This window comes from Xanthomonas euvesicatoria (assembly GCF_013112235.1).
Classification (GTDB): domain Bacteria; phylum Pseudomonadota; class Gammaproteobacteria; order Xanthomonadales; family Xanthomonadaceae; genus Xanthomonas; species Xanthomonas euvesicatoria.
In genome coordinates, this window is record NZ_JABFFS010000001.1 from 1 (window position 1) to 57,671 (window position 57,671).

Here is a 57,671-nt window from a genome sequence, read left to right on the forward strand (position 1 = left end):
CGGCCGGCATTGCTGTCACCACCAATCAGGTCGGCGGCATGTTCGGGCTGTTCTTCACCGACGACATCGTGGAAAGCTACGCACAGGCCACCGCGTGCGACATCACCAGCTTCAACCGCTTCTTCCACGCGATGCTGCAGCGGGGTGTGTACCTGGCGCCCTCGGCGTACGAAGCCGGCTTCATGTCCAGTGCGCACGACCAGGCGGTGATCGAAGCCACCCTGGCGGCAGCGCGCGAGGCGTTTGCGGAAGTGGCGCGCTGATTGGCCGGGAATTGGGAATTGGGAATCGGTGAGCGCGGAGGCTTCGCTGGTTTGCTGCTTTGCGGTGCGGCGTGATCGTGCCGCACTGGCAGTGGCGCAGGACATTGGCGAGGTAGGCATCACCGGGTTCCTGGTGAGCCTGTGCGTGCGTGCAGCCGGTTTCGTTCGTAGCAACGGCGACTGCACGGCGGTGCGCGTTGCCAGACTGCGCGCCATGCTCGCAGCGAACTGTGGATGGCGCTGTCTTTGCACAGGAGCGGCTGCCACAACCCAGCGGGGAGTCGTCAGCCGGGCCTGGGCGGGGCGCAGGACCGCGGTGCGTGGTCCACGCCGCATCGCGCATCGGCCGCGGCTGTGTGGTAGCGAGCGTAGTCGCTTTGGCAATTGCTCTTAGAGCGGCTAACAAAACTACTGCGCAGCCGCCAGGTGGGCGCGGCCGGTGCTCGGAATCCTCATGTACCACTCGTACAATCCGGTTCCTGCGCGCCGTCCGCGCCCACCTGACAGCTGCTCGCTACGTCTTGTTAGCCGCTCTTAGTCGCTGCTCTCTCACCACCGCGGCCACGAGCAGGCGACCTCTAGCGTTCCTTGACCGTGCGCACGGGCCGGCGCTTCGGCCGCAATGCCTCCTCGACTCGGCGCAATACGCTTTGCTTTTGTCGTGTGGCTGTCATACCTTTCTGAAAAAGGTGCTCAGGGACGGGCATGGGTGGGGACCCTCGAAGCAGCCGCTGCACGTGCGTCGCCAAAACCGGCGATGACGCTGCATTGCCGCTGTTTCACCCCGATCTGCAGCGTGTCGAGTCGGCACGCTGTCGACGCTCGATACGGCCGCCCTCGCCTCATGCTCAAGCCTGTTGCGCTGCTCACCCCGCGCCCGACACCGTCGCGCGACCCCGTGAATCCCGATTGGCTGCTTGCCGGCAAGCTGGAGCCTGCGTTGCCGCCCCCCAGCGCGGTGGTGCGTGGCGCACTGCTGGCTGCGCTGGATCAGGCGCAGGCACGTCCGCTGACGCTATTGCTCGCCCCGCCCGGATTCGGCAAGACCACGCTGCTGGCGCAGTGGCATGCGCACCTGAGTACGCGCGAGCAGAGCGCGGTGGCATGGCTGTCGCTGGACGAAGAAGATGCCGACGCCGGGCGTTTTCTCGGCCATCTTGCGTATGCGCTGCAGAACGCAGGCGCCGACCACGCGCTGTGCGCGGCCGTGCTGCACAACCGCGATCACGACCCGCGCGACGCGGCGGCATTGCTGATTCGCGCGCTACGCGCAGCGCCCCGGCGCATCAGCGTGATTCTCGACGACTACGACCGACTCGGCAGCAGCCCTGTCGATGAACTGGTGCTACGCCTGATCGAACACAGTGGCGGGCGTTTGCATCTGGCACTCGCGACCCGCCGCGTACCCAATCTACCCCTGGCGCGGCTGGATCTGCACGCGCAGCTCAGCCGCATCGGCAGCACGCAGCTGGCGCTCGACGACACCGAAGCGCAGGCGTTGCTGGGCCCGCACGTGACCGCACCGGTGGCGGACGAACTGCGGCGCTACACAGAAGGCTGGCCGGTGGCGCTGCAACTGGCACGGCTGTGGTTGGAAGGCGGTACCCAGCGTCGGCAGGAAGTCACCGTACGTTTCTCCGGGCGCAGCGCGCAGATTGCCGCGTACCTGGCCGAACAGGTGGTCAACGATCTGGACCCAGACACCCGCGAACTCCTGTTGCGCACCAGCCCGCTGGAACGCTTCAACGCCGCGCTCGCCGACGCGGTGCGCCAACGCCAGGACAGCGGCCGCTTGCTGGCGCGGCTGGAGCATTTCCATGGTCTGCTGGTGCCGCTGGATGGCGAGCGCGAATGGTTCCGCTACCACCCGCTGTTTGCCGACTTTTTGCAGCAACTGCTCGACCGCGAACATCCAGGCCTGAGCGTGCAGCTGCATCAACGCGCAGCGCGCTGGTTCGGCGATCATCAGCAGCTTGCCGAAGCGGTGCGGCATGCTTGGCGCGGCGGCTGCGGCGATCTTGCCGCCAGCTACATCGCACGCGCCGGCACCTGGCAGCTGCTGTTGACTCACGGCACGCATGAAGTACGCGCACTGCTGCGCCATTTCGACCACCGCACCATCCGCGACACACCCGCGCTCAATCTCACCCAGGCGCACCTGCACATCAAGCTGGGCGAATTCGCCCACGCACGCCTGTTGCTGGAGCGCTTCCGCGACTTTCCGGCTGCGTTACGCGAGCCGCTGCAGCGCGACTACACCGTGGTCGTGGCGCTGCTGCGCGACCGTCTGGATGAAATCTGCGGCAATCCGCATGGCCTGACCCAGATTGCCGCCCAGGCCGGCGCACTGGACGAAGACGACCATCTGGGCCGCGGCATGTTGCTCTGCATCTGCGCCACCACCGCGATTGCACAGGGCGCGTTCGCGGTTGCCGAGCGCTACGCGCGCAACGCGCGCGACACCATGCAACGTGGCGGCAGCGAGGTCGGTGCCAGCCAGGCCATGTTGTCGCTGGGGCAGAGCCTGTTCTATCGCGGCCGGCTCAGCGATGCGGAAGCCTGCTATCAGCAGGCACTGAGCTGGTGCGCACGTACCCCGCAGCCGGAACGGGTGCTGGAAGCCGCCGCTCAATGCCTGCTTGCGCAGTTGCACTACGAACGCGGCCATCACGACGACGCAGCCGACCTGCTGCATCCGGCGCTGGAATTGCTGGAGCAACACGATGGCGGCGTGGACGTGCTGGCCGCCGGATACGGCACTGCGCTGGGGCTGGAACGCGTGCGCGACCATAGCGGACGCAGCGCGTTGCTGTTGCTGGAGCATATCGAACAGATCGCACACGGACGCAAATTGGCGCGCTTGTCGGAACTGGCTGCAGCATGGCGGCTGATGCTGTTGCTGGAACATCCAGGCAACGCCGCCATCGATGTGCTGATCGCACGTACCGGCGGCGAATCCGGCCTGGCGCATACCTTGCGCTCGCCACACCGCTGGCACGATCGCGCGGCGATGGGCTTCGCACTGGCCCGCTGGCATCGTCTGGCCGGGCGCAGCAGCGCCGCGCTGAGCATCCTCGGACAGATCGAGCAAGCCTGCCTGGCCAACGACAATGTCTGCCATCTGGCGCGCGCCCGTGGACGCATCGCGCTGGTACTGCAGCAACGTGGCGAACTGGTTGCCGCCCTGCCGTATCTGTACAGCGCATTGGACCATGTCGCGCTCACGCAAAGCTGGCAGGCGATCGTGGAACTGGGCTTACCGGCCAAGGCGATGCTGCGCTCGCTACGCCAGCACGACCCGCAGACCGTGGGCGGCACCACGCGTGCCTTGACCATCCAGGCCTTGCTCGAACGCCTTAGCGGCGACGACGACCCGGCCGGTGACATCTTCAGCGAGCGCGAACTGGAAGTGCTGGCGCAACTGGCGCGTGGCTATTCCAACAAGCAGATCGCACGCTGCCTGCACTTGTCGGAAAACACGGTCAAATTCCATCTGAAAAACCTGTACCGCAAGCTCGACGCGCGCAGCCGCGAAAGCGCGCTTGCGCAAGCATTGCAGCGCGGGTTGTTGCGTGGAAGCGGCCCGCATGCAGATCAGCCGCTGCGACCTGGCTGAGCCAGGTCGCATGCATCTTGCGTTCAACGCAGGTTTGCACGTGTGGCGGCCAGGCCTGACAGCGTTGGCCGCCCGCACGCATCACCCGAACGTCAGCGTGCCCTTCATCATCGCCCAATGGCCGGGGAACGAGCAGAAGAACGTGTAGTCGGCGCCCTTGCTCAGTTTGCTGGTGGGAAAACTCACCGTGGTGCTGTCGCCGCCGCCAATGACCTTGGTGTGCGCAATCACGCGTGCGTCGGCCTTGGGCAGATAGCTGTCGGCGATGGTCGAACGTACGCCGGCATTGGCCACCGCCTGGAAATCGGCAGACTTGGTCAACACCCAGTTGTGCCCCATCACGGTGGCAGCCATCTTGCCGGAATGCTTGAGCGTAAGCTCCACCTGCGTGCACTCGGGCGCTAGCTTGATCGCGCTCTGGTCGAACTTCATTTGATCGTTGCCGGTGATGGTCACCGCGCACGTCCGTGCCCATGCCGTCGGCACCATCAGCGCCAGCGCACACACAGCAATCGTGGAAAACAGCTTCAAGAGAACACTCCTGCGTTGGGAAGGTGCAGCACATCGCACGCGGCGCACCATTGCAACAGCGACGTGGTCAGAGGTGCTGATAGTGCCAGAGTAACGCGGAGTCGCAATCAACAAGGCATCACGCGCGAGCCCACTGCATACGCTCGCGCATCGACCAACGATGCCAGGCGCCCTGCTGAGTGCAAGCAGACCTTCGGCCGCATGCGTGCTTCACGCGTAACGGAAAAACGCATCCATCGGATCTGCTGCTGCGGACGCGATGGCCGGCACCGGCAACGGGCCGCGCTTACCGGCGATCACTTGTACGAACGCCTGCTTGAAACGCGCCATCTCCGCATCGGTGCCCACAGTGATCCGCGACCAGGTTGGCCACACCGGCCAGCTGCGGCCGATGAACACGCCATGGGTGGCCATGTCGTCCTTGAAGCCGGCGGCAGGCCGCTTTACATCCACCATGAAGCAGTTGCTCTCCGAGGCAGTGCACGCATAGCCCTGCCTGGCGAGAAACTCCATCACATCCGTGCGCGTCGCGGCCGTACGTGCGCGCCGTTGCGGCACCAGTGCAGGATCACGCAGGCTGGCCAGCCCGGCAGCGGCGGCGGTGACCGGCAAGCTGTTGACGCTGTAGAACTTCAGCTTGGCCAGCAGGTCCGGACGCGCGGCCGCATAGCCCAGGCGGATGCCGGCCATGCCATAGAGTTTGGAGAAGGTGCGCAACACCACCACGTCTTCGCCTGCAGCAACCATGTCGACCATGCTGCGCGTGTTTTGCGCGAAGTGGATATACGCCTCATCCACCACCAACACGCTGCCTTTGGGCTTGTGCGCCAAAGCGTAGTCCAGATCCTTGCGTGCGGTGACCGAACCGGTGGGATTGTTGGGGTTGCAGATGTAGATCACGCCCGCGTTGGCGTCCGCCGCGCACATGGCCTGTACATCGTGCGAAAAGTCCTTGCGCAGCGGCACCTTGATCAGGCGCGCACCATTGCGGGTTGCCGCACGCCAACCGGATTCGTAGGTGGGGTCGGCCGTGACCAACGCGGCGCTGGGCGAAGTAAATGCCAGCATCGTGTAGTCGAGCGGTTCGGTGGACCCGGCATACGCCATCAGGTGATCGACCGGCAGCGCGAGCTCGGCAGCCAGGGTGGTCATCAATTCCATCTGTACCTGCCGCAAATACCGCCCGCCTTGCGGGGCGATCTGCGCGATGGCCTTTACTGCGGCAGCCGACGGTCCATCCGGAAATTCATTGGAGTCGATCATCACCGGTGCCAGCGCCGTTGCCGGTGCGGGCGCGATGGCAGTGGCGCGTTCGACGGCGCTGGCCAACAGCGGCAAGCTGCCGGCACCGGCGGCGCCGGCAAACAACGCAGACTCGCGTAGAAACGCGCGGCGCGAAAGAGCAGTGTTCATGACAACCTCCAGCAGGATGACAACGCGGATTCAGGGACGCACGGCAACCACTTCGATCTCGACCCGATACAGCGGGTTACCCAGCGCTGCGATCTGGAATGCCGAGCGCGCCGGCAGGTTGGGTTGCTCCTTGGTGCCGAAAAACTGGCGATAGCCTTCCATGAAGCCGTTGAAATCCATCTTGCCGCCCATTGCCGGATCGCCGACCAGAAACACCTGCATCTTCACCACATCGCCCATGCCCAGCCCCAACGTGGCCAGCTGCTGCTTGATCTGGTTCAACACGCTCACCGTCTGCGCCTTGGTGTCGCCATAGGCGGCCGCCGAATCCTTCGGCGCACTGGTATCGATCACCGCCGGCACCTTGCCACTGACATACACCGTGGCCTTGCCGGCCGGAATTTCCACCGCGGCAGCGATGGGAAAATCGCTGTTGGGAATCTTGTGGCGGATCACCTCGGCCGCGTGTGCGGCACCGAGACTGGAAGACCAAAGCACTGCGGCGGTGAGAACGGTCGTGATGGAACGGAGCATGGCAATTCCTTGTAGGAGAGAAGATCAGCGGCGGAGTGATCTGACATCGTCGATGGTCACGCGCTCGGCATAGTCGTTACCGAAGTGCGTGCGCACATAGCTCACCACTTCGGCCACCTGGCGGTCGTCGAGCATGTCGGCGAAACCCGGCATCCCCGCGTGGCCGTCGAGCACCATCATCGTCACGTACGGGCCGGCGGCCAGTTTCGGGTTGCCGGCAAGCGCAGGATAGTCGCCGGCACCTTGCGCGCCACGCCCGGCCGGCATATGGCAACCCTGGCAGATCGCCTGGTAAACGTCCTGGCCGGAGGCCTTGGCGAAGCCTTGCTGCGGAAACAGCTGGGTGGCATCGGAACTCTGCGCCTGCGCATCGCGCACGTTGGGCGGCAGCAACAAGGCGAGAATGGCGAGCGCAACAGTGGCGCCGCACGCTCTTGGCAGCAGACTCATGCGCGCGCTCCCTGGGCAATGACCTTGCGATGCAGGCGGCCAACGACATCGTGCGCCGACAGAATGGCACCCTCCTGCCAGGCCGGAATGTACGACACGTGCTCGCCGGCCAGTGCCAGCCGTCCGTCGATCTGGCACAGCGGTTGGTAATGCTCGGCGCGCGCCTGCTCGCTCCACATGCCGAAGCAGCCATGCGTGAAGGGCACGCGGTGCCAGCCGACCGCAATGCCGTTTTCGAATTCGCGCGGATACTGCGGATGCAGCTGGGTGCCGTATTCCACTGCTTTACGCACGCGCTGCTCCGGGGACATCGCGGTGAACTGGTAGGCATCCAGCCCCCACACATAGGCGCCGAGCAGCACGCCTTTGCCAGGGCTGTGGTAGTTGGTGCTGGGGTAGCTGATCAAGGTGATCGGCAGATCGGTGTAACTGATGCCGCCGTAGATCGCTTCGTCTTCTTCCCAGAAACGGCGCTTGAATTGCAGCCCCACTTTCACCGAGGCCGCATACGGCACCTTGCCGATCGCCGTGGTCATCGCATCGCTGGCGGTGACCGGTATGCGGCTGAGCACCGACAACGGAATGGTGCAGATGCACCAATCCGCAGTGGCGAGACGTTCTTCGCCACCACGCGCCGCATCCTGCCAGGACACGCGCACGCCGCTGCCGTCTTGGTCGATCTTGGTGACCTTGGCGTTATAGGTGATGGCATTGCCCAGTTGACGCGCGAACGCCTTGCCGATCTGGTCCATGCCTCCCACCGGCTGGAACATGGTGGTCTGCATTTCATAGTTGTTGCCGGCTGCCAGTGTGGTCCACAGGCGCGAGCGCAGCACGTCCTGCACGCTGAAAGGATCGGAGAATTCCGGCTTGCCCGACAAGCCACCGCCGGGATAGCGCGCAAACCCGCGCCGCTCGCTGCTGTCCTTGCCTTTGACATATCCGAACTTCTGGTCGAGCGCGCCCCAGGTACGCAGTGATTCCAGCAGCAGCTCCTGATCCTCGCGGCTGACGGCCGTGTCCAGGGCGCGTTGCTGCGTGCACTTGGCCAGCAACTCGGACACATGGCCCTTGTAGTCGGCGTCGATGGCACGAAAGCGCTGCGGTTTGCCGCCGAAGCCGTTCTGGCTGTGCAGCAGCGCGTTGTAATTGACCTGATTGAACGCTTCCAGCGCCACGCCGAACTGCTTGCAGTAACTCAGCACCGCCTTGTGGTGATGCGGAATGCGCCACGGCCCGGGATTGAGATACAAACCCTCGTCGAACTGGCAATGCTGCCTGGCCCCGCCCAACTCGGCATAGCGGTCGCCGCCGCGCAGGGTCCAGTTACGCCCGCCGGGGCGGTCGTTGTATTCGAGCAGTTGCACGCGGTAACCGGCCTTGCGCAACTCGAACGCCGCGCTCATGCCGGCCAGCCCGGCACCGAGGATCAAGACCGACGCCCCCTTGGGGTCGCCATCCAGTTGCAGTGGGCCTTTGAAACTGGATTCGGCCGCCATGCCCAGGCTGCTCATCGCCTGATACATCATCGCGCCGCCGGCGGTCATACCGATGCGCGCCAGCAATTGCCGCCGCGTCATCGCTCCCGTGTGATTGCCTTGCATCAACGCACGTCCCCTGCATGTCGTGGACCAACGCACGCGACCGGCAACCCTGCCGGCCGCGGCTGCACTTCAGAATGTGTAGGTCAGGCTGGCGAACAGCTGCCGTGGTGCGATCAACTGATACGAGCCCGAGCTTTCGTTGGGAAATACCGCCCCGATCGCATCGTCCTTGTCGAACAGGTTGTAGACCGACAACTGCAGCCGGCCACCGGCAAGGAACCCGCCGTCTTCGCCCTGATACCCGACGCTGCCGTTGACGATGAAGGTGGCATCTACCCGATCGGTATTGAGCGTATCGCCGTAGCGCTTGCCGGTGTATTTGGCATCGAGGTTGGCAAACAAATGCGTGCCTTCCCAACCGCCGTTGACGCTGAACATCACCTTCGGCGCATCCGGCACCTCGTTGCCTTCCACCTGCACCAGGTTGCCGCTGACCGGGCCGAAATAGTTGTCCTGGAACTCGGAGTTGTTCCAGGTCAGCGATGCGCCCAGCCGCCAGCCTGGCGCCGGCTTCCACATGCCGGACATTTCGGCCCCGTACGTCTGCACGTCGCCGACGTTGGCGTAGACGGTGGGCGCCACCACCAGCGGGTCCGGGTCGGTCAGCGCGATGATGCGGTTCTCGTAATCGATCTTGTAGGCGGCGATGTAGCCGCTCCACTGCGTGGATTCGGCGCGGATGCCGATATCGATGTTGGTGGACTCTTCCGGTGCGATATCCGGGTTGAACGCACCGGAGGTCAGCGCCAGCCGCGGCGCCGAGCTGAAGTTTTCCGCATAGTTGGCGAACACCTGCACGCCCTCGGCAAGCTGGAAGCTGGCGCCGACCTGGGGCTGGAACCAGTCGCTGTTCTTGATGGTGACATCGCGGCGCACGCCGACATTGAAATCATCCAGATTGGCGATGCCGTTGTAGTCGCGTTTGACATCCAGCCCCTTGGCACCGAACTCCATCGTCAAGCGGTCGTCGAGCAGGCGCAGCGTGTCCTTGATGTAGAGCTGCTTCACCTCGGTGGAGAAGTGGTTGTCGTAGTAGATGACGATCGGCAGCGCGCCCTTGAGCAGCTCGCCGGTGGCCGGGTCCAGGTTGTACAGCGGGCGCACCTGATCGAAGTCGTAGTTTTCGTACCACGCGCCGACTTCGAGCTTGTTGTGCTCGGTCTCCCATGACACCGCTGTGGTGAGGCCATAGCGATCGCCCCCCATGATTTCTTCGCGCCGCGTCATCGCACCGACGTGGGTGACAGTGCCGTTGGCATCGACGATCTGCGGGTCGTTGATGGCGATGTCGGTGCGCCCCGGCGTGCCGGCGATGGCATCGTTGTACAGGCCTGTCGCCGTGCTCGGCGGAGTGCCGCCGACGCCATACCCATGCTTGTTCTCGTAATAGCCGGTAAAGGTGAAGCCGATTGCATCGTTGAACAGGAAATTGCCGTGCAGGCTGAGCAGCGAGTCGCGTCGCCCGTTCTGCCATTCGCTGTAATGCTCGGCATCCACTTCCGGGTTGCCGGTGATGCGCTCATGCAGGTCCCACGCCACCGAACCGTCGGAGTTGTACGACTGCACGTCGTAGTCCTTGCGGTTGTTGTAGATCCATCCCAGCGTCAGGCTGCCAGCGTCCCAGGCCTGGCGAATCTTGGCTTCGAAGTGATCGCTCTTCTGCGTGGCCGGCTCCATGTCCCACACCCCGCCTTGCGTGCGCGAGGCGGACAGATACGCGCTGGGGCCGCCTTTCCACCAGTCCGGCGTATCCAGGCGCACGAAGCTGCGCACCAGATCGTCCGAACCAATCGTCTGGGTGAGATTGCCGCTCCAGCTGTCGCCGCCCTTTGGTGGCAGGCTGGTGTAGCGGATCGCACCGCCCAGTGCATGGTAGGAAGGCTGGGTGACATCGCCCGAACCGGCGGACACCGTCACATCGAGCAGGTTTTCGCTGGAGACGTAGCGCGTAATCGGCCCGCCTTCGCGGGTGTCGAAGGTTTCGATCGGAATGCCGTCCAAGGTCACGCCGATCTGGTTGGCGGAAAACCCGCGGATGGTCATCGAATCACCGAATTCATACAGCCCGAACGGGTCGGTGGTCTGCACGTTCACGCCGGGCAGGCTGGCCAACAGCTGCTGCGGCGCCACCCCTGGCACCTGCGCCTGGATCTCGTCCGCCGAGATGGACGCGGTGGTGCGCGTGGAGCCGGTGCCCACCACGCTGACCGCATCCAGCGTGCGTGCGTCTTGCGCCAGCGCAGGCAAGCTCTGCGCGCCGGCCAGCAGCAAGGTCATTGATGCCAGCGCGCGGCGCGGGCGGGTGGTGGCGAGGATGTCGGCGACCGAGGCCGCCAATCGATCGGTGTTCGAGCACTTTGGCATGCAATCAACCCCTGGAGACGTGTGGCGTGCTGAGTGACCGGGCGCTCCCCCGAGACCGGCTGATACCGCGGATGCGGCGTGCAGTGACCATAACCAGCGCGATTGCTGCCTAACCTGGGTGCGGCGGGTGGGCTCGGCGCAGGCGGGTAGGTCGCTACCGAATTCAAAACTCTGAATAGGTAGCGCAGCCACCTACCTGCGCGAATGCCCTGCATTGCAGCTCTTGCGCGCTTGCCATGCCGCGCCGAATCGACAACGCTGCGCAGCCGCCGTACGAGCACGCATATGTCGCCCGCACCACCATCGCTGCTGTTGCTGGATTTCGACGGCGTGCTCGCGCACTACGCGCGGCCACGGCGCCTGGCCGCGCTTGCAGCAGCGGCGCGTTGCTCACCGCAGCGCGTGCAGGAGGTGCTGTTCGTGCAGGGTCTGGAGCGCGCTTACGATGCGGGTGAGATCGACACGCAGGCGTATCTGGCGCAGTTGAGCGAAGGGCTGGGGCAGCCAATCGATCGCACTACCTGGATCGATGCGCGCGTGGCCGCCTGCCGCGCCGACCCGTCGGTGGTGACACAGGTGCTGGCGGTGTCGACGACCACGGCGGTGGCGGTGCTCACCAATAATGGCCCGTTGATGGCAGAAGCGATCGAGCGGATCGTGCCGTCGCTATTTCCGTTGTTGCGGGGCCGCGTGCTGTGCAGCGGTGCACTGGGCGGCCGCAAACCGGATGTGCCGGTCTATCAGCGCGCGCTTGCGCAACTTGAGCAACGCGCCGAACGCACGTTGTTTGTCGACGACCTGTTCGTCAACGTGCGTGGCGCACGCGCGGCCGGTCTGCACGCCGACACCGTACGCGATGCGCGTGCACTGCGGCGAGTGCTGAAGCGATACGGACTTGCATGAAACCAAGCCCCTCTCCCGTCGGGAGAGGAGTTGGGGGTGAGGGTACGGCGGAAGACAGCCATCCCATCCGGGCAATGAAAAGACCGGGCACTGCGTCAGCGCGCTACATGCCACACACCATGCATCTCCAATGCCCTTGCAGCCGGCTGCGGGCCGGCCAGGGGGCGCGCAAGCACCGCCCGACATCACGCCTGGGCGACATACTCGGCAATGGCCAGACGCAAGCGCGCCAGGCCATCGGCCAGTTCGGCATCGGTGAGATTGAGTGCCGGCACGAAGCGCAATACATCCGGGCCGGCCTGCAGCAGCAGCAAGCCATGCGTGGCCGCCAGGTCGAGGATCGCCCCGGCCTGCCCCGCGTGCGCAGGAGCCAGTACCGCGCCCAGCATCAGGCCACGCCCACGAATCTGCGCAAACAGGCCAAAGTCGGCATTGAGCGCTTCCAGCCCGGCGCGCAATGCTGCAGATTGCCGCACCACGTTATCGGCAATCTGCGGCGAGGCCAGCTTGCGCAGCGCCACGCGCGCCACTGCCGCGGCCAGCGGGTTGCCGCCGAAGGTGGTGCCGTGCGCGCCGAACTGCATGGTTTCGGCGACCTTGGGCCCGGCCAGCATCGCGCCGATCGGGAAACCACCACCCAAGGCCTTGGCCAGGGTCACGATGTCCGGCGTCACCTGCTCCTGCCAATGCGCGAACAGCGTGCCGGTGCGGCCCATGCCGCATTGAATTTCGTCCAGCACCAGCAGCGCATCATGCTGGTCGCACAGCGCGCGCACGCGGCTCAGAAAGCCCGGCGCGGCCGGCATCACGCCGCCCTCGCCCTGGATCGGCTCGACCATCACCGCCGCCACATCGCCGCCGGCCATCGCCGCTTCCAGCGCCGCGACATCGTTGAAATCCACATAGCGAAATCCACCCGGCAGCGGCTCGTAGCCTTCCTGATACTTGGGCTGCGCAGTGGCGGTGACCGATGCCAGCGTACGGCCATGAAAACTGCCGCGGAAGGTGACGATGACACGCTTGTCGGCCGGACGGCCCTGGCTGCTGGCCCACTTGCGCACCAGCTTGATCGCCGCCTCGTTGGCCTCGGTGCCGGAATTGCACAGGAACACCTTGTGCGCGAAACGCGAGGCGCTCACCAGTTCTTCGGCCAGTTTCAGCGGCGGCGCGCTGAAAAACACGTTACTGGTGTGCCACAGCTTGCCGGCCTGCTCGGTGAGCGCAGCCACCAGATCGGGATCGTTATGGCCGAGCCCGCTCACCGCGATGCCCGACGACAGATCCAGATACTCGCGGCCCGCATCGTCCCACACGCGGCTGCCCTGGCCGCGCTCCAGCACCACCTGGCGCGGGCGATACACCGGCAGGTAGTAGTGCGCGAGGGACAGGGGCGAATCGGCAGCGGTACTCATGAGGATGGGTCGCAGAAGCGGAGGGAGAAGCGGCATTCTCGCGCATTCGCCGGCCTGCGGCACAATGCGCGCATGCGCCCCTTCTCCGATCCGCAACTCACTGCCGCCACCGACGATGGCTGGCGCCGGCAGTGGTTCGACATCATCTACCGCCACGACACCCGCCCCTCGCGCAATTTCGACCTGATGCTGGTGGTCGCGATCCTGGCGAGCGTGGTGGTGATCATGATCGACAGCGTGCCGCGCATCCATTCGCATGCCGCGGACTGGCTGGTGCCGCTGGAATGGGCGTTCACGGTGATCTTCACCCTCGAATACGCGCTGCGCCTGGCCGTGGTGCGGCGCCCGCTGCATTACGCGCTCAGCGTGTGGGGCGTGATCGACCTGCTGTCGATCCTGCCCAGTTATCTCTCGTTCTTCGTGCCCGGCGCACAGACGCTGTTGGTGGTGCGCGTGCTGCGCATCCTACGGCTGTTCCGCATTCTCAAGCTCACCCGCTACATCGAAGAAAGCGGACAGTTGCTGGATGCGCTGTGGCGTAGCCGTCGCAAGGTGTTGGTGTTCCTGTTCACCGTGCTCACCATCACCGTGATCGCCGGCGCCACGATGTACATCATCGAAGGCCCGCAGCACGGCTTTACCAGCATCCCCACCAGCATGTACTGGGCCATCGTCACCATGGCCACGGTGGGCTTCGGCGATCTAGTGCCGCAGACCACGCTGGGTCGCTTCGTCACCTCGGCCCTGATCCTGATCGGCTACAGCATCATCGCCGTGCCCACCGGCATCTATACCGCCGAACTGGCCAGCTCATTGCGCGAAGGAGGCCATACCGGCAAACGCGATGCGTGCAACTGCGCCCGCTGCGGGCTGGAAGGCCACGCGGCCGACGCACGTTATTGCCGGCAATGCGCCGAGCCACTGCCGGCGCTGGGCAACGGCTGAGGCGCTGGAGCAGCCAACGCCACGGCGCCGCCGTCAGGCGGACGCGGCCGTTGCTCGGCAGGGCGTGTGCCACGCGTACACGGCGGTTGCGCCGTGCCGTCCACGCTCACGACAAGTGCGTACCCTGTGGTTAGCCGCTCTCAGTCCAGAAACAGATCCGGCAACAGCGCGCGCGATGGATCCATTGCATAGCCGCTCAAGTCGGTGATGCCAGCCTGGGCGAGCACCTCGTCATCGATCAGGAACCGGCCGTAGAACCCGGCTGCGGCGCGCGTCAGCACCGCATGCGCGGCGTCGGCCATGATCTCCGGCCGACGGCAGGCCGCCGCGTCCACGCCGGCAAGCATGTTGATGGCATCAGTGGCGATCACGGTACGCGGCCACAACGCATTGATCGCCACGCCTTGCGGGCCGAATTCCGCGGCCAGCCCCAGGGTGACCAGACTCATGCCCATCTTGGACAGCGTGTAGCCGGTGTGCGCGCCCCACCACGCCGGGTTCAACGACGGCGGCGGGGCCAAGGTGAGGATGTGCGGATTGGCCGCCTGCAGCAGATGCGGCAGGCATGCCTGCGCGCACAGGAAACTGCCGCGCGCGTTGACCTGCTGCATCAGATCGAAGCGCTTCATCGGCGTGTCCAACGTACCGCGCAACCAGATCGCACTGGCGTTGTTGACCAGGATGTCGATCCCGCCGAACGCATCGACCGTTGCCGCCACTGCCGCACGCACCTGATCTTCGTCGCGGATGTCGCACTTGAGCGCCAGTGCCTGCCCACCGGCCGCCGTCACCGCCGTGGCCGCGCTATGGATGGTGCCAGGCAATTTGGGATTGGCCACCGCCGACTTGGCCGCAATCGCCACATTCGCCCCATCGCGCGCCGCCCGCAACGCAATCGCCAAGCCAATCCCGCGCGAGGCACCGGTGATGAACAGGGTTTTGCCCGATAACGTCATGGGATTAGGGAGTCGGGATTGGAGATTCGTAAGAGCTTATTCCTTCATTGCTACCACCAACCAACCCACCGCTCAAGCAATACGCTCTTGCGAATCCCCAATCCCGAACAACCAATCCCCGCCGCTCAGGGCTTGGGCCCCTGCCCTTCGTTGTCTTCCCAGTGCAGTACGCGGCGGGTCACGAAGCGGTAGACCGGTTTGCCGGTGGCAAACCACAGCTCGCGAACCCAGGAGGTGCGCTTGAGCACGCGGCGTTCCACCGGGGTCAGTGCGGCCGGGCAGTACATGCGCTTGTGTTTAAGCAGGTGGCGCAGATCCTCGCGGGCAAGCAGACGCATCCAGCGCGCGCGCGGGTTGCCGCGCACCGCCAGCTGGAAGTCGATCACCGCCGGGCTGCCGTCCTCCTGCACCAGCCAGTTGGCTTCCTTGGCCAGATCGTTGTGGGCCACGCCGCGGCGATGCAGCTGTTGCAACAGCCTGCGCGCGCTGCGGAAGTAGGCCAGATCGCCGCGCGGCGGTCGCTGGTACATCGCAGCGCCGTCCAGATAGCTGCGGTCCAGGTGCCGCCCGTCCCAATGCAGCAGCCGCGGTGTGCGCGGCACGCCATCCAGCTGGCGCAAGGCCAACGCTTCGCGGCGTGCCAGCCACCAGGCCACGCCGCGCAACAGCCACGGCGCCACGCTCAGGTCGCGACGCACGAACATGCGTTGGCCATCGCGGATCAGCAGAATGCGTCCGAACGTATCGGACTTCAGCGGCAGATTGGCTGCAGGGTCGTGAGTCATCCCCCATTGTAGGCGGCAGGTCTGTCTCGCTGCGCACCTCTGCGGCGCGCGCGCGTGCGGCAGCTGCATGGCCGCAACCTCAGGTGAAGCCGATCCCCCGATGTGAGGACGATGCAGGTCAGGCGCCGCCGCGCCCACCTATAATTCAGGTATGAACTCATGGATCGACGCCACGCTGGAGTGGATCGGACACCACCCCACCTTGGCTGGCGTGGTGATCTTTGGCATCGCATTTTGTGATGCGGTGATCGTGCTGGGCGCCATCGTGCCTGCGTTGCCGTTGCTGTTCGCCATTGGCGTGCTCATCGGGCTCGGGCAGATCAACGGCCCCTACGCGGTGGTGTGCGCCACCCTGGGCGCCTTCGTTGGCGATGCGCTGAGCTTCTGGGTCGGCCATCGCTGGGGCCATCAGCTGCACACCTACTGGCCATTCCGGCGTTACCCGCAACTGCTGGAACGCGGCGAGCTGCTGTTCCGCCGCAATGCCTTCAAAAGCATCCTGATTGCGCGCTACGTGGGGGCAGTGCGCCCGTTCGTGCCGGCGATTGCCGGCATGTCGCGCATGCCCTTCAAACGGTATCTGGTCGCCAGCGGCCTGGCCTGCGTGTCGTGGGCGTTGTTGTTCCTGGTGCCCGGCTGGGTGCTGGGCACGGCCTACGACGCAGTGGCCGCGGTGGCCGGGCGCCTATTTGTGGTGGTTGCCTTGCTGGCGGCCGTGATCGGGCTTGCCTGGGCGGTGGTGCTGTATTCGTATCGCTGGTCGGCCGGTCACCTGGATGCCTTGCTGGCGCGCCTGCTGGAGTGGTCGCACCGGCATCCGGTCCTGGGAAATTGGTCGGTCGGCGTCTTCGACCCACGCCGTCGCGAATCGGTGCCGCTGGCCATGATGGCCTTGATGCTCTTGCTGCTCGGCTGGGGCTGGTTTGTGCTGCTGATGGTGGTGCTGGCGCATGGCGAGCCGCTGCGCGTGGACCTGGCCGTGCACGACCTGATGCTGGCGCTGCGTAATCCGTTGGCCGACTACCCGATGGTGGCGCTGGCCTCGTTGGGCGACTGGCAGGTGCTGTTGCCGGCCATTGCCGCCGCGATGGGCTATCTGGCCTGGCGCCGTCGCTGGATGGCCGTGGCCCATTGGGTCATCGCGCTGGCGTTCGGCCTGGCGCTCACGCAGCTGCTTGGCGCCACCGTGCAGGTGGTGCGCCCGCCTGCGGCCAGCAGCGGTTTCGGCTTTCCGTCGGTTGCGGTCACCATGGCCACGATCGCCTTCGGCTTTTTCGCGCTGTTGATCGCGCGCGAGTTGCCTGGCCGCCGCCGCGTGTGGCCGTATCTGGTCAGCGGCGCCATCGTCTCGCTGATCGGTTTTGCGCGTTTGTACCTCGGTGCGCACTGGCTCAGCGACGTCGTCGGCGGCATGTTGTTCGGCATCTTCTGGCTGCTGGTGCTGGGCATTGCCTACCGTCGCCGTGCCACGCGCGCGTTCTGGGTCAAGCCGGTGTCGTGGATCTTCTACGGGGTGTTCGTAAGCTGCGCAATTTATTTTGCGCCGCGCAACCTCGACCTCAAGCTGGCCAAGTTCGAACCGCCGCCGCCGGCAGTGATGGAGTTACCCGCAAACGCGTGGTGGGAAGACCAATGGCGCCTGCTGCCGGCACGCCGCAACGAATTCGACGACGATCAGCGTTGGCCGCTGGACGTCCAGTTGGCCGGCCCGCTCGCCCCGCTGCAGCGCCAGCTCCAGGCGCGCGGCTGGCGGGTCCAGCCGCAGGCGGGCTGGGAACAGGCGCTGCACCTGCTCGACGTCAGCGGCCGCCCGGACGAAGTGCCGATTCTGCCGGCCACGCTGGATACCCAGGTCGAGGCCCTGTTGATGGTGCGCCACGCCGCGCCCGGCCACGTGCATGTGCTGCGTCTGTGGCCGGCGGCCGCGCGCCTGCAGCCGGATGCACAACCGCTGTGGGTGGGCAGCACCCAGACCTTGCGCTACAGCCGCCATTTCAGCCTGATCGGGCTGTGGTACCCACTGCGCGGCGTCGATCCTGCACTGAGCGCATTGCGCGAGGCACTCGGCCCGCTGCCCCATCGCATGGAACAGCGTCGTCGCTCGCAGGTGCCGGTGATCCTGATCGACAGCACCTCGGGCAGTGCAGTGCGTGGCGAGAACAAAGACAACGCCGCGCCGGGGACGGATACCGCTGCGTCCGATCCTGCTGCATCGGGTCCGCCACAACAACGCCGTTGATCGATCGGGCAACAGGCGATTGGCCGGCGATCGCGTGGTTGGGTCGAGATGGGGTGTCAGCAACAGCTGTTGAGCCCTGTCTCGATGGTGACGTGCTGGCGCCGTCTGGAGGCTGCTGAATTTTCAGGGTGAACGCTTAGTTCGTCGAGCGCGGCGCCCTCGCCGCTTGCGGGACACGCCGTGAACCCATCCGTGGGGGCTCGATGGCGGCATGGATTCCGCGTAAGAGCTTACAAGGACGTGCTTGGCAGCGTGTCCCGCGATGGTGGGCGGGCAAGGGCCCTGCGGAAAACTCGCCGTTGGCTGCTCCACAACTGCTTGCACCGTTCAATCGCCTCTCAAGGCGAACGACAAGATGCGAATCAGCGCAGTTCGGCGATGCAAAGGCCGCATTGGCCTGGCGCGCGACACCTCACCACAACACGCCATCCACTGGCTGCATCGGCTCCGGCGCTTGCTCACCAATTGCCTGAAGCGCATCGATCTCCACCGTGCGGCACATGGTATCCAGCGGCAGGTCGTGGATGGTGTTGGCGAACGGGTCGACCAGTTCATCGCCGATCTTCAGCACCGCCAGAAACATCAGGCCGGCCACTGTCGATCCCACCGGCGTGGCGTACTGCAGCGTTTCCACCAAGCCGATTGGCAGCAGCACGCAGAACAGCCGCGTAAACAGGTTCGGATAGAAGCGATATTGATACGGCAGCGGCGTATTTTTCAGGCGCTCCATGCCGCCTTGCGCGTTGGCGATGTCCACCAGAATGCGTTCGACGCTGGCCTGCTGGATGCTGTCGATCCAGCCCTCACGACGCGCCTGCTCGACGCTGCGCGCGGTGGTATCGAGCAACCCGTTTGCCACGTTGGTGCGCACCACCACCGCCGCCGCTTCGTCGGCGTCCACATGCGGGGACAATGCCATCGCCACCGGCAACCGGCGCAGTTGGCAGCGCAGCGCGTTGACGTAGGCAATCTGGCGCAGCGCAATGGTGCGCCCAAGATCGCCGGCTTCCGGTGCGGACAGGATACTGACGCTCAAGCGCACCAGATTACGCGAGGCATTGATCATCTGGCCCCACAGCACCCGCCCCTCCCACCAGCGTTGATAGGTGGAATTGGCGCGAAAGCCCAGGAACAACGCCAGCGCAGAACCAAAGATGGTCAGCGGCAACGCCGGCGCACGGAACGGCAGCACGTAGTAAATGATGGTGATCAACACATCCCATACGAACAACACCGCCAGGGTCCGCCAGACCTGGCTGATCACATCTGCCACACGCGGCTTTACATCGACAATCAAAGGCACACTCCATCAAAAGAAACGAGTGACGCCATTGCGCGCATCCAGTGCATGGATGCGGTCGGTAGCGCACTCAAGCGTGCGCAGTGTGCCGTTGCCACGGTGCAAGCATGGTGATGGGGCCGATCGAAACCATTGCCCCACGCGCCCGGCGTGATGGAAGGCGTCGCGAGCGGCCATCCGTTGGGTGTGCACGGCGTGCGGGACACAGTGCACACGTGGCGCATGAAAGTTCGGAGCGCAGCCCGTACCCATATGGCGGGCGCAGCCGTGTTAGCAGCCGCTCTTAGGGCATCCAGGCCAGCAATTGGTCCAGCCGCCGATGCGGATCGTCCTGCTGCAACAGCGAGAGCCGCTGCTGCTCGGTCAATGGCAGCAGCTCGGCCAACCGCCAACCAACCCAGGCGGCCTGATCCATCAACCCCGGTCCCACCGATGCAAATTCGCCACCCACCTGCTCCAGCATGCGCTCCAGCACCGTGGACAGCAGGCCGTGCTCGGGCCGCAATTCGTCGTCCGGATCCGGTTCGCGCCAGGCGACATCTCCCACCACCAGACCGTTATCGCGAATGCGCGAGCGCTGTACGTGGAAACGCCGCGTGCCACGCAAGCGCAGCACCAGCACGCCGTCGGCGCCCACATCGAAATCCTCGATGCGTACTTCGGTACCGAACGCGGCCGGCGTAGCCGGCACGCCGACTTCGTTGCCTTCCAGGATCAGGCACACGCCGAAGCTGGTGCCGTTACGGCCGCATTCGCGTACCAGATCCAGATAGCGGCGTTCAAACACGCGCAAGCCCATCGCCGCGCCAGGCAACAGCACGCTGTGCAAGGGGAACAGCGGCAACGCGCTGGTGTCTGCAGTGGCGGGGATCGGCACCATCAGGACAACTGCGCCAGGAAACGACGCGGCGCACCGTCGAAGCCACCGTTGGACATGAACACCACATGGTCTCCGGGCCGGGCAATGTCGCCCAGCGCGCGCAGCAAGGCATCCACGTCCTGCACCACGCGTGCCTCGCCGCGCACCTGCGCAATGATCGGTGCCGCGTCCCAGGCCAGTTCCGGCCGATGCAGAAACACCACTGCATCGGCATCGTGCAACGACGGCGCCAGCGCCTGGGCATGCGCGCCCAGCCGCATCGAATTGCTGCGCGGCTCCATTGCCACCACAACACGCGCCGCACCGACCTTTGCACGCAGACCCTGCAACGTCGTCGCGATGGCGGTGGGATGGTGCGCAAAGTCGTCGTACACGGTGATCGCGCGCGCGCTACCGATGACTTCCAGCCGCCGCTTGACGCTCTGGAACTGTGCCAATGCCGGCATCACCGTCGCCGGATCCACGCCTACCGCCTGTACTGCTGCCAGCGCCGCCAACCCGTTCAGGACGTTATGCCGCCCAACCAGGGGCCACTGCACCTGGCCAATTTCCACGCCACGGTGCAGCACCGCAAACGCGCTGCCATCGGCCGCGATCAACCGCGCGCTCCAGTCCAGCGACGCATCGAACCCGAATCGCTCCACCGGCGTCCAGCATCCCATCGCCAGCACCTCGGCCAGGTGCGCGTCTTCGCCGTTGACGATCAGGCGACCGCGCGCGGGCACCGTGCGCACCAGGTGGTGGAACTGGCGCTGGATGGCCGCCACGTCCGGGAAGATGTCGGCGTGGTCGTATTCCAGGTTATTGAGGATCGCCACCAACGGCCGGTAGTGCACGAACTTGCTGCGCTTGTCGAAAAACGCGGTGTCGTATTCATCGGCTTCCACCACGAATTCGCGCCCCTGGCCCAGTCGTGCCGACACGCCGAAATCTTCGGCCACACCACCGATCAGAAACCCGGGCGCCCGCCCGGCCGCCTCCAGCAGGTAGCTCAGGATGGTGGTGGTGGTGGTCTTGCCGTGGGTGCCGGCCACGGCCAGCGTGTCGCGGCCGGGCAATACGTGCTCGGCCAGCCATTGCGCGCCGGAGGTATACCGGCGGCCGGCATCCAGCACCGCCTCCACCGCCGGATTGCCGCGCGAAAGCGCATTACCGACAACCACGTCGGTCGCATCCGGCGAAATATTGGACGGCGCATAGCCCTGCGCCAACGCAATGCCCAGCGTTTCCAGCTGTGTGGACATCGGCGGATAAATGGCCTGGTCGCTGCCTTCCACCTGCCAGCCCAGCTCACGCGCCAGGGCGGCCACACCGCCCATGAAAGTTCCGGCGATGCCGAGAATGTGGAGTTTGCTCATGCCGCCCATTGTCGCCGATCGCCGCAGTTGCCGGACATTCCATTCCAGCGCACGCCCAAGTGTCGGGGATTTCCTACCGTACTGTCGGGAATTTCCCGATGTGCGAACCCGGTCACATCCCTCACTATGCTGAACGCCAGTCGCAGCATCCCTTTGGTCCTACTCCCCAAGAGGCCAAATCCCCAGGGAGCTCATGCTGTTGGGGCTCTGAGCAAGCCTACTACTGGCGTTATTCTGCCCCGGGCGTCTTGTACGTCCGGGGTTTTTCTTTTGGCACCACTGCCCGGGCGATCACGGCGAGAACACGGCGCGACCAGACGCCGCGCCTGCGGCCGGGCCTTGCGCCCGGCCCATTGCCGACTCAGCGGCCGAGCGCCTTGCTGATGCGTTCCAGCACTTCGTCCAGCGAACCCACGCCGTCCACGCGCGCCAACTTGCCGCGCTGCTCGTAGAAGCCGATGACCGGTGCGGTGGAATCGGTATAGACCTGCAGCCGCTTGCGCACCGATTCGGGGTTGTCGTCTTCGCGGCCTTCGGCCTTGGCACGACCGGCGATGCGCTCGACCAGCAATTCGCTGGCCACATCCAGCTGCACCACGGCATCCAGCGGCTGGCCGATCTTGCCGAGCAGCTCGTCCAGCGCATTGGCCTGGGCCACGTTGCGCGGGTAGCCGTCCAGGATGAAACCCTTGGTCACATCGGCCTGGCCGAGGCGCGCCTCCAGCATGCCGAGCAGGATGTCGTCGGACACCAGGTCCCCGCGTGCCATCACTTCCTTGGCCTTCAACCCCAGCGGCGAGCCAGCGGCCACTTCGGCGCGCAACAGGTCGCCGGTGGAAATGTGCGGAATATCAAACGTGTCTTTGAGACGTGTCGCCTGGGTGCCCTTGCCCGAACCGGGCGGTCCCAATAGAACCAATCGCATCAGTGGACTCCACTTTCGAATAAAAACGCGTTGCGGTGGGCGGCGTTAGACTCACGTCTTCGCCGGCGCTGACCGTATGGTCGTGCAGCTTACCGCATCCGGGGAATGTCCCGGCACTGTCCCCTGCGCCATGTCCCCATGTGAGGAGTCTGTCCCCCTATGACCACTGGCAACCTGCTCTATGCCCAATCCGGCGGCGTCACCGCCGTCATCAACGCCACTGCAGCCGGCGTCATCGCCGAAGCGCGCGCACGCAAGATCAAGGTGCTGGCCGCACGCAACGGCATCCTGGGCGCCTTGCGCGAGGAATTGATCGACACCTCCAAAGAGTCCGCCGCCGCCATTGCCGCCCTGGCGCAGACGCCCGGCGGTGCATTCGGCTCGTGCCGCTACAAGCTCAAATCGCTGGAAGAAGACAGCGCCAAGTACGAGCGCCTGCTCGACGTGCTGCGCGCGCACGACGTCCGCTGGTTCCTCTACAACGGCGGCAACGACTCGGCCGACACCGCGTGGAAGGTCTCGCAGCTCGCAAGGGCCTATGGGTACCCGCTGCACTGCATCGGCGTGCCAAAGACCATCGACAACGATCTGGCGGTGACCGACACCTGCCCCGGCTTCGGCTCGGCGGCCAAGTACACCGCCGTCTCAGTACGCGAGGCCGCACTGGATGTCGCCGCCATGGCCGACACCTCCACCAAGGTCTTCATCTATGAGGCGATGGGCCGCCATGCCGGCTGGCTGGCCGCAGCGGCAGGCCTGGCGGGGCAAGACCCGGACGACGCCCCGCAGATCATCCTGCTGCCCGAACGCGCCTACGACCAGGCTGCATTCCTGGCCAAGGTGAAACAGGTGGTGGACAAGGTGGGCTGGTGCGTGGTGGTGGCCAGCGAGGGCATCCAGGACGCACACGGCAAGTTCGTCGCCGATGCCGGCGGCGCGGCCGACTCGTTCGGCCATGCACAGCTCGGCGGCGTGGCCTCGTTCCTGGCCGCACAGGTCAAGCAGGAGCTTGGCTACAAGGTGCACTGGACGCTACCCGATTACCTGCAGCGCTCCGCGCGCCATCTGGCATCGAAGACGGACTGGGAACAGGCGCAAGCAGTCGGCAAGGCCGCCGTGCAGTACGCGATCAAGGGCATGAACGCGGTGATCCCGGTGATCGAACGCGTCAGCGACGCACCATACCGCTGGAAGATCGTGCCTGCGCCCCTGCACAAGGTGGCCAATCACGAAAAGAAGATGCCGCCCAGCTTCCTGCGCAAGGACGGCTTCGGCATCACCGAACGCGCCCGCCGCTATTTCGCCCCGTTGATCAAGGGCGAAGCGCCGCTGGCCTACGGCAGCGATGGCTTGCCGAAGTATGTGAGTTTGAAGAATGTCGCGGTGGCAAAGAAGTTGCCGGCTTGGGAAGGGTGAGATCGAAGCCGCGTGGGATGCACAGCGATGATCAACTCTCCACTGAGGTGCAGCAAATCGGGCACTTACGCGCGTGGCTTGCGCCCTAACGAAAGGTGGCGCTGGGGGCGTGTGTCATTTCGAGAGGATCATGAAAGCGCGTTGTCTAGGCAATTGTCGAAGTAACTGATCCACCTGTGCATGCACTGAAAGCGAACCCCGGCCTGGCCGGGGTTCGTCGTTACGGATGAAGAGCAAATCTCGACTTACTGACACGCCTTGCCTTCCACCGTCATCTGCGCAGCGAACATGGGCACCTGCGGGATCTTGCCGGCAGCGGCTTGTTGCTTGGCGTCTTCCAGATAGATGCGCGACTGGCCCTGTCCATCGAGCTGCGGTTTGGCATCCACCGGCTTGCGCCATACGCGCACGACCGCTTGCTGTGACGGGCAGGCTGCGCTTGGCACGCGGATCACATCGTTGAAGATCCAGCCCGAGGCGACACTGGGTGCGGCCTTGGCGAAATCCACGAAGCGTGCGCGTGGTTGACAGGTGGGGCTGCTGCGGACCACCGACAATGTATACGGCTGTGCAGCATTTCCGGTAAACACGCCTTCCAGTCGTGCGCAGGCTTCCGGGATCTGACGCAAGGTGTGCACGGCGCCGACCGCTTGCGCGGTGCCGGGTGCGCGCGGCTTGAGTTCGGGCGTGGGATCGGCCGCAAACGCTTGGCTGGTCAGCAACAGCGTTGCGAGCATCGCGGCGTATTTTTGCGCAGCATGGTGGGACATGGACACTCCTGGGTCGACCGAATCACGTTGGCCGCAGGCTGTCACGCCGCAACTGAACGACGCGCCAAAGCCATAACGCTGGTCGCCACGCAAGGCGCGGCGCATACTCGGTCGCGATCCGGCCACCTGAACATTCGCGACGCGCATTACGGCCCAGGCGGCCGTCGAGTCCGTATTCGTCAGTCCACTCGTTGTGTGCATCGCCCTTGGTTCGTCCCGACCGGACGACATCCATTCTCTTGGGAGGGGTCATGCTGGAACACTATGGGTTGTGGCTTGCGCTGGGTTGTGCGGTCTTGGCAATCGTCTATGGAATCGTGTCGGCGCGCTGGGTGGTCGCGCAGCCGAGCGGCAATGCACGCATGCAGGAGATCGCCGCCGCGATCCAGGAAGGCGCGCGTGCCTATCTCAACCGGCAATACCTCACCATTTCGGTTGCTGGGGCAGTGCTGTTCGTGTTGGTCGGGCTGTTCCTGAGTTGGTACACCGCGATCGGGTTTGCACTGGGTGCGGTGTTGTCCGGGTTAGCCGGCTATATCGGCATGAACGTCTCGGTGCGCGCCAATGTCCGCACCGCCGAGGCGGCGCGGCACGGCATCGGCAGGGCGATGGATGTGGCGTTCCGCGGCGGCGCGATCACCGGGATGCTGGTGGTCGGCCTCGGGCTGCTCGGCGTGGCCGGCTATTTTGCTGTGCTGCAGACCATGGGGCTGCCACTGGAGCAGAACCTGCATGCCTTGGTGGGCTTGGCATTCGGGTCGTCGTTGATCTCGATCTTTGCGCGCCTGGGTGGCGGAATTTTCACCAAGGGCGCAGATGTGGGCGCCGATCTTGTCGGCAAGGTCGAGGCCGGCATTCCCGAGGACGATCCACGCAATCCGGCAGTGATTGCGGACAATGTCGGCGACAATGTGGGCGACTGTGCCGGCATGGCCGCCGATCTGTTCGAAACCTACGCAGTCACCGTGATCGCCACGATGCTGCTCGGCAGTCTGACGCTGGCCGAAACTGGTCCGCATGCCGTGCTCTATCCGTTGGTGCTCGGCGGAGTATCGATCATCGCTTCGATCGTGGGCGCGGCCTTCGTCAAGGTCAAAGGTGGCGGTTCGATCATGGGTGCGCTTTACAAAGGCGTGATCGTGTCGGGCGTGCTGGCGGCGTTGGCTTACTGGCCCATCACCCAATCGCTGATGCGCGACAACACCCACGGCGCCGCGGCGTTGTACGCCTGCGCACTGATCGGCCTGGTGCTCACCGGCCTGATCGTGTGGATTACCGAGTACTACACCGGCACGCAGTACACCCCGGTGCAGCATGTTGCATCGGCCAGTACCACGGGGCACGGCACCAACATCATCGCAGGGCTCGGTATTTCGATGAAATCTACCGCGCTGCCGGTGATCGCGGTCTGCGCAGCAATCTGGGGTGCGTTTCACTTCGGCGGCTTGTACGGCATTGCGATTGCAGCAACGGCCATGCTGTCGATGGCCGGCATGATCGTTGCGCTGGATGCGTATGGACCGATTACCGATAACGCCGGCGGCATCGCCGAGATGGCCGAGCTCCCTCCCGAGGTCCGCAACATTACCGACCCGCTGGACGCGGTGGGCAACACCACCAAGGCAGTGACCAAGGGCTACGCGATCGGATCGGCGGCGCTGGCGGCGCTGGTGCTGTTTGCCGACTACACGCACAACCTGCAGGCGGCCAATCCCGACCAGGTGTACGCCTTCGATCTATCCGACCACACGGTGATCATCGGGCTGCTGATTGGCGGGCTGATTCCCTATCTCTTCGGCGCGATGGCGATGGAAGCGGTCGGCCGCGCCGCGGGCGCCGTGGTGGAAGAGGTGCGCCGCCAGTTCCGCGAACTTCCCGGCATCATGGCCGGCACCGCCAAGCCGCAGTACGACCGCGCCGTCGACATGCTGACCCGCTCGGCGATTGGCGAAATGATCGTGCCTTCGCTGCTGCCGGTGGTGGTTCCGATCATTGTCGGGTTGTTACTGGGTCCGCGTGCACTGGGGGGCTTGTTGATCGGCACGATTGTCACTGGTTTGTTCCTGGCGATTTCGATGACCACTGGCGGCGGCGCGTGGGACAACGCCAAGAAATACATCGAGGACGGCCACTTCGGCGGGAAAGGCAGCGAGGCGCACAAGGCTGCGATCACCGGCGACACGGTCGGTGATCCGTACAAGGACACCGCGGGGCCGGCGATCAACCCGCTGATCAAGATCATCAACATCGTGGCCTTGTTGCTCGTGCCCCTGCTGTAACGCTGCGATGACCGCAGGGCACGTGACCTGCGGTCATGACGTCGGGAAGCAGCCGACCGACCGAACGCGTCGCGGCAAGTCCGAACCGGTCACTGCGGAAAGCGGCGACGCTGGGGCATAGGGACCGGGCCAATAAAGGTGCGGTCGGACCCGGCCATCTGTGCTGACCAGCTCAGGACCGGCATCGCGCCGGGGCCCGCTGGCGGCCCCCATCGTCGCTACGAAGATGGCGCCATCAGGCAGAAGGGGCTGGCCTGTGCCGGCAAGCCCCGTCCCGCCCGGCCTACGATCACAGGCAGCCGATCAGGCCGTCATAGATCGGCGGTGCGCCGCCCGGCAGTGGCTTGAACAGCGGATTGGCCACCGCAAGCGTGCGATACATCTCATCCAGGCGGGTACCGGCCTTCAACGGTGCCGTGCAGCGCCACACCCGGCTGTCCGACCGCAAGTAACCGCTACGCGGGTCGACGCTGACCTCACTGGCGCCGAAGGTCCAGATGCAGCTCCGCACCACCCCGGTGACGCGATGCACCGAGCAGCGGAAGCGCAGCGGCTGGTAGTCGCTGAAGTCGCCGCCACAAAAGGTGTCGCCGCAGATATTGTCGAAATCGCGGTCCAGCCGCTGCTCCAGATCGATGAACGCCTCCCAGCCCTCGCCATTGGCGGGCCAGTCCACCGCATCCACGAAGGTGGGCGGAGGCGTCGCGGCGGCAGCGAACTGGGCGGTAAGGGACAGCAGCAGGAGAACCAGCAAACGCGCAAGCCTGGACATGGGCAATTCCTATGCGGTGGATGAGCCTGCAGCGTGCGCCTCCGGCCGGGCCGCAACGATCAGGCAGCCACCCGCGATGAACGCGGGCTATGCCGCACGCAGCGGTCAGGACATTGCCCATTCAGTGTCGCTGCAGCGCAACAGCCGAACGCGTAGAATCGCGCTCCACACACTGCTGACGCCTCGGAGCTACCCGCATGGGCCTTGAACTGGTCACCTCTGGCAAGAATCTGCCGGAAGAAATCAACGTCGTCATCGAGATCCCCAAGGATTCGGAGCCGGTCAAGTACGAAGTCGACAAGGCCAGCGGGGCGATCTTCGTCGACCGCATCCTGTCGACCCCGATGCGGTATCCCTGCAACTATGGCTACGTGCCCAACACCCTGTGCGGCGATGGCGACCCGGCCGACGTGCTGGTGGTGCTGCCCTTGCCATTGGTGCCGGGCTCGGTGGTGCGCTGCCGTCCGGTGGGCGTGCTGCGCATGAGCGACGAGGCCGGCAGCGACGAAAAGATCCTGGCTGTGCCGATCGAGAAGATCTTCTCCGGTTACGCGCACATCGAAGACATCAACCAGGTGTCCAGCCACTGGATGGAACGTATCGGCCACTTCTTCGAGCATTACAAGGACTTGGAGAAGGGCAAGTGGGTCAAGCTGGACGGCTGGGGCGGCGCGGCCGAGGCCAAGCGCATCCTGACCGAGTCGGTGGAACGCTACAATTCCGACGCACCCTGATCCATCGATCGTGATGCTGCCCTGCGTGTAGGGGGCGATCGGGATCACGCTTCTGGCGTGATCCCGGTGACCGCAGTCGGCAGATTGGGTACATTGCCGAAAGCGTTTGGCCGGTGTCTGTCACCGGTGACTTCTGGGGAAGTGTCTTGCGTATTCTGTTTGTTGGGGACGAAGCCAGTCTTCCGTCCGACCTTGTCGACTACGTCGCCGACCTGGGCGACCAGTGGCAGGCGCAGCAGGTGGCCGATGGCAATTCGGCGATCGAAGCTGCCGCGCTGTCGCCGTTCGACGCCGTCATCGTTGCCCCGGTCCTGCCGGACCTGACTGCCGCCACCTTGCTGGGGCAAATCCGCACGCTGCGCCCGGACACCATTCGTATTGCGTTGATCGATGCGCAAGGCGGCCAGCGCACGCCGCCGGCCCGCATCATCGGCGTGGCGCATCGCTTCTTGCCGATGCCGCTGGCGCCCGAAGTGCTGCTCGAAGCGGTTACCAGCCTGGAGGAACTGCGCGAGCTGCTCAGCAATCCGCGCCTGCGCGCGGCGATCGGGCGGATCGAAAAGCTGCCCTCGCCCCCGCATTTGTACCTGAGCCTGATGCATGCGCTGGAAGAGGACGACGGCGCCGACGCGGCCGATATCGCCAAGCTGATCGCCGGCGACCCGGCGATCGCAGCGAAAGTGCTGCAATTGTGCAATTCGGCGTTCTTTTCCGGTGGCCGCAGCATCACCGACCTGCGCACGGCGGTGACCCGCCTGGGCGTGGCGACGCTGCGCGACCTGGTGCTGGCCAGCGAAGTGTTTTCGGTCCAGACGCTCACACCGGCCGAGCGCAACGCGATGCAGCGCCGCGCCCTGCTCTCTTCGCGCCTGGCGGCCAAGGTGCTTCCGCCGACCAGCGCAGAACTCGGTTCCACCGCCGCACTGCTGGCCGACATCGGCTTGCTGCTGCCGGGCGTACGCGACGAGCGCGAGGCGCCGGCCGAAGGTGGCGACGAACGCCTGGGTCACACCGAAGCCGGCGCCTACCTGCTCGGCCTGTGGGGCTTGCCGATGCCTATCATCGAAGCGGTGGCCTTCCATCGCCATCCGCTGCGTTCCAGCATGCGCAGCTTCTGGGTCACCGGCGCAGTGCATGTCGCCACGGCATTGGCCAGCGGCGAAAGCGTTGACGAAGAGTACCTGACCAAGGTCGGCGTCATCGCCCGCCTGCCGAGCTGGCGCGAACAGGCCGATACGTTGCTGGGGCTTGCCGAGGCGTAAGTCACTCGCTTGAGGCATCCCGAAAGAAGCGCGGCCAAGGCCGCGTTTTTTATGCCGTTTCTTCGACCGCCCTGCATGGGGCCGTTGCGCCAGGGCCGCGCATTGCAAGCCTTGGTCTGGGCGATGTGTCACGGCACTCACCCCAAGCGCACCGCACTACAGGCAGACAATGCGCTCAAGCGCGGTGGAAGCTGCCCGAGAAGAAAGACTGCAGTTCTTTGCGAGCGGAGTCGCTGAGCAACTTCCACATCCTGCGCGCGTTTTTCGCGGAACTGCCGCACCGCTTGAGTCGCGCAGCGATGACTTCGCATCTAAATCACGCGCCGCATGCGCATTGCCTCATCGCAACAGGGCACTGCATAAAAAAAGACGGGCCTTGCGGCCCGTCTTTCATTTACTACGCGCGTCGATGGATCAGAAGCGCTGGGTGTACTTCATGTACATGAAACGACCGATTTCGAAGCCGCCGTAGTAGGCAAAGCTGCTGTTCGGTGCCGAGTACTGCAGCGGACCGCGGTGATCGAACACATTGTTCGCGCCGAGTGCGATCGTTGCGTCCCACGGCGCCTTCCAGTTGACCTGCAGGTCGTGGAAGGTGTTGGCGCCGGTGTGACGCAGCGGGTCGGACTCGCCGTTGGCGATATGGTCCGGCGCATCGCAATAGCCTTCGGCCAGCGTGATGCAGCTTTCCTTCATGCCCGAGTAGTAACGCAGGGTGTAGTTGACGCCGAAATCACCCAGCGACCAGTTCACGCCAACGTTCGAACGCACGCGGAAGATGCCCGGCTCGCCGACACGGCCAATCATGATGGCGTTGCCTGCGCTGTCCTGGCCGGCTTCGTCGTACTTGCTGACGTAGCTGGTCTGCCAGTCGAAGGTGAAGGAACCGATGGCCGTTTCCGGCAGGCGGTACTTCACACCCAGGTCGTAGCCTTCGGTTTCCATCTGACCGAGGTTGGCCACGCCGTAGCTCATCGCCGAGATATGACCATCGGCTGCACGTGTGACATTGGCGCAACGTTCAGCGTCGCCGAGCACATAGCAGTCGCGCAGGATGCGGTCGACGCTATCGGCGATGATCATGTCGTTGATCTCGTAGCGGTACCAATCCAGCGAGATGTCCAGACCCTGCACCCAACGCGGGCTCCAGACCAGACCGGCGGTCTTGCTCGTGGAGGTTTCCGGCTTCAGGTTCGGGTTGGCGCCGCTGATGAATTCATCAGGCGTCTGGCACGGATAGGTCGTGCAAGGCACGAAGCCCTGGCCGAGCTGGGTGTAGCCCAGCGGCACGCCAGCGTTGGTGCAGGCCGCGTTGCCGTTGACGCTGTTGGGGGCGCCGACGCCGCAAGGATCGATGTAATCCTCGAAGCTGCTGCTCAGGCCGCCGTACAGGTCGCTGATGGTGGGCGCACGGAAACCTTCCGCATACGTCGCACGCACCAGCAGGTCTTCCAGCGGACGCCAGGTCAGGCCGAACTTCGAGTTCAGCGTGTTACCGAAGTTGCTGTAGTCCGAGTAACGCGTTGCAGCGTTGAAGGTCAGTTCCTTGGCGAAGGCGACATCGCTCAGGAGCGGAACATTCAATTCGAGGTAGACCTCGTCCAGCGAGTACTGGCCCTGCGTGGTCTTGGCACCCAGACCGGTGCTTTCGCCCGACTGCGCAAACGCATCCGGAGAGAAGCGACCTTCTTCCTTACGGTGTTCGTAGCCCACCGCAACGCCCAGATCGCCAGCCGGCAGCTCAACCACCGAACCGGACAGGTTTGCGGTGAAGCTGGTGGTCTTGGTCAGGCCGGTATCGGTGAAGGTCGGGAACAGGAATTCCTGCAGCGCCGGGTCGGCAAGCGAGCCCTGACCTGCAACGTTGTACGGCAGCAGCGGATTCCACGGACGGCAGGCCGACAGCGAGATCGGGTCTGCAGCGGTACCGCACTGCGCAACGCCCTGGCCGTTGATGAAGGACGGGCCCAGTGCCTGACGCGACGCGATGAGGCTCATGTCGCCACGGCTACGCTTGGTGTTCTCGTTGCGGTTCCACAACGCACCCACATCCCAATCCCAGGTCTTGCCGCCGATGTCGAAGTAGCCACTCAAGGTCGGCGCGAAGCGCAGGGTCTTGAGCTGGTTTTCGCTGGCGCGCGGCACTTCCCACAGACGACGACGGAAGTCGACATCCTGGCCGATCGGATTGAACGCGCTGCTGCCTTCCAGCGGAGTGCCGAAGGAACCGGACTGATACGGGTAGCCCGCGATCTGCCCGTCGGTCGTGCGCTCGTTGTAGGCAATATCGGCGTTGAAGGTGATGGCATCGGCAACGTCGTAGTTGACGTTTGCAAATACCGACTTCCGCTCGATACCGGTCTGCACCATCATCTGCTGGTTCGAGTTGGCGTACTCGGCCGGCGTGATCGGGTGATAGTCGGCCGGGTTGTTCGGGTTGCCGCCGGCATTGAGCGTCTGCCACACCGCGGTGTCCGGATCATCGCAGTCCACCTGCAGCGGATTGCACCACGAACCGTTCTGGCTGATGGGGCTCCAGCTGTTGGGGGTCGAGTTGGGACCGCGCGAACCATCGCGGCTGAACCAGCGGTTCTTGGCGAACACCGGGTCCTGCTTGGAATATTCGGCAGACAGCGTCACGCCACCGCGCTCGCCCTGCGAGCCAACAGTGAAGGAGTACTGCGTGGTGTCGCCGTCGCCCTGGCCGAACTGGCCGAACTGCACGCTGGCTTCAGCGCCGTCGAAACGCTTACGCGTGATGACGTTGACCACACCGGCGATCGCGTCGGAGCCGTAGATGGACGAGGCGCCGTCCTTCAGCACTTCAATACGCTCGATTGCCGACATCGGAATCTGGCTGAGATCCTGCAGACCGGAGGTCGACGCACCCAGACGCTTACCGTTCACCAGCACCAACGTACGCTGCGCGCCGAGGTTGCGCAGGTCGACGTAGTAACCGCCAACGTCTTCGCCGGACGACAGCGCGTCGGCGCGCGAGATGGCCGGGGAGCCGGCGGAGGTCAGGTTCTGCAGCACATCGGCAACAGACGTCAGGCCCTGCTTTTCCAGCGCTTGACGATCAAGGGTCAAAATCGGCTGCTGCGTTTCGACGTCGGCGCTGCGGATGCGCGAGCCGGTGATCTCGATACGGTCAAGCGTGGTGGTCGACTCTTGTGCGGCGGCAAAAGCCGGCGTCAACGCGATCGCAATACCGGCGGGCAACAGGCCCAGCCGCACTGCGGAGGTGCGAAGGTTCATCAATCTCTCCAGGGTTCGTTAGTGGCGCGTTAAGCGCCCCTGTGCAAATTACGATTGCGTGAACGCCGTCGCTTTGCGCGTCACGTTACGTGGCTTTGCCGAATCTGGCGGATTTGCCGTTTGGTCGCGGTAGTGCGATGCGGAGACACCGAAGCGCGCACGAAACGCACGCGCGAAGCTGCAGCAATTGTCGAAGCCGCTTGCGGCTGCAACCTCGCCGATCATCATCGAGGTATCGCGCAACAAATCGGATGCACGTTCCAGACGCAAGCGTGCGGACAGCGCCTGCGGGCTTTCTTCGTACAAACTCTGAAACGTCTTGGAGACGTACCAACTGGAAAAGTTGGTCAGCTGCGCCAGTTCGCTGATGCGCACCACGCGGTCGCTGTTGCCTTCCAGGTACAGCCGTGCACGCTGCATACGCCCGAACACCTGACGCCGACGGCTGCGCGAGCGGCCTGGGCAACGCTGTTCCTGCGCAATGAAATCGCGTTGCATCGCGGCCAGGTGCAACAGCAACGGCCGTGCGGACGCACTGCCGCTTTGTGCGGCGGCATTGCGCCACAGGCGCAAGGCGATGCGCAGATCGCTGCGCGACAACTGGGCGCGGCCGGGATACAGCGTGGCATCGGTTAGTTCGGCAAGCGACTGCAGGCTCTCGCCATCCAGACCGACGCCCACGCATAGCGCGCTGCGATCTGCCTGCACGGTGGGATGGGAATCCTTGTCGAAGGCGATCCAGTCGCCGGCACGCAGACGAAAGCGGCCCTCCTTGGATTCCACCCATGCGCGTCCGCGTAGCTGTATCCACAAGGTGAATGTCGCCGCGTTGGTACGGATGCTGCCGAGCCGCGAGACCGCCAGACAGATAGTCGATGTCGACTCGTTGGCGTTATCGAGCGCGAGCGCAAGCCCACGATCCGCGGTGATGACCTGTTGCATGTTGGCAGCCCCCTGTACAAAAGAGGGCGTAGTGTTTTGCCGACTGTGGCGTCAGTCAGGAAGTTTTGACGAAACTGCGCCGAAATTGCCACGAAGCCTTTCCGAAGAACTTACGAGGCGATTTTTCTCAATACCGACAATAAGTTAGCGATGGCACCAATAGGCGCCACGGAATGCTGTGGCAACGGCATATACGCGATGGCGCTGCCATCTTCTTCGGCCAGCGACACATACAGCGTCCCATCGCGCTGGTTCAGGCTGAAACCGTTGATGGTGGTGAACTTGACCGCATCCAAGCACTGGCCGCGGCCGCTGCGCAACTCGCGATCGTAGGCAGCGCAACTGTCGGTGGACGACAGGTAATGCAGCTGGCCATTCACGCCCGGCGCCCAACTGCGATACCGCCAGCGCGATGGCTGTTGCGGATCGACAGCATGCAAGGTGTCGGCGGCCAGCGATGGAGCGACCTGCCACACACCGCCCCCGCTGAGGCGGGTCAGCAAGACCTGTCCGCTGGCGCGGTCCAGTCGCAATTGCGAGACGTCCTGCAGCGTCGCCAGCGCACGCCATGGGCTGCTGCGCCGGTCGTACAGCGTTGCGAAGGTATGCCCGTCGTCGGCAGCAGCAAGGACCAGCAGCCGGTGCGGATCGGGAAGATGGATCGCCTGCAGCGGGCGCGGCTGCGGCACGGGTAGTCGCACCACCTGGCCGCTACTGGGGGTCACTTCGAATAGCGCCGCATGCCCGGCCGCATCGCTGCCGCTGACCAGCACGCGTTGCGAATCGGCTGACCAGTCGGCGGCCTGGCGCGAATCCGGTCGCAGCCCTTCGATCAAGCGCACCGAACCGGGCTTGCGGACATCGCCCCACCACAGTGCGTACGCACCGGATCGATTGGATGCAAAGATCAGCTGGCGCCCATCCGGCGCAATCATCGGCTGATCGTCGCGCCCGCTGGATGGAAACAGTCGGCGTCGAATGTAGCCACCGTTCATCGTGTCGCCAATGACCTGATAGACGCCAAACTGCGGTTTGCGTTGCACGAACACCAGATGCCCATGCGCCACGTCCGGTGCTTGCGCATCGTCCACGCCCACATCGTGCAAGCTGTGGTCCCGCAGATCGAGGCGATACAGCCGCGCCTCGCTGTCCACGCGACGCCCGAAGATCAAACCGCTGCCATCGGGCAGCCAACTCCATCCACGGATATCGGCGTTGTCATGGGTGAGCCGTTCGGCGACGCCGCCTTCGGCAGGGATCCGCCACAGGTCCCCGAGCTGCGGATTACGCAGGAACACGATCCAATTCCCATCGGGCGAATACCGCGGCGCGTAATCGAAATCACCCGCCTGCGCCGGATAGTCAAGCGTCTGCCACTGCCCGGTTGCCAGATCCAGGCGACGCATGCGGGCCGCACCGTGCGTGCCGGTCATGCTGCCGAACACCAGCGCGCGCCCATCCGGCGACCAGCTGAAACTCAGCATGTCGGCACCATCGCACCGCATTACCTCGCGCGACGCCGCAGGCCCGGTGGCTGCGGCAATCATGACCCGGCAGCTGCCATCGGGCGCCTGCCTGGAAAACGCGATCTGCCGGCCATCCGGCGACCACGCCGGCAAACGATCGGAGACGCCGGGCGCAGGCGTCTCCAGTACCCGTGGATAGGCGTTGTCGGTGGTCTTGACCAGGATCGAGGTGCCGGTGCGATCGCGGGTCAATGAGGCGTACGCCACCCTCGCGCCATCGGGCGACAGGCTTGGCGTGAGATCGAATCCACCGCCTGCGGTAATGACCTGATACGGCCGTTTGGGGCTGCCCAGCACCGCATGCGCTTGCGCGGTCTCAGGTGCCGGGGCAGGTCGCCATGAGGTCCATACCGCAAGGCTCAGCACGACCAGCAACGCCACGCTGGCGACTGCCAGCGCCATCGAGCGCCGGTGTCGTGGCGCGGCCGGCGCCGCAACGACGGGCGCTACGGGCTGGCCAGGCGCGGTGCGGACGGGCGATGCGGCAGCGTCGGACTGGTCGGGGACGGACGCCACGCCTTGGTCTGGCTGCGCCGGCTCGAGCGTATCCGGACCCAGTGCTTCACCAGGCAGCGTCGCCGATGCAGGTGCCTGCGCTTCCCACACAACCGCCGCCATCAAGCGATACCCGGTCTTGGCGATGGTCTCGATGTGCTCCGAGCGCTGCCCGCCGTGGCTGGCAAACGCCTTGCGCAGCTGCGTGACCGCCTGGGTCACCACATCGTTGGTCGGCAAGGTATCGGGCCAAACCTCGGCAAGCAGTTGCTCGCGCGTGACCACCTGGCCCGGCTGCCGCGCCAGGGTCAGCAACACCGCCAGGGATTTGGGCGCCAGCCGCAGCGGCCGCTTTGCGCCAGGTGCGTGCACCTCGCGCGAGGCAACGTCGACCACGCACTGACCGACACGCAGCCGGCCCGATGGCATTGCAATAGCGGGAGGAACACTCATCGGCAAAAACACGCGTCGGCATGCAAGAACAACAAAGAGCGCCCCGCGCCTTCCGCGAAACGCCAAATTCAGCAAAGGACGACGACCAACTGTGTCATGCATCCATTTGGTGCAAATTTTACGCTATGCCCCGTTGCTTCCTAAGACAGGCGGCAGCGTCAGGCTCTCTCTCTCTCGCCGACGAATTCGAATAATTACGACGTACCCTTCGCGCCTTCTGGCGCGATTTTTTTATCTGCGATTCAGCTAAATCAGCTGAAACCCTTATTTACTGGAATCGCTTGCAACCCTGCCATAGCGCGGCACTTGCGGACCGCGCCGTAATCTGTTCAGTACAAAACTGAACTTTTCCTAAGCAGGCGCTACATCACGTTTTATGAAACGCTGCCATGTAACGCGTCACGTGGCGCGATAGACCTGCGCGCCCTGCGCGACAAATTGCGCGGACTTTTCCTGCATGCCCGTCGACAGCGCTTGCGCCTCGCTTATGCCGTGCTCGGCCGCGTAATCACGCACGTCCTGGGTAATCTTCATCGAGCAGAAGTGTGGCCCGCACATCGAGCAGAAGTGCGCCAGCTTGTGCGCGTCCTTGGGCAGGGTTTGGTCATGGAACTCCTTGGCCTTTTCCGGATCCAGGCCAAGATGGAACTGGTCGTCCCAACGGAATTCGAAACGCGCCTTGCTCAAGGCGTTGTCGCGCACTTGCGCGCCCGGATGCCCCTTGGCCAGGTCGGCGGCATGCGCGGCGATCTTGTAGGCCATGATGCCGTCGCGCACGTCCTGCCGGTTGGGCAGGCCCAGGTGCTCTTTCGGAGTGACGTAGCAGAGCATGGCGGTGCCGAACCAGCCGATCATCGCCGCACCGATCGCGCTGGTGATGTGGTCGTAGCCCGGCGCGATGTCGGTAGTCAGCGGCCCCAGGGTGTAGAACGGCGCCTCGCCGCATTCGCGCAGCTGCTTGTCCATGTTTTCCTTGATCAATTGCATCGGCACATGGCCGGGGCCTTCAATCATGGTCTGCACATCGTGTTTCCAGGCGAGCTTGGTCAGCTCGCCCAGCGTTTCCAGCTCGCCGAATTGCGCCGCGTCGTTGGCGTCGGCGATGCAGCCGGGGCGTAGGCCATCGCCCAACGAAAACGCCACGTCGTAGGCCTTCATGATCTGGCAGATGTCTTCGAAGTGCGTGTAGAGAAAATTCTCCTTGTGATGCGCCAGGCACCACTTGGCCATGATCGAACCGCCACGCGAGACGATGCCGGTCACGCGCTGTGCGGTCAGCGGTACGTAACGCAGCAACACGCCGGCGTGGATGGTGAAGTAATCCACGCCCTGTTCGGCCTGTTCGATCAAGGTGTCGCGGAAGATGTCCCAGGTGAGTTCTTCGGCGCGCCCATCGACCTTTTCCAATGCCTGATAGATCGGCACCGTGCCGATCGGCACCGGCGAGTTGCGGATGATCCACTCGCGCGTCTCATGGATGTGCTTGCCGGTGGACAGATCCATGACCGTGTCCCCGCCCCAGCGGATCGACCACACCAGCTTCTCGACCTCTTCGGCAATGCCTGAAGACACCGCGCTGTTGCCGATGTTGGCATTGATCTTGGTCAGGAAATTGCGGCCGATGATCATCGGCTCGCTCTCGGGGTGATTGATGTTGTTGGGCAAGATCGCGCGGCCCCGTGCGATCTCTTCGCGCACGAACTCCGGTGTAATGCGTTGCTGGATCGAAGCTCCGAACGCCTGGCCCGGGTGCTGCCTGCGCAAGCTTGCATCGGTCACCGCTTCCAGGCGCTGGTTTTCGCGGATCGCCACGTACTCCATTTCCGGCGTGATGATGCCGCGGCGCGCGTAATGCATCTGGGTGACGTTGGCGCCCTGGCGCGCTACCCGCGGCAGACGCCGCGCCGGAAAGCGCACTGCATCCAGACGCACATCGTGCTCGCGGCCACGCCCGAAGCTGGAGCTCAGCCCGTCCAGGGCGACGGTGTCGCCACGCTCGGCAATCCACTGCGCACGCAGCGGTGCCAGACCGGCTGCCAGATCGATCGCCACCCGCGGATCGGTGTAAGGCCCGGACGTGTCGTAGACGCTGAGCGGCGGATTCTCTTCGCCGCCGAACAAGGTGGGCGTGCGCGTCAAGGCGATCTCGCGCATCGGCACCTGCAGATCAGCGCGCGAGCCTTGCACGAAGATCTTGCGTGAACCGGGAATCGGCTGGGTGACAGCCTCCGACAACGACTGGGCTTGTTGTTGCAAAACGGTGGGCGCGGCATTCATGGCATTCGTCCTGTGTGCTGGCCCTGCGAAGGAGTCGCAGTGCGGACGAAGCGGCGGCGCTCGATACTGATTGCCCGTGCACGCACGAACCATCGCATCTGACGAAGCTTCCCTACGCCGGTATCAGCCGGATCAGGTTCGAAGGGACTATCTCAACCGCAGCACGCTGCGGTACCCCCACTTCGGCGGCGATTAAACCACATCGCACCTGCGCAGCTAAACAAAATCCGCCACATACCCGCAGCGCGCACGGCCCGCGCTAAACCCGTAGGGCATACCGCACTGACGCAGCGGCCGCACCGGCCTGCTGTTGCGCGTCGCAAGGTTGTCGCGTTCGGCGGCGACATATGTCCGCACAGGTCATCTCACGTCGCTGCAGCACACGCCCAGCGTCGCCCGGGCATTACATGGCGCGCCGATGCATTGCGCGCGTCGCCACGCAACAAGGCGCCGATTGACGAAAAACGGCGGCGAAACCCGCTCGTTAAATTCCCGCTAAGCCTGCGTGGCGTGCCGAAGACGCCGCACGCATGCAGGTGTCATTCACGGGGATCGCGCTGTCGCTCCTCCTCTACCGGGAACCGCCGTACATATGACTAAGACAACGCTCCACCCGACGATGCGTCGGGGCTCGCTCGCGATCGCCATCAGCCTGTGCGTCAGCACGAGCGCCATCGCCCAGGAACAAACCGACAAGAGTCCGACCAACCTGGACAAGATCGAAGTCACCGGCTCGCGCATCCGTTCGGTCGATGTGGAAAATTCGCAACCGGTACTGGTACTGACGCGCCAGGACATCGAAAAGCAGGGCCTGACCTCGGTTGCCGACGTTCTCAAGCGCATTCCCTCCAATGGCGCGACGATGAACAGCACCGTCAACAACGGCGGCGACGGCTCGGCCACGGTGAGCCTGCGCAACCTGGGCGCCTCACGCACGCTGGTGCTGGTCAATGGCCGGCGCTGGGTCTCGGGCCTGTCCGGTTCGGTGGATCTGAACACCATCCCCTCGGCCATCGTGGAGCGCGTGGAAGTCCTCAAGGACGGCGCCTCGTCGATCTATGGCTCCGATGCCATCGCGGGCGTGGTCAACATCATTACCCGTACCAATTTCGATGGCGCCGAAGTCAACGCCTACGTTGGCCAATACGGCCAGGGCGACGGTCAGCGCACCTCCTTCGACGCGACCGTGGGCGCCACCAGCGAGCGCGGCAATCTGGTCATCGGCTTGTCCAGCGTCAAGGAAGATGCGGTGATGGCAGGCGACCGGGAGATCTCCGCCGAGCCGGTGTACGGCGCGGGCTCGTCGGCCTACAGCAGCTACTCGGCAAGCGGCCGCCTCCGTGCAAATGGCACCAGCGGCGCCTGGACGGTATTGCCCGACAGCGCCACCGCGAGCGGCGACAGCAGGTATCCGCGCTATGGCCTGGACCAGTACACCGCCTTCAACACGTCCGAATATGGCTACAACTACGCCAAGGACAATTACCTGGTTACGCCACAGAAGCGCGACGCGTTGTACGTGCAGGGCAACTACGCACTCACCGACAACGTGCGCTTCAAGTTCGATGGACTGTATAACCGCCGCCAGTCGTCGCAGCAATTGGCAGGCTTTCCGCTGGCCTCCGTCAACACCGGCATCCTGTTGAGCGGCGAAAGCTACTACAACCCGTACAACACTGCCTACGGCGGCGACGGGCGCGATGTGGGTTGGTCGCACCGCTTGACCGAATTCGCACGCACCTATCAGCAGGACGTCAAGACCTCGCACGTGTACACCGGGCTGGAAGGTGACTTCCAGTTTGCCGACAGGCAGTTCAGTTGGGATGTGGGCTTTGCGCACAACCAGACCGACCAGACCGAAACCCAGTATGGCGATGTCAATCTGCTCAACCTGGGCAATGCGCTCGGTGCATCGGGCATCGTCAATGGCACCCTGGCGTGCCTGGACAGCGGCGGCGCCGTCATTGCCGGCTGCGTACCGTTCAACCCCTTGTCGCCGGCCGGTGGCGTGACCCAGGAAATGCTGGACTACATCCTGTTCACTGCGCACAACACATATCAATATAAAAACAGCAGCTTCACCGCCAACCTCACCGGCGAGCTGTTCGAGCTGCCCGCCGGCTGGATGAGTTTTGCCGCCGGTGTCGAACATCGCGAGGAAAGCGGATTCTCCTCACCGGATGCCTTGATTTCGGCCGGCTATACCTCGGGCAATTCGTTTACGCCCACCTCTGGCTCGTACACGCTCAACGACTACTACACCGAAGTGGCGATTCCGCTGCTGAAGGATGTGCCCGGTGCGCAGTTGCTGGAATTGAGCGCAGCAGTGCGTTATTCGGACTACAACACCTTCGGCAGCACCACCAATAGCAAGTTCGGCTTCAAGTGGAAGCCGGTCGCCGACCTGCTGATTCGCGGCAATTACGCCACCGGTTTCCGCGCGCCATCGATCGAAGATCTGTACCTGGGCGCCTCGGACAGTTTCGACACCTATTCCGATCCCTGCTCGACCAATAGCACCTCCTACACCAGCGCGATTGCGGCCGCATGCGCAGCCCGCGGCGTGCCTGCCAATTACGTTGCCGAATACAACAGCGCCAGCGGCAACTCCGGCCAGACCATCTATCCGTTCACCTACACCAGCAACGCCAATCTGCAACCGGAAAAATCCAAGAACACCACGCTTGGCTTTGTCTACAGCCCGGCTTCGGTGCAGGGCCTGGACGTGTCGCTGGACTGGTGGAAGATCGAAATCACCGACGCCATCACCGAATTCAGCGCCAATCAGATCCTGTCGCAGTGTTACCAATTCAACGTCTCGGCGTTCTGCGATCTGGTGACCCGCGATGCGACAGGGACCATCACCGGCCTGGTGATCCAGCCGGTGAATGTCGGCGAGCAACGCATGCAAGGCTACGATTTCACCGCGCGTTACAAACTGCCGCAGACCGCAATCGGCCAGTTCATGCTCACGCTGGATTCGACCTACGTGGCGGTCAACGAGCAGAAGCAGGACGACAATTCTGCGTGGGAAAGCTACAACGGCATCTACCACACCAATAATCCGAACTGGCGCACCCGCGGCACGCTCACCCTGGACTGGAGCTACGGCAATCTGGCCGCCAACTGGGCCGTGCGGTACTACTCGGGCATGAAGGACTACGATTCGGAACTAGACGACAACGGAAACTATCGCCACGTTGCGGCGACTGCGTTCAACGACATGCAGGTGTCTTACCAGCTTCCATGGAATGCGACCGTGCGGTTGGGTCTGAACAACGTCTTCGACCGCGACCCGCCGGTCGCGCTCAGCGCCTCGGCCAACTCGTTCGATCCGGCCTACGCCATCCCGGGACGCTACAGCTACCTGCAGTACACGCAGCGCTTCTGAGCATGCTGTCCTGATCCACGTGTTGTCACAACGACCTCCTTCGGGAGGTCGTTGTCTGTGTGGCACGGCTAACACGCAATCGAGCGCTTGGCACACGGCACGGCGATGGCGACATGCACAGACATTTCCAGGGCACATCGCACCGCTAGCCTGCAGCCACTACAACAAGAAACCTGCTCTCTCTCCCTGCCGCCGATCTTCGGCGGCTTTTTTTTGTTGTCCGGGTGGAGGCGCAGCAGCCAAACCCCGGCCGGGCGACGCCATCACTCCAGCGTATAGCCCACCCGCAAGCCGCCCCAGTGCTTGCCGCCGACGAAGATCGGCGTGGACAGGTCGAACATGATCTGGCCGGTATCGCGGCGATAGACCTGCAGACGGTAAGGATCGGTATGCGCGCCCACGCTGCGCCCAACGCGGTCGGTGAACTTGCGCTTGGTGCGGTTGCCGACCAGATCGCGCTTGGCATCGCCGGTCAACGGTTGGGTGAAGCGCAGGTTGTGCGTGGGCACATACCCATCGGGGTTGGCGCAGATGGCGAAGACGATCCACGGGTGCGCGTCCAGCAGCGGCTCCTGCAAAGCGGGCAGTAGCTGGTCGCAGAGCGCATCGAAGTCGGTACTGAACTTGGGCGGCTCCACGCCGGCGATCGGCGTATAGGTGCGCGCGAACAATGCGGCTTGCTCGATCTGCCCGCGCGCAATGGCTTGCGCCAGCGCACTGCCGATCTTGCCGGCCGTGGCAACGGCCAGCTCCTTGACCCGTGCGTGCCTGGGCACCTGCAGCGGGTCCGGCGGCAACCGGAACAAGCCCACGCAATCGCGCAGGGTTTCGGTGCCGCGCTCCAGCGCTTCGCTGCGTTCGGCCACGTGCGCGGCATGCTGCAGATTGCTGCGGCCCAACGCCACCACGCCATCTACCGCACGCTCGATCCCGCGAATTTCGCCGTCCTGCGCCTGGATGCGCCCGGCCACGGTGGTCATCGCGCTGCTGGCCTGCCCGAGCACACGGGTGATGCCATCGAGCACCGCTTCGGTGCCACGTGCAGAGGCTGCGCCCTCCCCTACGGCGGCGCTGGTTTCGGCCAGGATCGCGCGTACGTCGCGTGCCGCCGCTGCGGCGCGTTCGGCCAGCCGCCGGATCTCGGTGGCCACCACCGCAAACCCGCGCCCGGCATCGCCGGCATGCGCGGCTTCGATGCTGGCATTGATCGACAGGATATTGGTCTGGAACGCCACCGAATCGATGACCTCGATGACTTCGCCCGCACGTGACGCTCGGCGCTCCACTTCGTGCATTGCTTGGCCCAGCGCATGCGCGGCAGCCACACCTTGCCGCGCACTGTCGTCGGCGCTGGCGGCCAGCGCAATCACCTGCGCCAGCTCGGCATTGACGTCCTGCAGGCTGGACGACAGCCGCTCCACCGCGGTGCGCGCACCGTCCAACGCCTCGTTCTGCGCCTGCGACTGGCGCACCATTTCATCGTTCTCGGCCACCAGCGGCGGCACTTCGGCAGCGATCTGCACCGACAAGGCCACTGCCTGGCGGATGGCCTCGGCCAGATTGCCGAACCCGGCTTGCAGGCGCCGGCCCATCTCGGTTTCCGCCAGTCCCGGCGGCAACAGGAGTTCAAGCTCGCAGCCGGCCAGCGCCTGGGCAGTGCGCTCGAGCACCGTGCGGTCTTCGTGCTCGGCCTGCAGGCGTGCAACCAGCGGCTGCAGCAGGGGCGAGATCGGCACCGGCCGGCTGCCGTCGGCCAGACGCGTGGCCTCGCGCAGCAGGATTGCCGTTTCCACATGCGGCAGCGACAGCATCCAGCCGCCATGCGCGCGGTCGCGCACATAACGCACGCGCCGCGCCGGGTCGTCGCCCGGGGCAGCCCAGACGCCGTCTTCGCCAACCAGATCGGCCGCGCTCAAGCCCCACACCACCGAGGCCGGCGCGCCCTGCAGCTCAAGCGCCGTTTTGCCCAGCACATCCAGGCCGACGCGGTTGCAGGCCACCACACACGCCTCGGCGGACAACCGCAGCAAGGCCACGGGCGCATCCGGGAGCACGGCCGTCTGGGTCTGCGACGGCGGGTCGGGCTGTTGCATCGAATTCATGAGGGGCTCCTGCTCCATCCCGTGATTAGCGGCGTGCGGCGGCCGGAGTTGAGCGGCAACCTCAACCGTGTCGCGCGCTCAGTATCCGGCCGCCTGGCCGTCCTTGCGGCTCTCCGACGCACCGTAGTACACGCCGCTGGCCGCATCGCGGGCGATGGCCTGATACCCGCCGTACGGACCGTCGGCAAAGATCACCCGGTGGCCTTTGCGCATCAGCGCGCGGATGGTGTCGTAGGAGAAGCCGGTTTCCAGATTCACCTCGCCGCCATCGCGCATCGCGGTGGCCTGCCCGGTCGGTTCGGTGGAGCCCTCGTGCTGGATACGCGGCGCGTCGCCGGCTTCCTGCAGGTTCATGTGGAAGTCCACCAGGTTCATCACGATCTGCACGTGCCCCTGCGGCTGCATCGCCCCGCCCATCACGCCGAAGCTCAGCCAGGGCTTGCCGTCCTTGGTGACGAAGGCCGGGATGATGGTCTGGAACGGCCGCTTGCCCGGCGCGTAGCCGTTGGGATGATCCTTCTTCAGCACGAACATCTCGCCGCGGTCCTGCAGGATGAAACCCAGCCCCGGCGGCGCCATGCCGCTGCCCATGCCGCGGTAGTTGGACTGGATCAGCGAGACCATCATGCCGTCGGCATCGGCCACGGTCATATAGATGGTGTCGCCTTCTTCCAGTTGCCTGGGTGTCCCTGGCTGTACTTCCTTGAGCGCCTTGTCCATCGAAATCAGCGCGCGCCGCTGGTTGGCGTAGTCCTTGGAGATCAGCCTGGCCAGCGGTGCCGGCTGAAACGCCGGGTCGGCGTAGAAGCGCGCGCGGTCGGCGAAGGCCAGCTTCTTGGCCTCGGTGAACAAGTGCACGTGCTCGGCCGAGCCGAACGGAATCTTGGAGAAATCGTAACCCTCCAGGATATTGAGCATCTGCAACGCGGCGATGCCCTGGCTGTTGGGCGGCAGTTCCCACACATCAACGCCGCGATAATTGGTGGACACCGGTTCGACCCACTCGCCCGTATGGCTGGCCAGGTCCTCATAGCTGAGGTAGCCGCCGTTGGCCTTGAAGTAGGCACCGATGGTGCGCGCGATCTCGCCCTTGTAGAACGCGTCGCGGCCGCCGTCGGCGATCTGCTGCAGCGTGTTGGCCAGGTTCGGGTTCTTCCACAGCTCGCCCTTGCGCGGGGCGTGGCCGTCGATGGTGAATTGCTCCTTGAACCCGGGGTATTGCGACAGGCGCGGCACCGAACGGTCCCAGTAATAGGCGATGGTCTCGGCGACCGGATGGCCTTCGCGCGCGTAGCGGATCGCCGGCGCCAGGTTCTGTGCCATCGGCTTGCGCCCGAAGCGCGCGTGCAGCGCGAACCAGCCGTCCACCGCGCCCGGCACCGACACCGGCAACGGGCCGGTCGGCGGAATGTCCTTCAAGCCACGGCGCTGGAATTCGGCCAGGGTCAGCGATTTGGGCGAGCGGCCGGAGCCGTTGTAGCCGTAGAGCTTGTGGGTCTTGGGGTCCCAAACGATCGCAAACAGATCCCCTCCCACGCCATTGCCGGTGGGCTCCATCAGGCCCAGCGCGGCATTGGCCGCGATCGCTGCATCCACCGCCGAGCCGCCATCCTTCATCACGTCCAGCGCGATCTGGGTGGCCAGCGGTTGCGAGGTCGCGGCCATGGCATGCGGCGCAATGACTTCCGAGCGGGTGGCAAACGGCTGCCCGGTGACGCGGTCGGCAGCGCCGAGGGGCGGCGCGAGCAACGCCAGAGCAGACACCAACAACACAGGTACGCGACGCATCACCGAGGGCCCCTGACACTGAGAATGAGGTGCCAACCATACCAGCGGGCCGCGTCCTGCCGTCCGATCGACACTTGGCAGCGCGCTCAATGCCGCGCAGATGGTGATCCCCGTCGGCGCTTGTTGTGCCGTCCCGATCAGGTTTCAGAAGTAACCATGCAGCTGCGACAGGGCTTTGCACGCCACTCGGCACATCGATGCGGATGTTTCAAGCGCAAGGGTTGACACCCTGGTTGCCGCGGTGGTTATCTCAGGCCCATGCCGCACCACTTCACCATCTCGAACGCCCCGCTGTCCGCGCCCTCCGGCGCGTCGGCTGCGTCGCTTCTCGTGCTCGTACTTATTACCTCGCCAACCGGTGCGGGACGAGACTTCGTGTAGGCAACAGACACACAAGGCTTCGATCAGACCCCGCACCGGCAACGGCGCGGGGTTTCGCGTTTCAGGGATCACCAAAAGTTTCGAATGACATGAACGACATCACTGCCACATCCGCAACATCGCCATGCGCCCAGCCGCGCATGAGTGCCTGTGGTTGCCTGCGCACTGTCATCGCGCGTCCCCGCCTTGCTCAGCCGGCCAGTGCACGCACTGCCGGCTGATCCATTTATCCACTGCCCATCTCCACTGCCAACCCCGCAAGGACATTCCATGAGCAACGACACCCAACCGAAAATCGCGATCATCGGCTACGGCAGCCAGGGCCGCGCACATGCGCTGAACCTGCGCGATTCCGGCTTCGACGTCACCGTCGGCCTGCGTGCCGGCGGCCCGACCGAAGCCAAGGCGCAGGCCGATGGCTTCACCGTCGTGGCGCCGTCCGAAGCGGTCAAGAGCGCGGACCTGGTCGCCATCCTGACCCCGGACATGGTGCAGAAGAAGCTCTACGAAGAGGTCATCGCCCCGAACATGAAGCAGGGCGCCTGCCTGCTGTTCGCGCATGGCCTGAACGTGCACTTCGACATGATCAAACCGCGCGCCGATCTGGACGTGGTGCTGGTCGCGCCCAAGGGCCCGGGCGCATTGGTGCGTCGCGAATATGAAATCGGCCGCGGCGTGCCGTGCATCTATGCGGTGTACCAGGACACCAGCGGCAAGGCCGAGCAGTTCGCGCTGACCTATGCCGGTGGCCTGGGTGGCGCGCGCGCCAACATCATCAAGACCACATTCAAGGAAGAAACCGAAACTGATCTGTTCGGCGAGCAGGCCGTGCTGTGCGGCGGCGCCTCCTCACTGGTGCAGGCCGGTTTCGAAGTGCTGGTCGAGGCCGGGTATCAGCCCGAAATCGCATACTACGAAGTGCTGCACGAATTGAAGTTGATCGTGGACCTGTTCTACGAAGGCGGCATCACCCGCATGCTGGAATTCGTGTCCGAAACCGCACAATACGGCGATTATGTCAGCGGCCCGCGCGTGATCGATGCCGGCACCAAGGCGCGCATGAAGGACGTGCTGACCGACATCCAGAACGGCACCTTCACCAAGAACTGGGTGGCCGAATACGACGCCGGCCTGCCGAACTACAACAAGTTCAAGCAGGCCGATCTGGAACACCCGATCGAGGAAGTGGGCAAGAAGCTGCGCGCCAAGATGGTGTGGCTCAACGGGCAACAGCAAGCCGCTGCCGCACCTGCGAATCAACAGGCGGCATAACGCCGCCGCCTCCCCCACCGCTTAAACCGAAGGTCCGCAACGCATGAACACCTCCGCACACAGCACGCCCCGCAATGGCGCGCGCTGGCTGACGCAGGCCCTGGAAGCCGAAGGCGTGGAAACGCTGTTCGGCTATCCGGGCGGCACCATCATGCCGTTCTACGACGCCCTGGTGGATTCCAGGCTCAAGCACATCCTGGTCCGTCACGAACAGGGCGCTGCACTGGCTGCCAACGGCTATGCCCGTGCCAGCGGCCGGGTCGGCGTGTGCGTGGCCACCTCAGGCCCGGGCGCGTCCAACCTGGTCACCGGCATCGCCGACGCGATGCTGGACTCGGTGCCGATGATCTGCCTGACCGGCCAGGTCGCCACGCCGCTGCTGGGCACCGACGCCTTCCAGGAGCTGGACGTGTTCGGCATGACCATGCCGATCGTCAAGCACAGCTTTCTGGTGCGGCGTGTGGAGGAGCTTCCGGAGATGGTGCGCGAGGCATTCCGCATTGCGCGCGAAGGACGTCCCGGGCCGGTGCTGATCGACCTGCCCAAGGACGTGCAGGTGGCCGACGCCTCGCATCTGCCCCTGCATGTTCCGGCAGCGGTGCAGCCGCCGCCGGCGCCGGCGGACGCAAAGCTGGCCGAAGCACTGGCGGCGATCGCCAGTGCCGAGCGCCCGGTGGTGTACGGCGGGGGCGGAATCGCGCTGGCCGGCGCGGTGGAGGCGTTCCGCCGTTTCGTCGAAGCCACCGGCATCCCGACCGCGCTGACCTTGCGCGGCCTGGGTGCATTGCCGCATGCGCATCCGGACTACCTTGGCATGCTTGGCATGCACGGGACCCGTGCGGCCAATATGGCCATCCAGGAATGCGATCTGCTGGTGGTGGTCGGTGCGCGTTTCGACGACCGTGCCACCGGCAAGCTGAGCGAGTTCGCCCCGTTTGCGCGCGTCATCCATCTGGATGCCGACGCATATGAAATCTCCAAGCTGCGCACTGCCGATATCGCGGTGCCCGGCGACGTAGCAGTCAGTTTGAAGGCCTTGAGTGCGGCACGCGGCAACTGCCAGGCCTGGCGCACGCGTTGTTTTGCCAACCGCGAAAAGTTCGGCGCGCGCTACGACGCGCCCGGCACCGATATCTACGCACCGGCGCTGCTGAAGCGCCTGAGCGAAGTGGCTCCGGCCGACACCATCATCGCCTGCGATGTGGGTCAGCATCAGATGTGGGTGGCGCAGCATTGCCGCTTCAACGATCCGCGCAATCACCTCACCAGCGGCGCCCTCGGCACCATGGGCTTCGGCCTGCCGGCCGCGATGGGCGCACAGTTCGCCTGCCCTGACCGCACCGTGGTGCTGGTCTCCGGCGACGGCAGTTTCATGATGAACGTGCAGGAGCTGGTGACGATCGCACGCTGCAAGCTGCCGGTGAAGATCGTGCTGCTGGACAACAGCTCGCTGGGCATGGTGCGGCAGTGGCAGGAACTGTTCTTTGCCGAGCGTTACAGCGAAATCGACCTGTCCGACAACCCGGATTTTGCGGCGCTGGCGCAAGTGTTCGGCATTCCGGCCAAGCGCATCATCGCCCGCGGCGACGTGGATGCGGCACTGGCCGAGCTGCTTGCCCAGCCCGGTCCCGGCCTGCTGCATGTCGCGATCGACGCGCGTGCCAATGTGTGGCCGCTGGTGCCGCCCAACAACGCCAACAGCACCATGCTGGACAGCAATCCCGCACACGCGGCCAAGGAGACATCGCATGCGTTACCGGCTTGATCTGGTGCTGAAGCCGGCAGAAGGCGCGTTGGTGCGGGTGATCGGCATGACCGAACGCCGTGGCTTCCGCCCATGTGCGATCCAGGGCGCAGCAGCGCCGGACGATGCCGGGCGCTGGCATCTGCTGCTGGACGTGGACAGCAACCGTCCGCCGGAAACGCTGCGCCTGCAGCTGGAAAAGGTCTACGACTGCGAATCGGTGGTAATCACCGCACTGGAATCGGTCGAGGCTGCGGCATGAGCATGCAGACCTCGCGCGACCATCAGACTGCCGTCCGGAGGTGTCTTCTTCCGGATCGGCCGCGCGCGTGCCGCAATGCCTGATTCCGGCCGCCCTTCCGCACAGGAGCCAGAGGTAGGCGACGTGGCCGTCAGCGTGGCCGACGTGCTGGCCGCACAGGCGCGCCTGCGCAAGTACCTGTCGCCCACGCCGCTGCACTACGCTGAACGCTTCGGTGTGTGGTTGAAGCTGGAGAATTTGCAGCGCACCGGGTCCTACAAGGTGCGCGGCGCATTGAATGCGTTGCTGGCCGGGCTGGAACGCGGCGACGAGCGCCCGGTGATCTGCGCCTCGGCCGGCAACCACGCGCAAGGTGTGGCGTGGTCGGCGTACCGGCTGGGCGTGCAGGCCATCACGGTGATGCCGTACGGCGCGCCGCAGACCAAGATTGCCGGTGTCGCGCATTGGGGCGCCACCGTGCGCCAGCATGGCAACAGCTACGACGAAGCGTTCGCGTTTGCGCGCGAGCTGGCCGACCAGAACGGCTATCGCTTCCTGTCTGCCTTCGACGACCCGGACGTGATCGCCGGCCAGGGCACGGTGGGCATCGAGCTGGCGGCGCATGCGCCGGACGTGGTGATCGTGCCGATCGGCGGCGGCGGCCTGGCCTCCGGCGTGGCGCTGGCATTGAAGTCGCAAGGCGTGCGCGTGGTCGGGGCGCAGGTGGAAGGTGTGGATTCGATGGCGCGCGCCGTCCGTGGCGATCTGCGCGAGATCACCCCGGTGCCGACGCTCGCCGATGGCGTGAAGGTCAAGATTCCAGGCCTGCTCACGCGCCGCCTGTGCTCGAGCCTGCTCGATGACGTGGTGATCGTGCGCGAGGCCGAATTGCGCGAGACATTGGTGCGCCTGGCACTGGAAGAACACGTCATTGCCGAGGGCGCCGGCGCCCTCGCCCTGGCCGCCGGTCGCCGGGTTTCCGGCAAACGCAAATGTGCGGTGGTCTCTGGCGGTAATATCGACGCAACCGTGCTGGCCACACTCTTGTCCGAGGTGCGGCCGCGTCCGCCACGCAAGCCGCGCCGTCGCAATACCGAGCGGCTGCGCAACGAACGCAGCGCCAATCCGCCACCCGCCACACACGTTCATTCCCGCCCATCCGCAGTCGCTTCAACGCCTGTCACCGCCATCGCCGTAGAGGAGTCTTCCTGGTGAACACGACCGTATCCAACCAGACCCCGCGTATCCGAATTTTCGACACCACCCTGCGCGACGGCGAGCAATCCCCCGGCTGCAGCATGACGCCCCAGCAGAAGCTGGTCATGGCGCGCGCGCTGGACGAACTCGGCGTGGACATCATCGAAACCGGTTTTCCCGCCAGTTCGCATTCTGACCGCGAAGCGGTGGCGATGATGAGCCGCGAACTGCGACGCCCTACCCTGGCGGTATTGTCGCGCTGCCTGCAGGCCGATATCGAAACCTCGGCCAAGGCGTTGGAAGCAGCTGCAAACCCGCGCCTGCATGTGTTCCTGTCCACCAGCCCGCTGCATCGCGAGCACAAGCTGCGCATGAGCCGCGAGCAGGTGCTGGAATCGGTGCACAGGCACGTAACGCTGGCGCGCGGCTATATCGACGATGTGGAATTTTCTGCCGAGGATGCAACTCGCACCGAAGAAGATTTCCTGGCCGAGGTCACCCGCGTGGCGATCGCCGCCGGCGCCACCACGATCAATTTGCCCGACACGGTCGGCTTCACCACGCCGGAAGAAATCCGCGGCATGTTCTCGCGTCTGATCGCCAGCGTGGAAGGTGCCGACAAGGTCATCTTCAGCGCGCATTGCCACAACGATCTGGGCCTGGCGGTGGCCAACTCGCTGGCGGCCATCGAAGGCGGTGCGCGCCAGGTGGAATGCACCATCAATGGCATCGGCGAGCGCGCGGGTAATTGCGCGCTGGAAGAAATCACCATGGCGCTGAAGGTGCGCGGTGCGTTCTACAACATCGATTCGGCAATCAATACGCCGCGTATCGTCTCCACCTCGCAATTGTTGCAACGCCTGGTCGGCATGCCGGTGCAGCGCAACAAGGCGGTTGTGGGCGGCAACGCATTCGCGCACGAATCGGGCATTCATCAGCACGGCATGCTGCGCCATCGTGGCACCTACGAAATCATGCGCCCGGAAGATGTGGGCTGGGAATCCTCGCAAATGGTGCTGGGCCGCCACAGCGGCCGCGCCGCGGTCGAGCAGCGCCTGCGTGCGCTGGGTTATCTGCTGGAGGAGGAAGAGGTCAAGCTGGTGTTCGAACAGTTCAAGGCGCTGTGCGAGAAGCAGCGCGTGGTCACCGATGCCGATCTGCAGGCATTGATGCAGGACGCCACCGTGCAGGAAGGCTACCGCCTGGCGTCGATGACCATCAGCGATGTGGGCAGCCGCGCGAATGCATTGGTGGAGTTGTCCGACCCGGAAGGCAATCGCGTGGCAGAAACCGCACAGGGCAATGGCCCGGTGGATGCGCTCTTCGGTGCATTGGCCTCGGCCACTGGCGTGAAGCTGGAGCTGGACAGCTACCAGGTGCACAGCGTGGGCATCGGCGCGGACGCGCGCGGCGAAGCCAGCCTGAGCGTGCGCCACGACGGCGTGGAATACGAAGGCACCGGCACCAGCAAGGACATCATCGAAGCCAGCGCGCTGGCGTGGCTGGATGTGGCCAACCGCTTGTTGCGTCAGCGCGAACGTGGCGTGGTCGCCGGCAAGACGGCTGCGGTGGCGTAACGCTGCGCATTGGATCGATGATGCAAGCCTCACGGCCAGCAGAGTGATCTGCTGGCCGTTTCGGTTTTTTGCGTGCGAACATTTTTACAAGTGTGTCGGTTGGCTGCTGGCGCGCTTGCCGACGTGGCAAAGCTCCGGCCTGCTACAGGCACTTGCACGCATACCGGCCTGGGACACGCCGCAAGTACGTCCATGTAGGCTCTGCCGCGGCATCCATGCCGCTCAAGGTCCACACCGGTACGCGCGCAAGCACCAGCGACTGCTGTCGGCAGCTGAGGACACGGATGCGTTATTGCGCTGGCGACCATTCCCGCGCACTACAACGACTGCGAGCGCTTTTACAGCGCAGCCACCACCGCATCGCCCATTGCCACGGTGCCCACCTTCGTGGTGCCTTCCGACCAGATGTCGGCGGTGCGCAGGCCTTGATCGAGGACCTTGCCCACGGCGCGCTCGATGGCGTCTGCGGCATCGGCCTGCGCGAAGGTGTAGCGCAACATCATCGCCACCGACAGGATCGTGGCCAGCGGATTGGCAATGCCCTTGCCGGCGATGTCCGGCGCCGAACCATGGCACGGCTCGTACATGCCTTTGCTGTTGGCATCCAGCGAGGCCGACGGCAGCATGCCGATGGAACCGGTGAGCATGGATGCCTGGTCGGAGAGAATGTCGCCGAACATGTTGTCGGTCACGATCACATCGAACTGCTTGGGCGCGCGCACCAACTGCATCGCCGCGTTGTCCACGTACATATGCGACAACGCGATATCCGGGTAGTCCTTGGCCACTTCCTCGACCACTGCACGCCATAGCTGGCTCGATGCCAGCACGTTGGCCTTGTCGACCGAACACAACTTCTTCCCGCGCAGGCGTGCCATCTCAAAACCTGCCTTGGCGATGCGACGAATCTCGCTCTCGCTATACGGCAAGGTGTCGTACGCCTGGCGTTCGCCGTTGTCCAAGGTGCGCGTACCGCGCGGCTGGCCGAAATAGATGCCGCCGGTAAGCTCGCGCAGGATCAGCAGATCCAGCCCGGCCACGACCTCCGGCTTGAGCGTGGACGCATCGGCCAGCTGCGGATACAGCAATGCCGGCCGCAGGTTGGCGAACAAGCCCAGCTGCGAGCGGATCTTGAGCAAACCGCGCTCCGGGCGCAGCGACGGGTCGATGGTGTCCCACTGCGGGCCACCCACCGCGCCCAGCAACACCGCATCGGCGGCGCGCGCGCGCTCCAGTGTTTCATCGGCCAACGGGCTGCCGTATTTGTCGTACGCAGCGCCGCCTAGCTCGTCATACACCAGCTCGAAACCCAGACCGTGTTGCGCGTCGATGCGCTTCAATACCTTGACCGCTTCGGCCATGATCTCCGGGCCGATCCCGTCGCCGGGAAGAATCAGAATCTGCTTGCTCATGCCACCCTCGTGAAGTGACGCCGCAGCGTCATTGAATTCAATGCAATACACGCACGCGGCACGATCGACGCACGCGCGTGCGGCTCAACCTCACTGCAGCGCGCCAAACAACCACGGCTGGCGCGCGCGATGGTCTTGCTCGAAGCGCCCGATGGCATCGGCGTCCTGCAAGGTGAGGCCGATATCGTCCAGCCCGTTGAGCAGGCAGTGCTTGCGGAAGGCATCGATGTCGAAGCCGTACTCCACGCCATCGGGGCGGCGCACGCGTTGTGCGGCCAGATCCACGGTGAGCTGGTAGCCCTCGGTCGCCAGGCATTGTTCGAACAACGCATCGACCTGCGCTTCGGCCAGCACGATCGGCAGCAGGCCGTTTTTGAAACTGTTGTTGTAGAAGATGTCGGCAAAACTCGGCGCGATTACGGTGCGAAAGCCGTACTCGTCCAGCGCCCACGGCGCATGCTCGCGCGAGGAACCGCAGCCGAAGTTTTCCCGGGCCAGCAAGACGCTGGCGCCCTGATAGCGCGGGAAATTGAGCACGAAGTCGGGATTGAGCGGGCGCGCACTGTTGTCGCGACCAGGCTCGCCAATATCCAGATAGCGCCACTCGTCGAACAGGTTCGGACCGAAACCGGTGCGCTTGATCGACTTCAGGAATTGCTTGGGAATGATCTGGTCGGTATCGACATTGGCGCGATCCAGCGGCGCCACCAGTCCGGTGTGTTGGGTGAAAGGGGTCATGAGAGAGGCCGGGAATGGGGAATGGGGAGTCGGGAATGGGCAGAGCGGGAAGCAGGACTTTGCGATTCCCTATTCCCGACTCTCGATTCCCTGCAGTTCACGCACATCGACAAAATGCCCGCTCACCGCCGCAGCCGCCGCCATCGCCGGGCTGACCAGATGCGTGCGGCCGCCGGCGCCCTGGCGACCTTCGAAGTTGCGGTTGGAGGTGGACGCGCAATGCTCGCCGCTGCCCAGCTTGTCCGGGTTCATGGCCAGACACATCGAGCAGCCTGGCTCGCGCCATTCGAAGCCGGCGTCCAGAAACACCTTGTCCAGGCCTTCGGCTTCGGCCTGGGCCTTCACCAGGCCCGAGCCCGGCACCACCAACGCCTGCTTGATGGTGGAAGCGACCTTGCGGCCCTTGGCCACTGCGGCGGCCGCGCGCAGATCTTCGATCCGCGAATTGGTGCACGAGCCGATGAATACGCGATCCAGGCGGATGGCGGTGATCGGCTGGTTGGCGGTCAATCCCATGTATTTGAGCGCGCGCTCGATCGAATCGCGCTTGGTCGGGTCCTGCTCGGCGGCTGGATCGGGCACGTGCTGATCGATGGCCAGCACCATTTCCGGCGAAGTGCCCCAGCTGACCTGCGGCTTGATGTCTTCGGCACGCAACTCCACCACGGTGTCGAAGTGCGCGTCCGGGTCGGAGACCAGCGTGCTCCAGAGCGCCACCGCCGCATCCCAGTGGGCGCCCTTGGGGGCGAACGGCCGCCCTTTGACGTAGGCAATGGTCTTCTCGTCCACCGCCACCATGCCCACGCGGGCACCGGCTTCGATGGCCATGTTGCAGATGGTCATGCGGCCTTCCATCGACAGCGCGCGGATGGCGCTGCCGGCAAATTCCAGCGCATGGCCGTTGCCGCCGGCGGTGCCGATCTTGCCGATCACCGCCAGCACGATGTCCTTGGCGGTCACCCCGAACGGCAGCGTGCCTTCCACGCGCACCTGCATGTTCTTCATCTTCTTGGCGATCAGGCACTGCGTGGCCAGCACGTGCTCAACTTCCGAGGTGCCGATGCCGTGGGCCAGCGCGCCGAATGCGCCGTGCGTGGACGTGTGCGAATCGCCGCAGACCACGGTCATGCCCGGCAAGGTGGCGCCCTGCTCGGGGCCGACCACGTGCACGATGCCCTGGCGGGTATCGTTCATCTTGAACTCGAGGATGCCGAAGTCGTCGCAGTTCTCGTCCAGGGTCTGCACCTGCAGGCGCGAGACCTCGTCGGAAATCGACTCCAGACCGCCCTGGCGCTCGGCGCGCGTGGTCGGCACGTTGTGATCGGGCGTGGCGATATTGGCGTCGATGCGCCATGGCTTGCGCCCGGCCAGGCGCAGGCCTTCGAAGGCTTGCGGCGAGGTCACCTCGTGCAGGATGTGGCGGTCGATGTAGATCAGCGACGAACCATCGTCACGGCGTGTGACCTCATGCAGGTCCCACAGCTTGTCGTACAGGGTCTTGGCAGTCATCGCGGCAATCCGAGTGGCGGATGGTGGGTGCGCCCACCTGGCTGAGATCGATGCTAGGAGCTTGCCTTGGATTACGCAAATTCATATTGTTTATTCAAGAAATGAATTTTAGGAATAGCAATGGACCTGGCGAGCCTCAATGCATTCGTGGCGATCGCCGAGAGCGGCAGCTTTTCGGCAGCCGGCGAGGCCTTGCACCTGACCCAGCCTGCGGTAAGCAAACGCATTGCACTCCTGGAGGCGCAATTGTCGGCGCGGCTGTTCGATCGCCTGGGCCGGCAGGTGGTGCTGACCGAAGCCGGACAGGCGTTGCTGCCGCGCGCGCAACGCATCCTGGCCGAGCTGCAGGACACCCGCCGCGTGCTGGAGCATTTGGGTGCAGCCGTTGGCGGCCGCTTGAGCCTGGCCACCAGCCACCATGTGGGTCTGCACCGCCTGCCGGCCTTGTTGCGCGGTTTTGCCACGCAACATCCGCAGGCGGCGCTGGACATCCAGTTCCTGGATTCGGAGCTGGCGTACGCCGCGGTGCTGCGCGGCGAGGTGGAGCTGGCAGTGACCACCCTGGCACCGGACACGCGCGCTCCGCTGCGCGCGCAGCCGATCTGGCACGACCGCCTGCAGTTCGTCGTTGCGCCCGATCACCCGTTGGCGGCACTGCCTGCAGTGTCGCTGGACGATGTGGTGGCGCACCCGGCGGTGTTGCCCGATCCGGGCACATTCACCCATCGCATCGTTGCCAACCTGTTCGCCGAGCGCGGCCTGGTGCCGAGTTTGCGCATGACCACCAATTACCTGGAAACGATCAAGATGCTGGTGTCGGTGGGCCTGGCCTGGAGCGTGCTGCCCGAGCGCATGATCGACCACCAGATCGTGGCGCTCCCGCTGGCCGATGTCGCGTTATCCCGCGAGCTGGGATGCGTTACCCATGGCGGGCGCACCTTGTCGCGTGCGGCGCAGGCGTTTGTTGCGCTGTTGCATGCGCAGGCGGATCCGGCGCAGGCGTAGGCTGTGGGCGAATGTCTGCAGCGTGCTGCACGTGTCGGCGAAAGATAACGTCAGCAGTTTGATCTCGGCACGAGCGCACGAGAGGTGCGATGCGTCCTGCGCACGCGGCTTGCTGACTCGGCGATGCCGCGGCCCGGCCGGCAACGCTGCGCTTCTTCTTCGCCACGCACCGCCCGTGCAATGTAACAACACCTGTCTTGCATCGGGCCCGCATCCAGCAGTCCACGGGCCTCAGCAACGTCTTACGGCCCGATCAAACGATCCCGCCCCTGCCGCTTGGCTTCGTACAGACGATGGTCGGCCAACGCCAGCAATTCGCGCCGGCTGGGCGCCTCCTCGCTCATCGCCATGCCCATGCTGGCGGTACAACGCACGGTCATGCCCTGCGCATCGACTTCGATGTCGGCCAGTCGCTGTCGCATGCGCTCGAACAGCGCGCGCGCCTGTACCGCATCCAGCCCGGTGGCCGCCAGCAGGAATTCTTCGCCACCATGACGCGCGGCAAAGCAGCGCGCCTGATCCTGCTCGCTCAACACCTCGCCGATGGCCGACAGCACCGCATCGCCCACCTCATGGCCGTAGTCGTCGTTGATACGCTTGAAGTGATCGATATCCATCAACGCCAGCGCCAACGCCGCGCCACCGGCGTGCG

General features: G+C 64.7%; 40 protein-coding genes, 1 other RNA gene, 2 pseudogenes and 1 riboswitch (1 of these 44 running past the window's edge). Of the genes and pseudogenes, 18 read left to right on the plus strand and 25 right to left on the minus strand.

The window, feature by feature from the left end:
• From HLH45_RS00005 to HLH45_RS00015, 3 genes and pseudogenes are all read left to right on the plus strand, one after another.
• Positions 1-263, plus strand: a pseudogene (locus tag HLH45_RS00005) (aspartate aminotransferase family protein); the annotation flags it as partial.
• Between the two features lie 454 nt (positions 264-717).
• Positions 718-793, plus strand: a non-coding RNA gene (locus HLH45_RS00010) — sX9 sRNA.
• A gap of 314 nt (positions 794-1,107) precedes the next feature.
• Positions 1,108-3,879 carry a winged helix-turn-helix domain-containing protein gene (locus HLH45_RS00015; protein ID WP_008573124.1) on the plus strand — a complete coding sequence of 924 codons (2,772 nt, stop codon included), beginning with the start codon at positions 1,108-1,110 and terminating at the stop codon, positions 3,877-3,879.
• Between the two features lie 81 nt (positions 3,880-3,960).
• Here HLH45_RS00015 and azu read toward each other — a convergent pair whose 3' ends face one another.
• The 6 genes from azu to HLH45_RS00045 all read right to left on the minus strand — a co-directional run bounded on the left by azu (position 3,961) and on the right by HLH45_RS00045 (position 10,775).
• The gene (azu, locus tag HLH45_RS00020) at positions 3,961-4,410 is read right to left on the minus strand and encodes an azurin (protein ID WP_008573125.1); all 450 of its coding nucleotides are present in this window, start codon (positions 4,408-4,410) and stop codon (positions 3,961-3,963) included.
• Between the two features lie 210 nt (positions 4,411-4,620).
• Entirely contained in the window at positions 4,621-5,823 is a 1,203-nt protein-coding gene (locus HLH45_RS00025; RefSeq protein WP_008573130.1) for a pyridoxal phosphate-dependent aminotransferase, read from the minus strand.
• A gap of 30 nt (positions 5,824-5,853) precedes the next feature.
• The gene (locus tag HLH45_RS00030; protein ID WP_031424214.1) at positions 5,854-6,357 is read right to left on the minus strand and encodes a RidA family protein; all 504 of its coding nucleotides are present in this window, start codon (positions 6,355-6,357) and stop codon (positions 5,854-5,856) included.
• A 24-nt stretch (positions 6,358-6,381) separates the two neighbouring features.
• Positions 6,382-6,807: a c-type cytochrome gene (locus HLH45_RS00035; protein WP_008577889.1), complete on the minus strand. Its 426-nt coding sequence runs from the start codon at positions 6,805-6,807 to the stop codon at positions 6,382-6,384.
• On the minus strand, positions 6,804-8,411 hold the full coding sequence (locus HLH45_RS00040) for a flavin monoamine oxidase family protein (RefSeq protein WP_029820203.1): 1,608 nt from the start codon (positions 8,409-8,411) through the stop codon (positions 6,804-6,806). The genes HLH45_RS00035 and HLH45_RS00040 overlap by 4 nt, the downstream gene beginning before the upstream one ends.
• 69 nt (positions 8,412-8,480) lie before the next feature.
• Positions 8,481-10,775 carry a TonB-dependent receptor gene (locus tag HLH45_RS00045; RefSeq protein WP_008577887.1) on the minus strand — a complete coding sequence of 765 codons (2,295 nt, stop codon included), beginning with the start codon at positions 10,773-10,775 and terminating at the stop codon, positions 8,481-8,483.
• A gap of 285 nt (positions 10,776-11,060) precedes the next feature.
• On the opposite strand from HLH45_RS00045, the gene HLH45_RS00050 reads away from it, so the two are divergent.
• Positions 11,061-11,678 carry an HAD-IA family hydrolase gene (locus tag HLH45_RS00050; protein ID WP_008577886.1) on the plus strand — a complete coding sequence of 206 codons (618 nt, stop codon included), beginning with the start codon at positions 11,061-11,063 and terminating at the stop codon, positions 11,676-11,678.
• Between the two features lie 185 nt (positions 11,679-11,863).
• Here the strand turns inward: HLH45_RS00050 and HLH45_RS00055 are convergent, their stop codons facing one another.
• Positions 11,864-13,090, minus strand: coding sequence for an acetylornithine transaminase (locus HLH45_RS00055; protein ID WP_008577885.1), 1,227 nt, complete (start codon positions 13,088-13,090; stop codon positions 11,864-11,866).
• 72 nt (positions 13,091-13,162) lie between these two features.
• Between HLH45_RS00055 and HLH45_RS00060 the strand changes: the two genes are divergently transcribed.
• A complete protein-coding gene (locus HLH45_RS00060; RefSeq protein ID WP_008577884.1) occupies positions 13,163-14,035 on the plus strand; it encodes an ion transporter in 873 nt (290 codons plus the stop codon).
• A gap of 140 nt (positions 14,036-14,175) precedes the next feature.
• Here the strand turns inward: HLH45_RS00060 and HLH45_RS00065 are convergent, their stop codons facing one another.
• Both HLH45_RS00065 and HLH45_RS00070 read right to left on the minus strand, forming a co-directional pair.
• A complete protein-coding gene (locus tag HLH45_RS00065; RefSeq protein WP_008577882.1) occupies positions 14,176-14,991 on the minus strand; it encodes an SDR family oxidoreductase in 816 nt (271 codons plus the stop codon).
• Positions 14,992-15,116: 125 nt separating this feature from the next.
• Entirely contained in the window at positions 15,117-15,776 is a 660-nt protein-coding gene (locus HLH45_RS00070; protein WP_008577881.1) for a serine/threonine-protein kinase, read from the minus strand.
• 151 nt (positions 15,777-15,927) lie between these two features.
• Here HLH45_RS00070 and HLH45_RS00075 point away from each other — a divergent pair, with 151 nt between their 5' ends.
• Entirely contained in the window at positions 15,928-18,015 is a 2,088-nt protein-coding gene (locus HLH45_RS00075) for a bifunctional DedA family/phosphatase PAP2 family protein (protein WP_029820208.1), read from the plus strand.
• A 412-nt stretch (positions 18,016-18,427) separates the two neighbouring features.
• Here HLH45_RS00075 and HLH45_RS00080 read toward each other — a convergent pair whose 3' ends face one another.
• The 4 genes from HLH45_RS00080 to HLH45_RS00095 form a co-directional block, all read right to left on the minus strand.
• The gene (locus tag HLH45_RS00080; protein ID WP_008577877.1) at positions 18,428-19,312 is read right to left on the minus strand and encodes a bestrophin family protein; all 885 of its coding nucleotides are present in this window, start codon (positions 19,310-19,312) and stop codon (positions 18,428-18,430) included.
• A gap of 286 nt (positions 19,313-19,598) precedes the next feature.
• Complete coding sequence (locus HLH45_RS00085) at positions 19,599-20,195, minus strand: LON peptidase substrate-binding domain-containing protein (protein WP_008577875.1); 597 nt, start codon at positions 20,193-20,195, stop codon at positions 19,599-19,601.
• The gene (gene mpl / locus HLH45_RS00090; protein WP_171309817.1) at positions 20,195-21,562 is read right to left on the minus strand and encodes a UDP-N-acetylmuramate:L-alanyl-gamma-D-glutamyl-meso-diaminopimelate ligase; all 1,368 of its coding nucleotides are present in this window, start codon (positions 21,560-21,562) and stop codon (positions 20,195-20,197) included. The genes HLH45_RS00085 and mpl overlap by 1 nt, the downstream gene beginning before the upstream one ends.
• A gap of 352 nt (positions 21,563-21,914) precedes the next feature.
• Positions 21,915-22,478 (minus strand): adenylate kinase, encoded by a 564-nt coding sequence (locus tag HLH45_RS00095; protein WP_008573731.1) that lies wholly within the window; start codon positions 22,476-22,478, stop codon positions 21,915-21,917.
• 159 nt (positions 22,479-22,637) lie between these two features.
• Between HLH45_RS00095 and HLH45_RS00100 the strand changes: the two genes are divergently transcribed.
• Positions 22,638-23,894 (plus strand): 6-phosphofructokinase, encoded by a 1,257-nt coding sequence (locus HLH45_RS00100; RefSeq protein WP_008573728.1) that lies wholly within the window; start codon positions 22,638-22,640, stop codon positions 23,892-23,894.
• Between the two features lie 245 nt (positions 23,895-24,139).
• On the opposite strand, the gene HLH45_RS00105 is transcribed toward HLH45_RS00100, so the two are convergent.
• Positions 24,140-24,664, minus strand: coding sequence for a hypothetical protein (locus tag HLH45_RS00105; RefSeq protein ID WP_011348509.1), 525 nt, complete (start codon positions 24,662-24,664; stop codon positions 24,140-24,142).
• Positions 24,665-24,915: 251 nt separating this feature from the next.
• Between HLH45_RS00105 and HLH45_RS00110 the strand changes: the two genes are divergently transcribed.
• The gene (locus HLH45_RS00110) at positions 24,916-26,943 is read left to right on the plus strand and encodes a sodium-translocating pyrophosphatase (protein WP_008573725.1); all 2,028 of its coding nucleotides are present in this window, start codon (positions 24,916-24,918) and stop codon (positions 26,941-26,943) included.
• Positions 26,944-27,232: 289 nt separating this feature from the next.
• Here HLH45_RS00110 and HLH45_RS00115 read toward each other — a convergent pair whose 3' ends face one another.
• Entirely contained in the window at positions 27,233-27,715 is a 483-nt protein-coding gene (locus HLH45_RS00115) for a hypothetical protein (RefSeq protein WP_008573723.1), read from the minus strand.
• 197 nt (positions 27,716-27,912) lie between these two features.
• Between HLH45_RS00115 and ppa the strand changes: the two genes are divergently transcribed.
• Positions 27,913-28,449 (plus strand): inorganic diphosphatase, encoded by a 537-nt coding sequence (ppa, locus tag HLH45_RS00120; RefSeq protein WP_005911986.1) that lies wholly within the window; start codon positions 27,913-27,915, stop codon positions 28,447-28,449.
• A gap of 113 nt (positions 28,450-28,562) precedes the next feature.
• Positions 28,563-29,711, plus strand: a complete 1,149-nt coding sequence (locus HLH45_RS00125; RefSeq protein ID WP_029820216.1) for an HDOD domain-containing protein — start codon at positions 28,563-28,565, stop codon at positions 29,709-29,711.
• 414 nt (positions 29,712-30,125) lie between these two features.
• On the opposite strand, the gene HLH45_RS00130 is transcribed toward HLH45_RS00125, so the two are convergent.
• The 4 genes from HLH45_RS00130 to thiC all read right to left on the minus strand — a co-directional run bounded on the left by HLH45_RS00130 (position 30,126) and on the right by thiC (position 38,662).
• A complete protein-coding gene (locus HLH45_RS00130; RefSeq protein WP_008573719.1) occupies positions 30,126-32,969 on the minus strand; it encodes a TonB-dependent receptor plug domain-containing protein in 2,844 nt (947 codons plus the stop codon).
• A gap of 48 nt (positions 32,970-33,017) precedes the next feature.
• Complete coding sequence (locus tag HLH45_RS00135; protein WP_008573718.1) at positions 33,018-33,911, minus strand: helix-turn-helix domain-containing protein; 894 nt, start codon at positions 33,909-33,911, stop codon at positions 33,018-33,020.
• Positions 33,912-34,021: 110 nt separating this feature from the next.
• Positions 34,022-36,361 (minus strand): winged helix-turn-helix transcriptional regulator, encoded by a 2,340-nt coding sequence (locus tag HLH45_RS00140; RefSeq protein WP_008573714.1) that lies wholly within the window; start codon positions 36,359-36,361, stop codon positions 34,022-34,024.
• A 423-nt stretch (positions 36,362-36,784) separates the two neighbouring features.
• Positions 36,785-38,662, minus strand: a complete 1,878-nt coding sequence (thiC, locus tag HLH45_RS00145; RefSeq protein WP_008573713.1) for a phosphomethylpyrimidine synthase ThiC — start codon at positions 38,660-38,662, stop codon at positions 36,785-36,787.
• A 91-nt stretch (positions 38,663-38,753) separates the two neighbouring features.
• Positions 38,754-38,851: riboswitch (TPP riboswitch) on the minus strand.
• Between the two features lie 430 nt (positions 38,852-39,281).
• On the opposite strand from thiC, the gene HLH45_RS00150 reads away from it, so the two are divergent.
• Positions 39,282-42,053, plus strand: coding sequence for a TonB-dependent receptor (locus tag HLH45_RS00150; protein ID WP_008573711.1), 2,772 nt, complete (start codon positions 39,282-39,284; stop codon positions 42,051-42,053).
• 263 nt (positions 42,054-42,316) lie between these two features.
• Here HLH45_RS00150 and HLH45_RS00155 read toward each other — a convergent pair whose 3' ends face one another.
• The gene (locus tag HLH45_RS00155) at positions 42,317-44,173 is read right to left on the minus strand and encodes a methyl-accepting chemotaxis protein (RefSeq protein WP_170922851.1); all 1,857 of its coding nucleotides are present in this window, start codon (positions 44,171-44,173) and stop codon (positions 42,317-42,319) included.
• Between the two features lie 60 nt (positions 44,174-44,233).
• Entirely contained in the window at positions 44,234-45,943 is a 1,710-nt protein-coding gene (ggt, locus tag HLH45_RS00160) for a gamma-glutamyltransferase (RefSeq protein ID WP_008573707.1), read from the minus strand.
• A 651-nt stretch (positions 45,944-46,594) separates the two neighbouring features.
• Here ggt and ilvC point away from each other — a divergent pair.
• The 5 genes from ilvC to HLH45_RS00185 all read left to right on the plus strand — a co-directional run bounded on the left by ilvC (position 46,595) and on the right by HLH45_RS00185 (position 52,355).
• On the plus strand, positions 46,595-47,596 hold the full coding sequence (gene ilvC, locus HLH45_RS00165; RefSeq protein WP_008573705.1) for a ketol-acid reductoisomerase: 1,002 nt from the start codon (positions 46,595-46,597) through the stop codon (positions 47,594-47,596).
• 43 nt (positions 47,597-47,639) lie between these two features.
• Positions 47,640-49,361, plus strand: coding sequence for an acetolactate synthase 2 catalytic subunit (ilvG, locus tag HLH45_RS00170; protein ID WP_008573703.1), 1,722 nt, complete (start codon positions 47,640-47,642; stop codon positions 49,359-49,361).
• Entirely contained in the window at positions 49,345-49,602 is a 258-nt protein-coding gene (locus HLH45_RS00175; RefSeq protein WP_003483347.1) for an ACT domain-containing protein, read from the plus strand. Before ilvG ends, HLH45_RS00175 begins: the two co-directional genes overlap by 17 nt.
• A 123-nt stretch (positions 49,603-49,725) precedes the next feature.
• Positions 49,726-50,796 (plus strand): threonine dehydratase, encoded by a 1,071-nt coding sequence (locus HLH45_RS00180; protein ID WP_008573702.1) that lies wholly within the window; start codon positions 49,726-49,728, stop codon positions 50,794-50,796.
• The gene (locus tag HLH45_RS00185) at positions 50,793-52,355 is read left to right on the plus strand and encodes a 2-isopropylmalate synthase (protein WP_008573700.1); all 1,563 of its coding nucleotides are present in this window, start codon (positions 50,793-50,795) and stop codon (positions 52,353-52,355) included. The genes HLH45_RS00180 and HLH45_RS00185 overlap by 4 nt, the downstream gene beginning before the upstream one ends.
• Before the next feature lie 338 nt (positions 52,356-52,693).
• On the opposite strand, the gene leuB is transcribed toward HLH45_RS00185, so the two are convergent.
• Together leuB and leuD are read right to left on the minus strand one after the other, a co-directional pair.
• Positions 52,694-53,767, minus strand: a complete 1,074-nt coding sequence (leuB, locus tag HLH45_RS00190) for a 3-isopropylmalate dehydrogenase (RefSeq protein WP_008573698.1) — start codon at positions 53,765-53,767, stop codon at positions 52,694-52,696.
• Positions 53,768-53,857: 90 nt separating this feature from the next.
• Positions 53,858-54,505 carry a 3-isopropylmalate dehydratase small subunit gene (gene leuD / locus HLH45_RS00195; RefSeq protein ID WP_008573696.1) on the minus strand — a complete coding sequence of 216 codons (648 nt, stop codon included), beginning with the start codon at positions 54,503-54,505 and terminating at the stop codon, positions 53,858-53,860.
• A gap of 2 nt (positions 54,506-54,507) precedes the next feature.
• Between leuD and HLH45_RS22035 the strand changes: the two are divergent.
• Positions 54,508-54,600 (plus strand): annotated as a pseudogene (locus HLH45_RS22035) (16S rRNA (cytosine(1402)-N(4))-methyltransferase RsmH); the annotation flags it as partial.
• On the opposite strand, the gene leuC reads toward HLH45_RS22035, so the two are convergent.
• The gene (leuC, locus tag HLH45_RS00200) at positions 54,575-56,014 is read right to left on the minus strand and encodes a 3-isopropylmalate dehydratase large subunit (RefSeq protein WP_008573694.1); all 1,440 of its coding nucleotides are present in this window, start codon (positions 56,012-56,014) and stop codon (positions 54,575-54,577) included. The pseudogene HLH45_RS22035 and the gene leuC overlap by 26 nt on opposite strands.
• Before the next feature lie 120 nt (positions 56,015-56,134).
• On the opposite strand from leuC, the gene HLH45_RS00205 reads away from it, so the two are divergent.
• Positions 56,135-57,019 carry a LysR family transcriptional regulator gene (locus tag HLH45_RS00205; protein ID WP_008573692.1) on the plus strand — a complete coding sequence of 295 codons (885 nt, stop codon included), beginning with the start codon at positions 56,135-56,137 and terminating at the stop codon, positions 57,017-57,019.
• A 242-nt stretch (positions 57,020-57,261) separates the two neighbouring features.
• Here HLH45_RS00205 and HLH45_RS00210 read toward each other — a convergent pair whose 3' ends face one another.
• A protein-coding gene (locus tag HLH45_RS00210; protein WP_033478777.1) for a ligand-binding sensor domain-containing diguanylate cyclase crosses the window boundary here: on the minus strand, positions 57,262-57,671 show its 3' portion. The gene runs 2,593 nt beyond the window's last position; the window shows 410 of its 3,003 coding nt (coding positions 2,594-3,003); the start codon falls outside the window, past its right edge — the gene reads right to left on this strand; the stop codon is at positions 57,262-57,264.

Excerpts from the sequence above, each read along its gene's own strand:
- HLH45_RS00015 (WP_008573124.1), top strand. The coding sequence starts at position 1,108 with ATGCTCAAGCCTGTTGCGCTGCTCACCCCGCGCCCGACACCGTCGCGC.
- HLH45_RS00025 (WP_008573130.1), bottom strand. The coding sequence starts at position 5,823 with ATGAACACTGCTCTTTCGCGCCGCGCGTTTCTACGCGAGTCTGCGTTG.
- HLH45_RS00030 (WP_031424214.1), bottom strand. The coding sequence starts at position 6,357 with ATGCTCCGTTCCATCACGACCGTTCTCACCGCCGCAGTGCTTTGGTCT.
- HLH45_RS00035 (WP_008577889.1), bottom strand. The coding sequence starts at position 6,807 with ATGAGTCTGCTGCCAAGAGCGTGCGGCGCCACTGTTGCGCTCGCCATT.
- HLH45_RS00040 (WP_029820203.1), bottom strand. The coding sequence starts at position 8,411 with ATGCAAGGCAATCACACGGGAGCGATGACGCGGCGGCAATTGCTGGCG.
- HLH45_RS00045 (WP_008577887.1), bottom strand. The coding sequence starts at position 10,775 with ATGCCAAAGTGCTCGAACACCGATCGATTGGCGGCCTCGGTCGCCGAC.
- HLH45_RS00050 (WP_008577886.1), top strand. The coding sequence starts at position 11,061 with ATGTCGCCCGCACCACCATCGCTGCTGTTGCTGGATTTCGACGGCGTG.
- HLH45_RS00055 (WP_008577885.1), bottom strand. The coding sequence starts at position 13,090 with ATGAGTACCGCTGCCGATTCGCCCCTGTCCCTCGCGCACTACTACCTG.
- HLH45_RS00060 (WP_008577884.1), top strand. The coding sequence starts at position 13,163 with ATGCGCCCCTTCTCCGATCCGCAACTCACTGCCGCCACCGACGATGGC.
- HLH45_RS00065 (WP_008577882.1), bottom strand. The coding sequence starts at position 14,991 with ATGACGTTATCGGGCAAAACCCTGTTCATCACCGGTGCCTCGCGCGGG.
- HLH45_RS00070 (WP_008577881.1), bottom strand. The coding sequence starts at position 15,776 with ATGACTCACGACCCTGCAGCCAATCTGCCGCTGAAGTCCGATACGTTC.
- HLH45_RS00075 (WP_029820208.1), top strand. The coding sequence starts at position 15,928 with ATGAACTCATGGATCGACGCCACGCTGGAGTGGATCGGACACCACCCC.
- HLH45_RS00085 (WP_008577875.1), bottom strand. The coding sequence starts at position 20,195 with ATGGTGCCGATCCCCGCCACTGCAGACACCAGCGCGTTGCCGCTGTTC.
- mpl (WP_171309817.1), bottom strand. The coding sequence starts at position 21,562 with ATGGGCGGCATGAGCAAACTCCACATTCTCGGCATCGCCGGAACTTTC.
- HLH45_RS00095 (WP_008573731.1), bottom strand. The coding sequence starts at position 22,478 with ATGCGATTGGTTCTATTGGGACCGCCCGGTTCGGGCAAGGGCACCCAG.
- HLH45_RS00100 (WP_008573728.1), top strand. The coding sequence starts at position 22,638 with ATGACCACTGGCAACCTGCTCTATGCCCAATCCGGCGGCGTCACCGCC.
- HLH45_RS00105 (WP_011348509.1), bottom strand. The coding sequence starts at position 24,664 with ATGTCCCACCATGCTGCGCAAAAATACGCCGCGATGCTCGCAACGCTG.
- HLH45_RS00110 (WP_008573725.1), top strand. The coding sequence starts at position 24,916 with ATGCTGGAACACTATGGGTTGTGGCTTGCGCTGGGTTGTGCGGTCTTG.
- HLH45_RS00115 (WP_008573723.1), bottom strand. The coding sequence starts at position 27,715 with ATGTCCAGGCTTGCGCGTTTGCTGGTTCTCCTGCTGCTGTCCCTTACC.
- ppa (WP_005911986.1), top strand. The coding sequence starts at position 27,913 with ATGGGCCTTGAACTGGTCACCTCTGGCAAGAATCTGCCGGAAGAAATC.
- HLH45_RS00130 (WP_008573719.1), bottom strand. The coding sequence starts at position 32,969 with ATGAACCTTCGCACCTCCGCAGTGCGGCTGGGCCTGTTGCCCGCCGGT.
- HLH45_RS00135 (WP_008573718.1), bottom strand. The coding sequence starts at position 33,911 with ATGCAACAGGTCATCACCGCGGATCGTGGGCTTGCGCTCGCGCTCGAT.
- HLH45_RS00140 (WP_008573714.1), bottom strand. The coding sequence starts at position 36,361 with ATGCCATCGGGCCGGCTGCGTGTCGGTCAGTGCGTGGTCGACGTTGCC.
- thiC (WP_008573713.1), bottom strand. The coding sequence starts at position 38,662 with ATGAATGCCGCGCCCACCGTTTTGCAACAACAAGCCCAGTCGTTGTCG.
- HLH45_RS00150 (WP_008573711.1), top strand. The coding sequence starts at position 39,282 with ATGCGTCGGGGCTCGCTCGCGATCGCCATCAGCCTGTGCGTCAGCACG.
- HLH45_RS00155 (WP_170922851.1), bottom strand. The coding sequence starts at position 44,173 with ATGGAGCAGGAGCCCCTCATGAATTCGATGCAACAGCCCGACCCGCCG.
- ggt (WP_008573707.1), bottom strand. The coding sequence starts at position 45,943 with ATGCGTCGCGTACCTGTGTTGTTGGTGTCTGCTCTGGCGTTGCTCGCG.
- ilvC (WP_008573705.1), top strand. The coding sequence starts at position 46,595 with ATGAGCAACGACACCCAACCGAAAATCGCGATCATCGGCTACGGCAGC.
- ilvG (WP_008573703.1), top strand. The coding sequence starts at position 47,640 with ATGAACACCTCCGCACACAGCACGCCCCGCAATGGCGCGCGCTGGCTG.
- HLH45_RS00175 (WP_003483347.1), top strand. The coding sequence starts at position 49,345 with ATGCGTTACCGGCTTGATCTGGTGCTGAAGCCGGCAGAAGGCGCGTTG.
- leuB (WP_008573698.1), bottom strand. The coding sequence starts at position 53,767 with ATGAGCAAGCAGATTCTGATTCTTCCCGGCGACGGGATCGGCCCGGAG.
- leuD (WP_008573696.1), bottom strand. The coding sequence starts at position 54,505 with ATGACCCCTTTCACCCAACACACCGGACTGGTGGCGCCGCTGGATCGC.
- leuC (WP_008573694.1), bottom strand. The coding sequence starts at position 56,014 with ATGACTGCCAAGACCCTGTACGACAAGCTGTGGGACCTGCATGAGGTC.
- HLH45_RS00205 (WP_008573692.1), top strand. The coding sequence starts at position 56,135 with ATGGACCTGGCGAGCCTCAATGCATTCGTGGCGATCGCCGAGAGCGGC.